Below are 57209 nucleotides of genomic sequence, written 5' to 3'. Positions count from 1 at the left end.
GGATGTAGTCGTAGAAGTCCGCGATCTCGGCGACCGCGTTGCGGAGGATCTCCACCGGCGCGTTCGAGTACGGGTCGTTGAACTGCACGAAGCTCAGCGCCTCCTGCACCTCCATCAGGTCCAGCGAGGACGGCAGCAGGTCCACGCTGTGCACCGCCTTGACCGAGGAGACGCCGCGCTGCACGGTCTTGGCCAGGTCGAACTGAGGCAAGGCCGGATCGCGGTCGACGGCGTTGCGGAACAGCGTCGCCAGGGTGAGCCCCGCGGCGTTGAGTTCCTCCCAACGCCGCTCCCCGATCATCATCGTGGTGAGGTTCGTCTGTGGGTCCAGGTCGATCACCAGCACCCGCTGACCGAACTCCGCGGCCATGAACTCTGCCAACGCCACGGTGGTCGTCGACTTCCCGACGCCACCCTTCAGATTGATAGTCGCTATGGCGCGCGCCATCGTCGTCCCCTCGTCATCTTCGTGTCCCTCGGAATGTGGAAGCTACGCGTCGACGATCGCGCCGCCGGTCTTCTTGACCCGGAAGCCGACCCTGCCCTTCGGCTCCGCCGCCCGCGGCAGAGCATAGGAGAACAGCGTCGCGAGGTCCTGCGGATCGATCGGTCCCGTCGCCGCCCGCTTGAGGTGCCGATCGGCGGGATCGCTGGCGAACATCAGCAGCAGGCCGCCGCGGGCCGGCCGGTGCAACTGCCGCGCCAGCGGGCCCCCGTCCTTGTCCGTGTTGCCGGCGATTGATTCGATCGCGTCGCGCTCGCGGACCGCGGTGCCGGAGAACCCGCGACGGTAGTCACGCTCGCGGCGCTGCCGGTTCACGATCGGCAGCGGGCCCCACCCCTCGACGTGCACCGGCGTGCGGGTCTTCGGCTGCGGCAACAGCACCGCCCACTCGGTGAGGGTGCCGGCGTCCATCGCGCGCACCAACGACTCCCGGTGCGGGGTGAAGTCCCAGTTCGGGTCCCACACGAACTGGTCGACGGCGGTGAGCAGCTGCTCGGCCGTCACCACCCCGTACCGGGCCGCGAACTGCCGGGTCCTGCCGTCCTTGTCCGCGAAGTGGAAGATGCCGAGCTCGTCCAGCGCCTCCAGCAGCGGTCGCACGGCCTTGAAGTGCCGGGGATTGACGTCCGCCTTGCGGGGCGGCTGCATGGTGAAGCTGAAGCTCTCCCCGCCGACCCCCCGGTAGGCCAGCTCCGCGTTGTACATCTTGTTCGAGCTGGTCGGCCGCAGCCAGGGCAACTGCTGGAACACCATGGGCGGCACGTGTTCCGGCCGCACCATCGGATACCCGTCCTCGTTGAGCCCGGAGAACCGAGCGAGTTCCGCGCGGAACTCCTCCTCGTCCCGGACGATGGCCTCGAATGCCTCGTACAGGTCGAAGACCTTGCCCGCCGGCCCGTTGACGTTGCGGCCGATGAACAACCGCACCAGGTCCCGGTACCCCGGGCGGAAGCCGAACCAGCGACCCATCTGCATCAGGGTGTCCGCCTGCAGGGTCCGGCGGGTGTAGTAGGTGGTGGTCAGGCCCTCGACGGTGAACCCGCGGCTGAGTTTCGTGCCGCCGACCAGGATCTTCCACACCCCACGGGACTGGAAGTCGAGCGCGTCCTGCCCGTAGTCCTTCTCCGCCGCCCCGTTCACCACGATCACCGGGGTGGCGCCCTCGGAGATCTTGTCGACCGCCGCCCCGACGAAGGGCTCGAGTTCGTCGAACGCGGCCGGGATCGCGTCGCCCCGGCCGGCCCTCGCCGCGCACACCACCGCGAAGTCGTTGTGCCACAACGCCTCGAGCCGGGCCAGTCCCTGCGCACTGCTGTAGCCGCCGGTGCGCCACAACGCCCGGAACTCCTGCGCGAGCACCTCGTGTTCGGCCTGCTTGACCGACTCGTGCACGAGCATGGTGTGGTGCCGGAACGGCCCGGCACCGCGGGAGGACCGGAACAGCTTGACCGCACCGGCGAGCACGAACGAGTCCACCGCCCGGGTCATCTCCGGCTCGCGGTCCTCGTCCCAGCCGGCGACCAGGTCCCGGACGTAGGCCAGTTCGTTCGAGTTCGCCGGCGTGCGTTCTCCGGGCGCGGGCCCGTCTGCGTCGTCGAGGCCGGTGTCGAAGTCATGGAAGTCCGCGCCGCCCATGTACGGCCCCGGGCGCTCCAGGCTGACGATGAAGTCCTTGGGGAAGATGTCCTGCGAATCCTCCGGGTCCACGAAGACATTCGCGAACGGAGTGGCCGTGTACCCGATGTACTGGGCCCGCGGCAGCATCCCCAGCAGCTCGGCGATCATCCGGTTGATCGCGGTGCGGTCCTTGTCCTCGGAGGTCTTCGCCTTGCCGGGGTTGACAGTGTTCACCGACGCCTGGTCGGCCTCGTCGTCGATGATGAGCGTCGGTACCTGCGCGAGATCGGTGGGGATCCGCTTCAGGTCGGCCACCAGCTTCTCGAGGGTCGACTTGTTCTTCTTGACCACCGCGAGCCGAATGTTGCTGCCGTGCAGGTTGGTCGGGTGATGCAGCGGCAGGGTGTGATCCGCGAACTCGAAGTGCAGCGCACTCAGGCCGGCCAGCAGGCTCTTGTAGTCGAAGTCCGACGTCGTGAGCCTGCGGATGGCGGGTACGTCGTTGGTCTTGTTGGGGTCCACGTCGTGGACCAGGAACCTGTCGGCGAGCCAGTCCTCGTCGTCGGCGTAGTCGTCGGCGACGCCGGCCTCGATGTTCTGCCGTCCCACCAGTTCCATGTCGAGACGCCGCTGCGTCTGGCTGCGCAGCATCTCGATGGTGCCGGTCAACACGATCACCAGCCGGTAGCCGGCGTCGACGGCCTTGGCGACCACCCCGCTGAAGTTGGCGGTCTTGCCGCTCTGGACGTAGCCGACGACCAGGCCCTTGGACTGGTACGGCTCGTCCCGCGTCGGGTCCGCCAACCGCTTGACCACCTCGGTGGTCGCGTCGTCGAGTCGGTCGACGACGTCGGGATCCCAGTTCTTCGCGGCGAGCACCCCGGTGTAGGCCCGCCAGTAGAAGTCGCGTTCCCTACGCAGGCCCGGCGTGTACCAGGGGTCCCACGGCTGCGGTGCGGCGATCACCACCGATCCGGCACTGCCGGGGTAGGCGGCGTCGAGGTCTGCGTGCCACTCGGCGGGAACCCCGAGCAGCGTGTAGGCGCGGGCCCGGCGCTCCGGTGTCCGCGGCGCGGTGCCGGCGGCCCAGTCCTCGGCCTCCTCGGCGTCCCACCGACGCAACTGCGAGCGCAACGCACGCTGGACCAGTGGAGCGTCCTCCGAGGTGAGCACCGCGACGAGGTCGGCGGCCGTCAGCCCGTCGGGAAAGCTGGACCGGACCGCGAAACCGATCGGTTCCAGGAGGTTTTCGGGTGCGAACCCGTCGAGCGCCTGCACCTGCTTTGCCGCCGCCGTGAACACGACCTGGCTCACCGCTCCCCCGTTCGTCGATCCGCCCGCGCCGTCTCTTCCGCAGTCACCGCGGCGAGCAGGACACCCTGCCACGCCCCCATCCGCTCGTGGTCTCGGGCGCTGAGCCGGACCCCCTCGAAGAGGTCGCTGACCAGCAGATGGAAGAGGGTCTTGAGCATCGGTGCATCGATCGGGTCGAGACTGCGGTGCCCGACCAGCACGGTGCGGTGGCGCGCATTGAGCCAGAGCGTGCGACTGTCGAGGTCGACCTCGAAGACCCGGTCTCGGGCCAGCGAGCGCCAGCGGATCCCGACCGGGTCGGCCCCGGCGCTGAACTCGACCGCGTCGGCATACGCGTCGAGGACGTCTTCCGGCAACCCGTCGGACGGCTCCACCACGGTCACCGGCCGATGCTGGCCGACCCGGGACGCGCGCACCAGCGCGACCGCGTCGTCGAGGTATCCGCGCAGTCCCGTCCCGGCCGCATCCGCCTCGGACCCGTCCCGACCGCCGTCGACGAGTATCGCCTGTTCCAGCGCCGCCGCGGCCGTGGCGTCGAGTGTCAGCCCCGACTTCTCGGGGTTGATCCGCACATGCCGGGCGAACTCGCCCTCGAGGTCGATCGCGATCCTGGCGAGCCCGAAGTCCGGCCGCGCGTGCACGAGCCCGTTCCAGCCGCCGATCTGCAGGAGCCGGTCTCGGCGGTAGAAGTACAGACCCTGCAGATCGCGGCCCGGTGCGCCGCCGAGTCGGAACTCGGGCGCGGCGGAACGGGCGGGCCACAGGTGCGCGACCGCCCGCGGCGAGCCGAGCGGGATGTCGAGTGCGCGCGGGTAGCGCTGGTCGCCGGAGCGCCCGTAGCCGAACGGATCCACGGCCACGACGGTGCGCAGGGCGCCGGGACGGCCGGCGCGGACGTCGAACACGTCCAGGGTGATCCGGATGCGGCCGTCCGCGATGAGTCGGTGCGCGACGATGCCGAGGTGACTGCGTACCTCGTCGAGGGTCCGCTCGAGCCAGCTGGTCTGCTCGTCGGCGTCCGAAGACATCAGGAAGGTGTGGATCCCACGCCACTCGACCACCGTCCCGGTCGCCAGCGGGAATCGCGGCGCCACCGCGGCGAACCGTCGCTGCGCCTGGTCGGTGTCGAGCACCGCCACCCGGTAGTCGTCGGTGATGTTGTCCCCGTCCAGCATTCGTCCGACGGCCGGCGATCCGGCGGCCTTGGACCACACCGTGAGCACTCGGGCCTGACTCAGCGAGGCGGCCTTGAGCCCGAGGCCGAAGTGCCCCAGGTCGGTGTCCGAGTAGTCCCGGGTGTGGGCGTAGGTCATCGCCAGGTCGATCGTCGCGTCGTCCATGCCCTTGCCGTCGTCGACCACCTCCAGCCCGACGATCCGGGTGCCGTCCTGGACGAACCGGATCAGCACGTTTCCCGCACCCGCATCGACGCTGTTGTCGACCAGGTCCGCCAGCGCGGTGGGCAGGCTGTGGTGCAGGCCCAGCGCGGAGATCAGCGAGGAGTCCGGTGGCAGCGACCTGGTCTCGACGACCCGGGCCTCGTCGCCGGCGTCGGCCGGCGCCAGGACGGGCTCGGCGACGTCAGGCATCGGCCGGAGCCTGCCGCACCCAGGCCTGCTCGAGCAGGTCGGACACCTCGTCCTCGCCACGGGCCCGGTAGGCGCTGAGGATCCGACGCGGACGGGTCTCGTCGGCCAGGCCGATCCCCTCGGCCAGCACCGCGGCGCTCTCGTTGTCGGACAACGATTCCGGGTCGTCGTGCCCGATCAGTGCCAGTGCCCGCGCCAGCGGCGGGGCGGCGGCGTCGACCCGTCGGACCAGCGCGACGTCGAAGCCGTTGCCGGTCCGGAACTCGAGGAAGATCTCCGCGCCCTCGCCGACGGACCCGTCCTCCAGGAACCGGCGGATCGTGCCGCTGGTCGGCTGCAGGCCGGTCCACCGGATCGTCTGGGTACCGAGTCTGCTGACCAGCTCGACGCTCTGGCCGTGCTCGCACCCGGCCAGGGCCGCGACGCCGGCCGGCACCGGGAAGCCCGAGCCGCGCAGATGATCGCGCGTCACGCCGAGCCGGTAGCGCCACACCCCGTCGCCTCGGTAGCAACGGCGGGTCTGCTCGGGCGGACGCGACTCGACGCTGCGTCGGCGACGCCGTCGCACCTGCCCGCCGGAAACCTCGAAATCGCCACTCGCGGCGTAGGTCTGGACGCTGGCCGTCGAGACGGGGAACCGGGCGACGATGTCCGCCACCACCTCGGCGAGGTCGACGCGGCCGCCGTGGTCGTCGATGAGCCGGGCGATCTGTCGGCGGATGGTGGCGTACTCCTCGGTGCCCCACTCCGCGAGGCTCCAGCCACCGTCCTCGGCCCGGACCAGGCGATCGTCGCCGGCCAGTGCGCTGGACACCGTGCGCGGACTGCGGTCTCGATCCATCCGGTCGACGATCTCGTCGACCGTCAGCGCGGCGCCGGCCGCCTCGAGGATGCCCGCCGCGTGGTCGCCGGCATTGCGGGTGCGGGTCAGGGCGCGGTCGCCGAGGACGTGCACGCCGCACCAGCCCAGCCACTGGACCACCTCGTCGTACGGCAGCCCGGCGGCGTCGGCGATCACGGCCAGCTCCACCACCCCGTTGGCCGACTCGAACTCCTCGAGCAGCGACAGCGTGCGGGCCTTCGCCTCCCGGACCCCCGGCGCGGCCGCCCAGCCGTCGGTGACCTCGAAGTAGTCGTCCAACCGGTCCAGCACGAGCCAGAGCGGCACCCCCACGCTGGGGACCACCCGCTCGATTCCCGGGTGGCGGGCGAGCAGCCGGGTCATGGCCGCAACCGGCTGGATCTCCACCCGCAGGCTGGCCAGCAGGTTGCCCACCGCGGTGCCGAAGCCGAACGCCCGCGCCAGCTTCGCCTTGAGCGCCGCCTCGATCTGGCCGACGCGTCCCGCACTCAGTCCCAGCTGGGCACCCAGCGCGGACTGCGTCGCGGGCTCGATCGCCAGGAACCTGCGCCCCAGCACGGCCCGTTCGCGCTCGTCCAGCTGCGCGAAGACCTCCTCGAGCTCGTCCACCGGGTCGGCGACGATGTCGGTGACCGGCAGGTCCGCCGGGGTGAGCGCGGCGATTCGGGTCGCGATCTCCTGGACCTGCTCGGGGGCATCCGCCTCGATCGCCAGCCGCACGAGCGGCTCGTCCGCCTCGCCTCGGACCCGGCGCCACTGCGCCAGCTGGGCCAGGTCCTCCACCAGCTGGCGCAGGACCGGCTCCCGCTCGGTCGGTTCCGAGTCCGGCGCGCCGAGCACCGCCGGATCCCGGACCAACGCCAGCGTCAGGAGCGCGCCGACGATCTCGTGCACGGTGTCCGGCCCGGTCCCGCGGACCGCGAACAGGTCGGCGGCGCGCTTCCCCAACAGGTCGCCCACCGAACCGTCACCGGACATCCGATGCAGCGTCGCCGACGCCCTGGTGCCCAGCCCGAGGGCCGCCACCGGGATCGAGTCCGACAACGGACGAAGGGCCGTGGCGAACTCGAGATCCGGATGCTGGGCGGTGAACACCCTCGACAGCTCGCTCAAGATCCCGTCGAGGTCGGCCTCCGCGGCGGTGAACACCGGGGTCTCGCTGAACCACCAGTCCGGTGACGGCGCCAGCGGCTCGAGCAGGGCGGCACGCGATGACACGTACTCGTCGAGCCAGGGCAGCAGATCCACCCACGGCGCGTCTGCTAGGTCGGTCGCGGGAAGCGTGTTCAGCGCGATCGGCACGGCGCTACTCCTGAGGGGTACGAATTTCGACGGGGGTCGCAGACATGACTACAGCATCCCCACGACATCCCCTTCCGTCGCGTACCCGCCGGGAACGCTCAGGCGGACCGGTCCAGCCTGCCCTGCGCCTGGGCGCGCATCTTCAGCAGGTACAGCCCCGACACCGACGCCACGATCAGCGAGAGCACCGTCGTCACGGCGTCGAGGTTGTAGATCGCCACGCCGGCGCCCACCAGCCCGACGAGAAACACGCCCAGGCAGAGGAACCTGAGTCCCGCACGGATGTTCATGGATGTTCCCTTCGCGAGAATCCGCAATTCGCGTTGCCCACCCGCGTGCACCTGACGTGAATTCTCGATGTACCAGTCGTCGCTAAAGTTTCCGTAAAGAGGATAGGGCCGTTCGGGCGGAGATCGGCGGAGGCGCGACGGGGCGAGGCGGACCAAAACGTGAGGCCCCGCCGACCGTGCTGGTCGGCGGGGCCTGGCTCGGTACTCCGGTACCGACGAGTCGAGCAGTTACGAGATGTCGACCTTGTCGTAGCTCGCGACCTGTCCGGCGAGCACCCTCAGGTGGTCGTCGGCGCTGCCCAGCGTGTGGTCGATGGCGATCAGACGCGAGACGTAGTGTCCGACCGGGTATTCAGCCGTCATTCCGATACCGCCGTGCATCTGGATCGCCTCGGCGCCGATCTCCCGCGCCACGCGGCCGATCTGGAGCTTGGCCCGCGAGGCGACGATCGGGTCGACGACCCCGTCGGCCAGCGACATCGTCGCGTACAGGCTCATGCTGCTGGCCAGCTCGAGCCGAACGTACATGTCGGCGGCGCGCTGGGTCAGCGTCTGGAACTTGGCCAGCGGGACCCCGAACTGCTTGCGCTGCTTGAGGTATTCGGTGGTCAGACGCAGGGCCTCGGACATGGCTCCGACGGCCTCCGCGCACAGTGCGGCCTGGGCGCGGACCTGCGCCGCGGTGATGGCCGCCGACGCGTCGCTCCCGTCGCCGAGCGCCTTGGCCGGCGCCTCCACGAGGTCGACCTGCGCGCCGCGCAGTCCGTCGTGGGTGGCGTAGTTGGTCCGGGTGACGCCGTCCGCGTCGACGTTGACCAGGAACAGGCCGACGCCGCCGTCCGGCAGGGCCGCGCTCACCACGAGGATGTCGGCGCAGTCGCCGTGCAGCACCGGGTTCTTGCGGCCGTTGAGGATCCAGCCGTCGCCCTTCGGGGTCGCCGTGGTGCTGACGGCCGCCGCCGGCCAGCGGGTACCCGGCTCGTCGTGCGCGAACGCGAGCAGGATGCCGCCCTCGCTCAGCGTCGGCAGGACTGCGGCCCGCTGCTCGGCGGAACCGACCTCGGCGATCAACCCGCCGGGGACGAGCACCGCGTCGAGGTACGGTTCCGGCGCCAGCGAGCGGCCGATCTCGTTCATCACGGCCATCGTCTCGACCGGTCCGGCACCCATTCCGCCGTCCGCCTCGGCGAACGGCAGCCCGAGCAGGCCGATCTCGGCGAAGTTCTTCCACACGTCCTGGCTCCAGCCGAGGTCGGTGGCGACGACGGCGTTGCGCTTCTCGGCGTCGTAACTGCGGCTCAGCAGCTCACGGGTCGTGTCGCGCAGCATGCCCTGTTCGTCATTGAGTTCGAAATCCATGGCTGCGCCTCACAATCCGAGGATCGAGGAGGCGATGATGGTGCGCTGCACCTCGCTCGATCCGCTGTAGATGGATACCTTGCGGTAGTTCAGGAAGGTCGGGGTGGCGTGCTGCGCCCAGGCCGGCGAGGCGATGTCGGCCGCCTCGAAGGGCAGCGAGTCCGGGCCGGCCACGTCCATCAGGATCTCGGTGGCGGCCTGCTGCAGCTCGGAGCCACGAAGCTTGAGCAACGACGACGCCGGGTTCGGCTTGCCGTCGGCGGAACCGGCAACGACGCGCAGCTGGGTGAGCTCGAGCGCGACCAGCTCGTTCTCCAACTCGGCGAGGCGGGCGGCGAACAGCGGGTCCTCGAGGAGGGTGCCCTCCCCGATCTTGGTCTGCGCGGCCAGTTCCTTGGCCTGCGCGAGGCGCACCTTCGACGCCCCCACCCGGGTGACGCCGGTGCGCTCGTTGCCGAGCAGGAACTTCGCGTAGCCCCAGCCGGCGTTCTCCTCGCCGACGAGGTTCTCGGCGGGGACGCGGACGTCCTCGAACCACACCTCGTTGACCTCGTAGCCGCCGTCGATCAGCTTGATCGGGCGGACCGTGACACCCGGCGTCTTCATGTCGATCAGCAGGAAGGAGATGCCGGCCTGCCGCTTGGGCGCGTTGGGGTCGGTGCGCACCAGGCAGAAGATCCAGTCGGCATGCTGGGCCAACGTGGTCCAGGTCTTCTGGCCGTTGACGATGTAGTCGTCGCCGTCGCGGACCGCACTGGTCTTGAGCGAGGCCAGGTCCGAGCCGGCCTCGGGCTCGGAGAAGCCCTGGCACCACCAGATGTCGAGGTTGGCGGTCGGGGGGAGGAACTTCTCCTTCTGCTCCTGCGAACCGAAGGCCGCGATCACCGGGCCGACCATGTTGGCGTTGAAGGCCAGCGGGTCCGGCACCGAGGCGAGCTGCATCTCGTCGAGCCAGATGTGGTGCTGCACGGGAGTCCAGTCCCGGCCGCCCCACTCGGTCGGCCAGTTCGGCACCGCGAGTCCGGCGGCATTGAGCGCCTGCTGGGCGGTGACGAAGTCCTCGCTGGTCAGCGTGCCCGCGAGGGTCCGCTCGCGAACCTCCGCGGGGACCTGGGTGGTGAAGAACGTCCGCATCTCGTCGCGGAACGCCAGTTCCTCGTCGGTGAGTTTCAGGTTCATGGTGTGCCTTCTGTGTCAGATCGAGGGCCGGGCTTACCTGGGCCCGAGGAACCGGTTACGGGTCCAGCCCGTCAGAAAATAAGCGTTCGCTCATAATCTAAGCGCATGCTTATACTGACCGGACCGATGGGCGTTGTCAAGGAGCCGCACACCGGACACGAGCGAGAACGGGAGGCATCGATGACGACGCTGGACGACGGCGTGCTGAGCACCTCCAAGGCCGCCGCGCGCATTCGGGCCGCCGCGATCGAGGCGTTCGCCGAGAAGGGCTACGGCGGCACCACCACCCGCGACATCGCCGCCCGCCTGGGCCTCAGCCCCGCCGCCATGTACCCGCACTACAAGTCCAAGGAAGAACTGCTCTACGCGATCACCTACGAGGGCCACGTCCGGTGCGTGGAAGTGCTGACCGCCGCCGACCACGCGGACGATTCGGCCGCGGTCCGGCTGCGGTCGGTGGTGGGCGCGTTCAGCGGCTGGCACGCCACCCACCATGCCCGCGGACGGGTGGTCCAGTACGAACTGACCGCACTCTCGCCGGAGCACTACCGCACGGTCATCGGCCTGCGCCGCGACATCAGCCGAATCGTCAAGCGCATCGTGCGGGCCGGCGCGGAGGACGGCAGCTTCGTGGTGCCCGACGTCGAGGGCGTCACCCTGGCGATCAACTCGCTGTGCGTGGACGTGTGCCGCTGGTTCCCCAGCGGCGGCATCACCGAACCCGAGGCCGTCGCCGACCTGTACTCGGAACTTGCCCTGCGTCTGGTCGGCGCGCAGGACTGACGGCTACGCCGAACCTCCGCCGGGCCGCGACCGGGTGGTCAACGCCAGGATGTCGCCGTAGAGCACGTCCTGGTAGCCGAGCATCAACGCCTCGACCTCGCCGAACTGGTCCCCGACGTGGTGGGTGTTCTGCGCGGACAGCTCCCGGTTCCCGGACCGGGCGATGAGGTCGTCGATCCGGGAGTCCAGGCTCAGGGTCCGCTCCACCGCCGCCATCGACCGCAACTGGTCCTCGGCCTGGCCCAGCAGGTCGCCGATCCGGGCCAACGCCGCCACCCGCTCCACCAGCTGGTCCCAGACGGGTTCGAGCGCCCGCTGCCTGGCCTGGATCTGATCCCGGGCGGCCTCGACGCGGGCCGAGCGCAGGGCCACCGCCAGCTCGGCACCGATCCCCCGCAGCGCGACGGCGTCCACCGCGATCTGCGTCAGTTCCTCGGCCAGGTCCAGTTGCACCCGCTGGACGGCGAAGTGCTCGGAATGCCAGGCCGCGGACCCCTCGATCCGGTCGAAGAGCGTGCCGGCCAGGAACAGCAGTGCATCGACGGGGTCCACGAACCGCTCGCCGTCCGGGTCCGATGCGGCCCCCAGCACCTGCGCGGCCCGCTTGCTCGCCGCGGCCAGTGCCGTCCCCTCCGACCGCGCCGCGATCCGGTCGGCCGCCGCGCCGAACGCGGCGCCCAGCACCTGCTCGACCGGGCGACGCTCGCCGGGCAGCGGCGCGGGGGTGCGTTGCAACGCCACGAACAGGGCCTCCCGCTGCGCCGGCTCGAGGTGCATGCCGTCGCGCCGGTCCCGGCGGATGGCCCGCACACCGCTCGCGTAGTGCGACCCGGACATCACCACGGCAGACCGCGCGGCCTGCAGGCGGCGGGCCAGTTCCGTCGCGCGGTACCCGGCCACCAGCGAGGCGGCACCCGGACGCGACTGCGCCGCGCGCTGCTCGAGACGCGTCTGCTCGTCGGTCAGCAGGCGCAACTGCGTGAACCCGAGGATCGTGGGGACACCGCGACCGGCGCGGCGTCGGTTGGTCAGCACCTGCCGGGTGGGCTCGTCGAGGTACCCGGCCGCGATCAGCACCGCGGCGTCGTCGGAGAGCTCGCGGGGGCCGCCCTCGATTCGCGCCTGCTCGCACCACCGCCGAACCTGCCGCGAGATGCGCTCACGCCGCTGCGCGGCCGTCTCGCCGCCACGGCCCTGCACGCCATCCGACATCGCGCCCTCCCGTTGTTCCGGGTCGCCGCCACCGCGCCCCAGACCACCACTGTCCCAGAAATTCGCCGGGCGTGACGGCCCGCTCCCTCTCCTAGAGGCCCAGCCGGCGGGCCAGCTCCTCGCCACCGACCTCGCGGATCAGCGCCGGTTCGCCGCACACCACCAGCTGGTCGCGCGCACGGGACAGCCCGACGTACAGCCGTTCCCTCGAACGCTCCTGTGCCACTTCCTCGTTCACCGCCAACACCACCGCCGCACGTTCGAGCCCCTTGAACCCGAGGACGTGGCCGTAGAACACCTGCTCGGTGTCCCAGAAGCTCTTCCAGTAGGCCTCGTTGCCCTCCCGCTGCCGGCCCACCTGCTCGGGGTGCCTGCTGCCGGTGGCGAGCAGCGCCAGATCCTCGGGACGCCAGCCGTCGTCCAGGAGGAGGTCCACCTGGTCGTCCGCGACCGCCAGCGCGTCCGCCGCCGAGCACGGCACGAACCGCACCTCCGGGCCCTCCCCGCCGAGCAACCGCATCCGCTGCCCGACGAGCGGGACGAACGCGCCCGCGATCTGTCTGGTGTTGCGCAGGTTGTGGTCGAGCACCAGCGGCACCAGCTGGACCGGGGGAACGCCCTGCCGGTCGAACACCCGCTGCCCCTCGTCGCTGAAGACGTAGATCCCGCCGGACTCGTCGTCCTCGAGCGCCGCGAGGATGGGCTGCCACCAGGCGTCCGCGAAGTCCTGCGCCTCGTCGATCACCACCGAGTCGAACCGCTGTCCGGGAGGCAGGGCCGCCGCGAGTTCGGCCATGGTGCGCGGCAGTTCCTGCTCCCAGAACCGGACGGTGTCCGCGGTGCGGAGGGATTCGTCCGGCCCCTCGGGCGCGCCCCACAGCTGGCCCAGCGCGTGGAACTCGCCGACGTACGCCGGACGCTCGCGCCGCGGCCAGGTCTCCGCGAGGCGCCCGAGGTACGAGGCGAGGCCGTGCGAGTAGCAGATGAGCGCCACCCGCTGCCCCGACTTCGCCAGCCGCCGGGCCTGCTCGACGGCGAGGAACGTCTTGCCGCTACCCGCGCCGCCCCGCACCTCGACGCGATTGAGCAGCGCCGTCGCGCGAAGAATCGTGGCCTGCTCCGCGGACAGCGCGTTCGCCGCCTCCTCGTGGGCGATCGCCCGGGAAACCACATCGCGCTGGGGAAGTCCGCGGCCCGCAAGCGCGTCGGCGAGCTGCTCCACCCCGAGCGGTGTCAGCCCCGGCCGGTCCATCTCGTTGCCCACCAACACCTTCCACATCCTGGACACGAGCTGGTCCAGTTGAGACCGGTCGACCACCTTCCAGCGCGGGCAGTCCGGCAACGCGAAGTCGTCACCGATCTCGGAGTTCGGGAAGACCACCATGTGGTCCCAGTGCAGCCGGCCCTGGCTCCAGCGCGGGTCGTCCTCGACGAATCTGCGGAGCGCGTAGCACGATTCGCGGACCTGCCGTACCGGGTGGATCGGGGTGGGCCGACCGCGCCGGTCCTGGAGCCAGTTCGTCCCGTCGTGCCAGATCTCGCCACCCTTGACCTCGAGGCAGACGATGCCCTGCCCCTCGATGGCGACGACGAAGTCGATCTCGTGGTCCTTCTGCCGGTCGGTGACGCGCTGGTTCGCCACCACCAGGTCGCCGTCGCCGAGTTGGCCCAGCAATGCCTCCCATACCGCCTGCTCGGCCGTGTTCACCAGGCGCGGGGTCTCGGGAATGCGGGTCACCATGGCTGACAGCTTGGCACGAAATCGGACATTTTCGCCGCGGTATCCACCGCCGCAGACGAATTGGAGACCGATCGGTATGCCGGATACCCTTCCTGGTCCACCCAACGACGAAATTGGAGACCGGCCCCGGCGCCGCCCGCGCAGGCGAAGCCGAACCGGACGTACAAGAACTGCACCGAGGCACGCAACGCCGGCGTCACTCCGATCTACCGCGGCGAGGCCGGCTACGCCGCGCACCTGGATCGCGACAACGACGGAATCGCCTGCGAGAACTGATACGTCCGTGTTCGGTGACTGCCCCTCGTCTACGGACGGGGGGCAGTCGCGTGTCACTCGCCTGTGTGGCGCGCGGGCGGCGCCCACGACCCGAGGCCGGCCCTCACACCCGGCCGGGGCTCGCGCACGGGCGAGCGCCGATGTCCGGTGCTAACCTGCGGCGACTATGACGTACTTGGCTCTGGTGCGACACGGCGAGACCGACTGGAACCGCCGCGGCAGACTGCAGGGGTCCTCCGACATCCCGCTCAACGACACCGGTCGCCGTCAGGCCGGCCTGGCCGGGATCGACCTGGCCCGAAAGCGCTGGGACCTGTTGGTCAGCTCGCCGCTCTCCCGCGCCGGCGAGACCGCCGACATCATCGGCACCCATCTGGGCCTCGAACGCGCCGCCACCTACCCGGACCTGGCGGAACGGCACTTCGGGGAAGCCGAGGGCAGCACCGGCTTCGAGGCCTACGACCGCTGGCCGCACGGGCGGTACCCCGGGCTCGAGCCGCGGTCGGAGGTGCGGCGGCGCGCGCTGCGGACGATCGACAACCTCGCCCGCGAGCACCCCGGGTCCGCGATCGTCATCGTCACCCACGGCGGCGTGATCCGGACGGTCCTCGACTCGTTGCTCACCCACCGGTCGCCGCGGATCGCCAACGCCGGCGTCAGCACCCTGCGCCATGACGGACAACGGTGGGTCGTGGGCAGCATCAACGGCGTCGCGGTCGCGGACGGCTCGACACTCCGGCCACAGAGCCGGTGACCGCCGCATCTCGTGCGACACTCGACCGGTGAGCCGCTATCGTGCCAGCCGAGATCGTTCACGCCTCGTACCGATCGCTGCCGTGGTCGCGGTCGGACTGCTGTGGCCGGCGACCGCCGTCGCCGCGCCGCCGCCACCGAGCCGGCCGGCCGACTGCGTACCGTTCGGCACGGCGCAACTGCCCCCGGGCGCACCGTCCGGCGGCGGCCAGGCCGGGCTGACCAATCTCCCCCCGTTCACCGGCCAGAACGCTCCGACGAGCATCGAACTGCGCACTCCGACAACGCAGTTCAACAGATTCTGGGACTTCGCCCTGGTCGGGCACGATCTGTTGACCCGCCCCCGACCCGACGCCGGCGCCGCGGCCGAGCCGTGGCGGTACGTGCCGATGCCCGAATGCCTGCGCGGGCGACTGGTCGCGATCTCGCTCGACGACGACGAACTGATCGCCGTGGACGACAACGGCTGGATCTACACCATGGACAACGCGTCCCAGTTCCCGCTGCTGTGGAACTGGACGTCGGCATGGGGCGCGCCGCTGTGGATCAGCCCCGGCCGGCAGCTGCCCGGGGCCACACCCAACGGCTGGGCGCTGAGCGTCTCCTCCCCCTGGGACAACCAGACCTACACCGACATCGCCGGACGGATCCACTACGTCGGGTACGGGAAGATGACCATGGTGCCGACCCTGACCGGTGATGGCAGCCGCATCACCTACGCGGACCCGTGGCTACCCAACGACGACAGCTACGAGATCGGCGGCCCGCTCGGCGGCCGGTTCCGGTCCACTGCGCTGTCCGCGGCCGGTTCGACCACGTTCGTCACCAACCAGTACGGCGACATGTACACCCGCACATTCGATTTCGACTCGTCCGGTTCCGACTCGATCTTCTTCCGCTACAGCTGGGACGACCAGTCCGGCAAGCCGACCGCACCCAACCTGGTGGCCGAGACCCTCGACCGCAGCACCGCCGCGATCCAGTTGCCCGCGCCGGACTGGGTGCACCAGCCCAAGATCCCCGGGGAGATCACCTCCGCGATCAGCGTGCACTCCACCGGTCCCGGACCGGGCCGCCGTGAGCTGCGGGTGGAGGGCAGCCGCGACGGCGAAACGGGTTTCTGGCACAAGGATCTGAGCGCTGACTCCTGGGACTTCACCCCCACCGGCGCGGCCCGACTGGGCACCCCGTTGGACAACTCCGCGGCGGACCGCTCCGCCGACACCCTGGCGCCGCCCGCCCCCTGGAACCTGTCGACGACGCTGCCCGCCCGCGACGCCGCCATCGACGGCCAGGTCCTCATCGACATCGGTTTCCCGTACACGGTCGTCGACCCGCGCCTGCTCGACGCGGTCGGCCAGCACGCCGCACCGTCCGGCTACCGCCTGTCGGTGGACCACTTCGACCCGGCCGCGACCACTCGCCCGGCGACGGTGACGGCGCCCGACGGAACAATGTTGCCGGTGGTCCTGCACACCGCCGACGGGCTGCGGATGACCCCGCGCGGCCCCGGCCTCGACGCCGACCCCCGGCACCTCGTCGGCGCCGTCGAGATTCCCGCCGACGCATACGCCGCCCGCGCGTCCGACCCGGCACTCGACGCGTTCGTCCGGGACTGGATGCGCGGCAGGCAGATCGCCGCGATCACCCTCAGCGCCACCGACCACGACCTGGTCGTCCGCTGACATTTCAGGCCCCTCCGGCGAACACCCCGCTGGCTACACTTGTCTCTGCCAGCGGGAACCCTTCGAGCGTTCGTCGAGTGCCCCGGCGCCGACGCGGATCCAGGGCAGCACACGCCTGCATCGTCGACTACTTCGTCGGGACGCCCGGTTCACTTTCGTATACCAGAAGCAGGACGGCGAGTGGCTGATCGTCAACCGCCACTCCTCGGAGATGCCGGAGGAGTGACCACTCCTGAAGAGGAGGCGCCCGGTCCGAATACCCTGGACGAATGAAACCGCAGAAGTCCCTGGCCCCTGCGGCGGCGGCCGTTCTGGCCGGCGTCCTCCTCCTCACCGGCTGCTCGAACGGGACCGAGACCGCGGCCCCGGACTCGGCGACCGTGCCGGTGCCCGTCGTCTCGGGGTCGACCGCGACCTCGACCTCGACCTCGACGCCGATCGTCCCGGCGCCCACCGGCGGCACCGAACCCGAGCGCGCCGATGCCTCCCCGGACGCGTTGCTGACGGTGACCGGGCTGCGGATCGGCGCACACCCCGGCTTCGACCGCGTCGTCTACGAGCTCGACGGCACCGGCGCCCCCGGCTGGGCCGTGCAGTACGTCGACCACGCCGTCCAGGACGGCAGCGGCGACGTGCTCGACGTCCCGGGGAGCTCGCTCCTCGAGGTGAGGATCACCGGCACGGGCTACCCCTTCGACACCGGCGTCGCGCCGTACGGCGGCCCGAACCCGCTGCCCGGCGGCGAGGCCACCGGGCTCACGCAGGCGCGGATCAGCACCGTGTTCGAGGGCACCACGCAGTCGTTCGTCGGCCTCGACGGCGAGCGTCGCCCGTTCACGGTGTCCCGGCTGGACAACCCGACCCGCCTGGTCGTCGACATCGCGCGCTGATCCACAACGACGAACGGGCGGTTCCCGGGTACGTCACTCGACGTCTCCCCCCGGCAACCGCCCGTTCGGTGGTGTGGATCAGAGCCCGGCGATCGCCTCCAGCGGGCGGGTGCGGGCGGCCCGGGCGGCCGGCCACAGCGCGGCCAGCACCCCCACCACGCCCGAACCCAGCAGCATCGCCGCCACCTGGCCCCACGGCACCGCGATGACGTTGAGACCCTGGTCGGCGAGGGTGCTCACGAAGCCCCACCCGAAGGCGAGTCCGAGCAGCACCCCGACCGCCGCGCCGAACACCGCGATCAGCACCGACTCCAGGTAGATCGTCCGGCGCACCTGCGCCCGCTGCATGCCGACCGCCCTGAGCATGCCGATCTCGCGGCGACGCTCGACCACAGACAGCGCCAACGTGTTCACGATCCCGAGGATCGCGATCACCACCGCCAACGCCAGCAACCCGTACAGCACCGCGAGGAGCGTGTCGATCTGCTGGCCCTGGGTGCCCTTGAACTGCTCGCGGTCCTGGACCTGCACCACCAGGTACCGGTCGGTGGCCTTCTCGAGGTCGGCCCGCAGCGCGGCGACGTCGGTGCCCGGGGCCGCCTTGACCAGCACCGCCCAGTCCGCCCGCATCTGCGGGGGCGTCAGCTTCTCGTAGACACTCTGGGTCACCAGCCAGTTGCCGAGCATCTGGCTGTCGGCGTAGATGCCGGTCACCGGCACAGTCACCTCGACGCCGTCCCGGTTGGTCATGGTGACCGGCGACCCGACGGTCCAGCCGTGCTTGCCCGCGTACGTCGCGGACGCCAGCATGCCCTCGCCCGACAGCTCCGCGCTGCCCTGCTCGAGGGTGTAGTCGAGGACGCCGCCGAGTTGGCCGCCGACACCGGTGCCGACCTCGTCCCGGTCGTCGATCTTGACCGAGGTGAAGTGCAGCGCGACGGCGTCGGACACCCCGGGCAGGGCCGCCACGGCGGGCGCCGCACCGATCGGGACGCCGATAGCCTGCGGTCCGGTCAGGATGTAGTCCGCGCGCACCCCGGCGTCCACGAGCGTGTCGACGCTGGCCTTCGCCGACGACCCGAACACGCCGATCACCGAGACCAGCATCAGGCCGAGCGTCAGCGCGAACGCCGTCGCCGCCGTCCGTCGCGGGTTGCGCACCGAGTTGGTGCGGGCCAGCTTGCCGACGGCGCCGAACGGGCGGCCCAGCACCGCGCCGAGACCGCCGACCACGGGCAGGGACAGGGCGGGCGCCGCCAGCAGCACCGCGAACACCAGGGCCGCGGCCCCGACGCCGACGGTCGCAGCGGCGCCGCCGCCGGTGCCACGCGAACCGGCGACGAGGGCCACGACTCCCACGACCGCGAGTGCGGCACCGACCAGCGTGCGGACCCGCAGCGAGTCACCCGTGGAGGCGAACTCCTCGCGCATCGCCGCGACCGGCGGGATCTTCGCCGCTCGCCGGGCGGGGGCGTAGGCGCTGACCACGGTGACCAGCACACCGACCAGCAGCGCCACGATCACGGTGCGCGGCGCGAGCGCCAGCGAGCCCGACGGCAGCCCCACGTCGAAGGAGTTGAGCAGGCCGCGCAGCCCGTATGCCAGCCCGACGCCGGCCGCGATTCCCAGGGCGCTGCCGAGGACGCCGACCACCAGCGCCTCGAGTACCACCGACTGGCCGACCTGCTTGCGGCTGGCGCCGACCGCCCGCAGCAGCGCCAACTCGCGCAGGCGCTGGGCGACGATCATCGAGAAGGTGTTGTAGATGATGAACGTGCCGACGAGCAGGGCGATCGCCCCGAAGGCCAGCAGGAAGTAGTTGACGAAACTCAGCGCCGAGGTGACCTGGGACTTGACCTCGTCGCGAACCTCGTCGCCGGTCTGCACCTTCAGGTCCGGCAGCGCCGCGGCCACTCGATCCCGCAGGTCGGCCTGGGATCCGGTACCCGCGACGTCGAGGTAGTCGGCGTGGGCTCCGTCGGTGAACAGCTCCCGTGCCTGCGCGTCGTCGAAGAGCACCCCGATGAATCCGCCGGAGTCCGTGGGGGTCTGGTAGATGCCGGAGACGGTGACGTCGAGGACGCCGTGCGAGGGGACCAGCACCTGAGTGGTGTCGCCGGCCGCGAGCCCGGCCTTACGGGCGCCGCCCTCGTTGAGCGCGATCTCGCCCGGCCGCGACGGGGGCGTACCGGCGACGAAGGTGTCGGGCTTGGCGATCGCCCGCTCCGGCGGGATGTACGACATGCCGAGGCTGGGTGCGCCGCCGGTCTGCACCGGCTTCTTGTCGGAGCCGAGCAGCACGAGCTGACCGTCCACCGAAGGCACCACCGTCCGGACCCCGTCGATCGCCTCCACCGTGGCGACGTCGGCGAGCGGGACGCCGCTCGAGCCGGTCTCGTTGCTGCTGACCCGGACGTCGACGCCCTGCGCGGCGTCCTCGAACAGCCCGTTGAAGGTGCGCTGCAGGGTGTCGGTGAAGATGAAGGAACCGGAGACGAAGGCGGTACCGAGCACGACCGCCAGCACGGTCAGGGCAAGGCGGACCTTGTGCGCGGCCAGGTTCCGGAGAGAAACCTTGCGCATGGGTGAGGCCACGGATCAGACCTTCTCGGTGACGGGGACGGCGGACGTGTCCAGGCGCTTCATCCGGTCGAGCACCGACTCGGCGGTGGGGTCGCGCAGCTCGTCGACCACCTTGCCGTCGGCCAGGAACACCACCCGGTCGGCGTAGCTCGCGGCCCGCGGGTCGTGGGTCACGATGACCACCGTCTGCCCGAACTCGTCGACGGCGGCGCGCAGGATGCTGAGCACCTCACCCGACGAGTGCGAGTCCAGGTTGCCGGTCGGCTCGTCGCCGAAGATGATCTCCGGGCGGCCGGCCAGTGCGCGGGCGCACGCCACACGCTGCTGCTGGCCGCCGGACAGCTCGGAGGGCCGGTGGTCGAGGCGGTCCCGGAGCCCGAGCCGGGTGACCACGCTGTCGAGCCACTCCTGGTCGGCCTTGCGGCCGGCGATGTCCAGCGGCAGGGTGATGTTCTCGAGCGCGGTGAGCGTGGGGACCAGGTTGAACGCCTGGAAGACGAAGCCGATCCGGTCACGGCGCAGCGCCGTCATCTGCTTGTCGGACAGCCCGGTCAGATCGGTGTCGCCGATGAGGACCGAGCCGGAGGTCGCCGCGTCGAGGCCCGCGAGGCAGTGCATGAGCGTCGACTTGCCGGACCCCGACGGGCCCATGATGGCGGTGAACTCGCCGCGGGCGAAGTCGGCGGTCACCGCGTCGAGGGCGGTGACCTGGGTGTCCCCCGTGCCGTAGGTCTTGGTCAGATTCACCGCCCGCGCGACCGTGGCGGTGTTGGTGGGCGCGGTGGTCGCGCCGAGGGCATGCGAGCTCATGACTGCCTTTCGTCCTGATCTGGGCCGGGCTCGTGGATGCGAACGCATCCCATCGTTGCGGTCCTCGCACCACGATGCCATCCGGGAAGCCCCTGATCTTTCGCATCGGGGGAATCCCCGCACCGAAGGTACTTGTCGATGCCTCGCCCTAGGCTGTACCCATGCGCATCGGAGCACACGTACGCGAGGACGACGACCCCATCGGCGCCGGCGAGGCGCTCGGCGCGGACGTGGTCCAGCTGTTCCTGACGGATCCGCAGAAGTGGAACAAGGTGACCGAGCATCCCAGGGCGGAGCAGATCCGGGCCAGCCCGATCGACGTCGTGGTGCACTCGTCCTACGTCATCAACGTGGCGAGCCTGAACAACCGCATCCGCATCCCGTCCCGCAACGCCGTCGCCCAGCAGGCCAAGGCGGCCGCGGACCTCGGCGCGATCGGGCTGGTGGTGCACGGCGGCCACGTCCGTGACGGCGAGGACCCGGCGGAGGGGTTCGCGAACTGGCGCAAGCTGTTCGAGCGGCAGGCCGACAAGGGCGGCTTCGAGGTGCCGATCCTGATCGAGAACACCGCGGGCGGGGACGCGGCGATGGCCCGCCACTTCGACGACATCGCCCGTCTGTGGGACGCGGTCGGCGACTTCGGCGCCGGCTTCTGCCTCGACACCTGCCACGCCTGGGCGGGCGGCGAGGAACTGGTCGGCGTGGTGGAGCGGATCAAGGCGATCACCGGGCGTATCGACCTGGTGCACCTGAACAACTCCCGCGACGAGTTCAACTCCGCGCGCGACCGGCACGCGAACCTCGCCGACGGCACCATCGACGCGGAGGTGCTCGCCGCGGTGGTGGTGGCCGCGCAGGCGCCGGTGATCCTCGAGACCCCGGCGGACGGCGTCGCCGAGGACCTCGCCTACCTGCGCGAGGCCGTCGGCGACGCCTGAACCGTTGCCGGCTACAGCGACTCGGCAATCCGCTTGATCTCGGCGAGCCGGGCGTCCCACTGTGCACCGATCGCCTCGAGTCGCCGTCCCACCGCGCTGAGGGTGGCGCCGATCGCGCGGTACCGCACCTCCCGGCCCGCCGGGACGCGTTCGACGAGCCCGGCGGCCTCCAGCGCCGCGAGATGCTTCGCGATCGCCTGCCTGCTCACCGGGAGCCGCTCGGCCAGCGCGGACGCCGAGAGGTCCTGCGCGCCGAGCAGTTCGAGGATCCCCCACCGGGTGTCGTCGGCGAGGGCGGCGAACACGACCACCGGCGACGCCCGCTGGGCCTCCGGACGCACGGTCATGCCGGCGCCGATTCGAGGTACTCGACCAGTTCGTCGAGTTCGGCGTCCCAGCCCTGCCGGTTCCCGTCCAGCCCGCTGCGGCGGACCTCCTCGTCGTCGCTGATCCGGTCGAAGCCGGTTTCGACGACCGTGAGCACGGTCGTGGCACCCTCCTCGACGAGGGTGAACCGGGCCTCGGTGGCGCGGTCGACGTCGAACTCGCCGGACTGCGTGTACCACCGGTAGGCAAAGTGGTCCGGCTCGGCGACCTCGGTGACCACCATCGGGAAGACGCCGTGGTCGGGCCAGCCGAAGCTGCCCCGGGCACCCACCTCGAGCGCGTCGAGGGTGGCGGTCTGCCCGAACCACTTCGCGATGTGCTCGGGGTCGGTGAGCGCCCGCCACACTGCCGCGCGGGGCGCGTTCACGACGACCGTGCGACTGACCGTGTACTGGTCTGCGTCGATGACTGCTGCCTGAGTGTTCGTCATGTCGAATCTCCTGTTCGGGGGGGACCACCTTCTGACTGCAACTCAATGGTTGCACTAATTCCGCTGACATGCAACCCCTGGGTTGCATGCAGGGCGGCGCCGCAAACATGTCGCTACCGGAATCCCTGCCGATCAATTGTTAGGGTTGGCAAGTGAATTCGCTGGTTGATGCCCTCAGTTCCGGAACCGCGCCGTGGTGGGCGGTCCCGGCGTCGATGGTCGTCGGGGTGCTGCTCGGGGTGTTCGCGGTCCGCCGCGGCCGGCCCGCGACGGTCGCGGCCCCCACCGCACCCGACCCGCAGGTGCGCTCGATCTACGTCCGTTTCCTCGCCGCCACGGACCGCGCCCACAACGCCGTCGTCGACGTGGACAGCGGTGTACTCGCGGAGGCCGACCTGGTCCACGCGCTCGAGTCCGACGACCCGAGCCTGCGCGCCCTCGCCCAGGCCATCGTCGAACTGGACGAACTGGTCAACGAGTTGCGGATCCTCGCGCCCGCCCCCGTCGTCGACTCCGCGGTCACGTTCTTCGGCTTCGTCACCGACTCCACCATCGACGGCGTCCACGACTGCGACGAGTTCCGGGACCGGTACACCGCACGCAAGTCCGCCCTCGTCGACGCCATCCGGGACTCGCACGGCGAGCGCCGGCTGACCGCCAAGGCCCGGTAGCCGGGTTCCCACCGACCCGCGCACACCACCCGCACCGAGAGGTCACCGATGCCGACCCGCCCAGCACCCCGAATCCACCTCGGCCCCGAGGGGGATCCCTTTCTCGCCGAGGGCATCCGCCGAGGCGGCGGGGTCCTGGTCCCGCTCGACGAGGCCGAGGCCGTCGTCTGGGCACAGGGCCCCGACACGTTTCCCGGTGCCCTGCCGGACACGGTCCGCTGGGTGCAGCTCCCGTTCGCGGGCATCGAGCCGTGGCTCGCGGCCGGCGTCGTGGATTCCGCCCGTTCCTGGACGTCCGCGGCCGGCGCCTACTCGGGTAACGTCGCCGAGCACACCATGATGACCCTGCTGGCCGGGGTGCGGTCGCTGCGCGAGCAGCTGAGCGCGACGTCCTGGCGCAAGGACGAGTTCGACCCGCGGGTGGGCACCGTGCAGGGCACCACCGTGGCGATCGTCGGCTGCGGCGGCATCGGCCGCGCCCTGATCCCGTACCTGGCCGCATCCCGGTGCCGGATTCTCGCGGTCACCCGCTCGGGCGTCCCGGTGCCGGGCGCAGACGAGACCCTGCCCGCGGACCGGGTCGGCGAGGTGTGGTCCCGCGCAGACCATTTCGTCGTCGCGGCACCCGCGACCGCGGCCACCCGGCACCTGGTCGGCAGGTCGGAGCTGGCGCAGATGTCTCCGTCGTCGTGGATCGTGAACGTCGCACGCGGGACGCTGATCGACACCGACGCACTGGTCGACGCGCTGCGCGCGGGAACGATCGGCGGCGCCGCCCTCGACGTCACCGACCCGGAGCCGCTGCCCGACGGCCATCCGCTGTGGACACTGCCCAACGCGCTGATCACCCCGCACGTGGCGAACCCGGCGACCGGGCTGCCGCGGGCCCTCGCCGACCACGTCGCGGGCAATGTCGCCCGCTTCGCGGCCGGCGAGCCGCTCGCCGGTGTCATCGACCCGGTGGCCGGTTACTGAACCGGCGGCGGCTTCCGGTCGTCACCGCGTTACACCGCGCACACGGGCTGACGCCCGATACAGACGAAAGCGCCCGGCCACCAAGGTGACCGGGCACTTTGCGTTGCCGTCAGTAGCGCTCGCGCCGCGGCTTGCGGTCGAACTTGCCGCCGTCACGCGGCGGCCGCTGCCCGGGCGGGCCGTCGTCCAGGGTCAGCTGGATGAGCACGCCGGAGATGCGGGTGCGGCGCAACGCCTCGAGGGTCTCGTCGGCGAGGTCCGCGGGCAGCTCGACCAGGCTGTGGTCCGGCCGAATACTGATGTGGCCGAAGTCGCTCCGGCGCAGTCCGCCCTCGTTCGCGATGGCACCGACGATGGCACCGGGCGCCACCCGGTGCCGCTTGCCGACCGCGATCCGGTAGGTGGCCAGTTCCTGGCCCTCCTTGCCGACCTTCGGCGCGTCGTCGAACTTCCGAGCGGGACGCTCGGCGCGGGGCTCGCGCTCCCGACGCGGCGCCGGCGGCGGCTCGGGCGGCATCAGGAAGGACTCGCCGTCGCGGGAGAGCACGGCCAGGGCGGCCGCGATGTCCGCGAGCGGCACGTCGTGCTCGCGCTCGTAGTCCTCGATCAGTCCGCGGAAGAGCGCCAGGTTCTCCGAGCTGAGGCTCTCGGTGATCGAGTCACCGAACTTGGCCACCCGCTGGGCGTTCACGTCCTCGACCGAGGGCAGCTGCATCTCGGTCAGCGGCTGCCGGGTCGCCTTCTCGATCGCCTTGAGCAGGTGACGCTCCCGCGGGGCGACGAACAGCAGCGCGTCGCCGGTGCGGCCCGCGCGACCGGTGCGGCCGATCCGGTGCACGTAGGACTCGGTGTCGTGCGGGATGTCGTAGTTGACCACGTGCGAGATGCGGTCCACGTCCAGGCCGCGGGCGGCCACGTCCGTCGCGACCAGGATGTCGAGCGTGCMCTTCTTGAGCTGCCCGATGGTCCGCTCACGCTGCGCCTGCACGATGTCGCCGTTGATGGCGGCTGCCGAGAACCCGCGCGCCCGAAGCCTTTCGGCGAGGTCCTCGGTGGCCTGCTTGGTGCGGACGAAGATGATCATCGCCTCGAAGGTCTCGACCTCGAGGACTCGGGTCAGCGCGTCGAGCTTGCGCTGGTGCGCGACCTGCACGTACCGCTGCGTGATGTTCGGCGCGGTCGACGTCTTGGTCTTGACCGTGATCTCGACCGGGTCGTGCAGGTACTGCTTGGAGATCTTGCGGATCGCCGCCGGCATGGTCGCCGAGAACAGCGCCACCTGCTTGTACTCCGGGGTGTCGGCGAGGATCCGCTCGACGTCGTCCTGGAAGCCCATCTTGAGCATCTCGTCGGCCTCGTCGAGCACCAGGTAGTCCAGGTGCGAGAGGTCGAGGGTGCCCTTCTCCAGGTGGTCGATCACCCGGCCCGGCGTGCCGACGATGATCTGCGCGCCGCGGCGCAGCCCGGACAGCTGCACGCCGTAGGCCTGGCCGCCGTAGATGGGCAGCACCTGGAGGCCCGGGATGTGTGCCGAGTACTTGCCGAACGCCTCGGCAACCTGCAGGGCGAGCTCGCGGGTCGGCGCCAGCACCAGCGCCTGCGGCCGCTTCTGCGTGGTGTCGATGCGGGAGAGGATCGGCACGGCGAAGGCGGCGGTCTTGCCGGTGCCGGTCTGCGCCAGGCCGACCACGTCGTTGCCCGCCATCAACGGCGGGATCGTCGCGGCCTGAATCGGGGACGGCGACTCGTAGCCGACATCCGACAGCGCCCGAAGCACTCGTTCCTCGATGCCGAGGTCGGCAAAGGTGGTGATGTCAGCTTCGGGCTCGGGGTACTGCTCCGTGTCACTCATTTCACCAGCAGTTTAACGCGTGGTATCTACGGTGCCCGGTAGCGCCCTGGCCGACCCGCCATACTCGGTGTCATGGTCGAGATCGCAGTGGCCCAGTTCGCCCCGGGCCTGGACAAGAACGAGAACCACCTGACCCTGCGCAACCTGGTCGGCGAGGCGACGGCCCGGGGGGCCCGGCTGGTGCTCGCCCCCGAGTACGCGATGTTCACCCCACCCCGCATCGACGAACGACTCGTCGAGTCCGCCGAGCCGCTGGACGGCCCGTTCGTCAGCGGCCTGCTCGAGATCGCCGCCGAGTTCGGCGTGCACGTGGTCGCTGGCGTCAACGAGGCGCTGGCCGACGACGAACGCATCTCGAACACCCTGGTCGCGGCCGGTCCGGCGGGCCGGATCGAGGCCGTGTACCGCAAGCTGCACCTCTACGACGCGTTCGGCTACCAGGAGTCCGCGGTGATCCGGGCGGGCACGGTCGAGTCCCCCGAGACGTTCGTCGTCGACGGCCTCACCTTCGGCATGCAGACCTGCTACGACCTGCGGTTCCCGGAGGTGACGCGGCGCATCGTGGACGCCGGCGCGGACGTGCTGCTGATGCCGGCGCAGTGGGTCCCGGGCCCGCTGAAGGAGGACCACTGGACCACCCTGATCCGGGCGCGGGCGATCGAGAACACCGTCTACGTGGCCGCGGCCGACCAGAGTGCCCGCACCGGGGCCGGCAACTCGATGATCGTGGACCCGATGGGCGTGGTCCTGGCATCGCTCGGCGAGACGGTCGGGACCGCCCGTGCCGACGTCACCGCCGCGCGGATCGCCGAGGTGAGGGAGAAGAACCCCGCGCTCGCGCTGCGCCGGTTCACCGTCACTCAGCGGTAGTCGCGCCCACCGAACCCGCGGGGAAGACCGGCACCGCAACCACCGCTGCACGGCGTAGCGTCGGAACCAGGATGCTCTACGACAGCCGGGCCACCGCCGGTCGCGACCTGTCCACCTCGCTCGGACACCTCCGCGACTCGAACCCGCTCGTGCTCGGACTGCCACGTGGCGGGGTCCCGGTGGCCGCCGAGGTCGCCCGCGCGCTGCATGCCGACCTGGACGTGATCATCGTCCGCAAACTCGGCGTGCCGTGGCAGCCGGAACTGGCGATGGGCGCGCTCGGCGAGGACGACGTGCGGGTCCTCAACGACGACGTGGTCAAGCAGACCGGCGTCACCGCGCTGGCGTTCGCCACGGTCGAGGCCGCCGAGCGCCGCGAACTCCGCCGGCGGGTGCGCATGTTGCGAGGCGACCGACCCCGGATCCCGCCCAGCGGCCGGGTGGTGGTGATCGTCGACGACGGGATGGCCACCGGCGCAACCGCGGCCGCCGCCTGCCGGGTGGCGCGAGCCCAGCACGCGGCCCGGGTGGTTGTGGCGGTCCCGGTGTCGTCGACAGAGGCGGTCGCCCGGCTCGAGGCCGAGGCCGACGAGGTGGTGTGCCCCCTCGTCCCGAGCTGGCTGGGCGGCGTCGGCGGGGCCTATCGCGACTTCCACCAGCTCACCGACCGGGAGGTGACGCTCGCACTCGGGCTGCCGACGTGATCTTCGCCTCATTGCCGACCGCGGAATCCGCAGTTCACAAAACTCGGAGTTACAGACAACCGACCCGAGGTGTCGCGAGTCGGGCATTCCGGGCATACCAAGCGGGTGCGGACCTAGACTGAATGTGATCCAATGCACACTCGGTAAAACAAGCAGTTCACGAAGGGGTCCCAGTGCGAGAGTTCGACGTTCCGGCAACGTTTTCCATCCCCGAGGACATCTCGATGGCGGACACGGTGTTCCGCTTCGAGCAGGAGTGCCCGCAGCACGTGCCGTTCAAGCGGCTGGTGAACGGTGCCTGGGTCAACGTCACCGCCGCCGAGTTCGCCACGCAGGTCAAGGCCGTCGCCAAGGGCCTGATGGCCTCCGGCGTCGAGCTCGGGGACCGGGTGGCCATCCTCTGTGCCACCCGCTACGAGTGGGTGGTGCTCGACTACGCCATCTGGACCGCCGGTGGCTGCACCGTCGCGATCTACGAGACCTCCTCGCCCGACCAGGCCAAGTGGATCCTCGAGGACTCCGCCACCGCGCTGCTCGTCGTCGAGACCGCCAAGCATGCCTCCTCGATGAAGGACGTCGCCGAGGCCGCCCCCGACCTTCGCGAGATGTTGCAGATCGAGGCCGGGGCGCTCGACGAGCTGACCACCCGCGGCGCGGGCATCAGCGACGAGGACCTGCACACGCGCCGCGGCCAGGTGAACGCGGCCTCCCCCGCCACCCTCATCTACACCTCCGGCACCACCGGCCGCCCCAAGGGCGTGCAGCTCACCCACTCCAACTTCAGCGCCGAGTCGCAGGCCGTCAAGATCGCCCTGGCCGACGCGCTGGCAGAGGGGAAGAGCACCCTGATGTTCCTGCCGCTGGCGCACGTGTTCGCCCGCGCGATCTCGTTCGGCGCCTTCGACAACAAGGTCACCGTCGGCCACACCTCGGACCTCACGACCCTGCTCGACCAGTTCGCGGCGTTCAAGCCGAACTTCATCCTGTCCGTGCCGCGTGTGTTCGAGAAGGTCTACAACTCGGCCAAGCAGAAGGCCGAGGACGGCGGCAAGGGCAAGATCTTCGGCAAGGCGGCGGAGACCGCCATCGCCTACAGCGAGGCCCTCGAGGCCGGCGGTCCGGGTCTCGGCCTCAAGCTCAAGCACGCCGTCTTCGACAAGCTCGTGTACTCGAAGCTGCGCGCGGCACTCGGCGGCGAGTGCGACCGCGCGGTGTCCGGCGGTGCCGCGCTCGGCGCCCGCCTCGGCCACTTCTTCCGCGGCGTCGGCATCCCGGTCTACGAGGGCTACGGCCTGACCGAGACCAGCGCCGCGATCACCGTCAACACCGTGCGGGCGCAGAAGGTCGGCACCGTCGGCCAGCCGATCAACGGCCACGCCGCGAAGATCGCCGACGACGGCGAACTGCTGGTGAAGGGCCCCGTCGTGTTCAGCGGCTACTGGCACAACGACGCGGCCACCGCGGACTCCATCCGGGACGGCTGGTTCCACACCGGCGACCTGGGATCCATCGACTCCGAGGGCTTCGTCTCCATCACCGGCCGGAAGAAGGAGATCATCGTCACCGCGGGCGGCAAGAACGTCGCGCCGGCGGTGCTCGAGGACGCGCTCCGGGCACACCCGCTGATCAGCCAGTGCCTGGTGGTCGGCGACGCGAAGCCGTTCATCGGCGCCCTGATCACCATCGACCCGGAGGCCCTGCCCGGTTGGCTCGAGCGCAACGGTCTCGCCGCCAACCTGCCGATCGCCGAGGTGATCAAGCACGCCGACCTGGTCGCCGAGGTCGACGCCGCGGTCGCCGAGGGCAACAAGAAGGTCTCCAACCCGGAACAGATCAAGAAGTACCGGATCCTGGACGTCGACTTCACCGTCGAGACCGGCGAGCTGACCCCGACGCTCAAGCTCAAGCGCAACATCATCCATCAGGAGTTCGCCGTCGCGATCGAGGGGATCTACTCCTGAGCGGACCAATCCCCGACCGAGGGATGCGCTCGTGTGACTAAATGGGTCGTTCCCGCCGAATTCTCCGGCGGGAACGACCCATTCGTCGTTTGTGTACCGACTTCACGAAGGAGATCTTCCGATGCTGCCCCTGCAGGACATTCTCGTATTCGACCCGGTGACCTCGTTCGTCAACTCGATCGCCCTGGCGCTCGGCTCGACCGACGCCGTGATCATGACGTAGCGGCCACCACCAACACCGGCAGTGCCTGCGCCGCGGTGGCCCGCCACGAGTGGGTCACCGCGGCCGTCAGGTCCGTTGGCTCCGGGTTGATCTCGACGACGGTGGCGCCGGCGCCCAGGGCGCGCATCGGCAGCTGCGCCGCCGGATGCACCACCGCGGAGGTCCCGACGACGAGCAGCAGGTCGCAGTCCTCGACCGCGTCGACCGACACCTGCCAGGCCGCGGCCGGTAGTTCCTCGCCGAACCACACCGCTCCCGGCCGCACCGGGGCGGCACAGGTTTCGCACGCCGGCGGCGTGATCCGCTCCACCGGCTCCCTGTCCAGCTTCTCGAATCGGGCGTCGTCGAGATCCGCGGGTCGGCCGCAGGAGCTGCACCGGGGCGCGTACAGGCTGCCGTGCAGGTGCGCGGCCACGGTCGAGCCCGCGCGCTCGTGCAGGTCGTCGACGTTCTGGGTGAGCACAGTCAGCTCGGCTCGTCGTGCCCAGTCCGCGACCGCGTGGTGCCCGGCGTTCGGCGACACCCTCCGCACCAGCGCGGCGCGCCACTCGTACCACGCCCACACCAGGGCCGGATCCCGCGCCCACGCCTGCGGGGTGGCCAGCTCGGCCGGGTCGAACCGCTCCCACAGCCCCGTCAGTGCGTCGCGGAACGTCGGCACGCCGGACTCCGCGGACATCCCGGCACCGGTGAACACCACCACGCGCCGGGCGTCCCGCACGGACTCGAGCAGGGCTGCGTCGGGCAGGGCGGTGTCGGGTTCAATGGGGGTCATGTCGACGATTGTGCCCAGATCCGATGACCCCGGATACGGTGACGCGCTGCCCACGCTCTTGCTGGTCGCCCCGGCGAACGCCGCGGAGCCGCGACTGCTGCACTCGCTGCACCTCGCGGGCGTCGCCGCACGACCCGGCGGCCGCGACGCCACGGGCCAGAAACTGTTCGGCGCCCGCATCGTCACCAACCCCGCGTCCGAATGGGAGTCGTTGCGGCCGTTGGTGCGTGCGGTCGTCGCCTTCGGCGCGGACGCGTGGGACGCGTCGTTGCGGGTCCTGGCTCTCGAGGAGGCCGAGTTCACGCACGGCGAATCGGTTGCGGGTACCGGCGACCGACCCGTCACGGTCGTCGCGTGCCTGGGACTCGACGACGCCGCGCTGACCGACGCGATGCTCGCCGAGGTCCTGGCCACCGGGCAGCGGGCCGCCGGACTGTCCTGGGGGTGCGGCGGAAGCGCCCGATGACCCGTCCGTAGTCGGCTCAGATCCCGTGGCGCGGCGAGTGGCTCAGATCCGCGCCGCGTCCAGCATCGCCTGCGCGACCCCGGCGTCACCGAACATCTCCAGCGCGGCCAGCGGCCGCCGTCGCCACACGGTCAGCAGCAGCTCCTGCGCCGTGCCCCGCACCGCCACGTCGCCCTTCGCGTGCCCGGCCGTGACCCGCACGCCGTCGGGAGTCAGCGTCAACAGCCACTCGGCGTGGGGTGCGTCGGTGCCGTGCAGGTGGACAGTCTTCTCGCGCAACGGCACCGGGACCTCCGCCAGCACGCGCGGCAGCATCAGCCGGGCCCACTCGTCGACGCCGTCGACGGCCCCCGTCACCGACATCGCCTCGGGTGCGGGTCCGCCGGCCGCGTGGACGGCGTCGGCGGCGTCGACCCGATGGACCGTGACCTCGTGTGCCTGCCGTCGTGCCCAGAACCCGACGGTGCCGGGTCCGGCGAAAGTCGGCGCCGCCCGGTCGAAGTCGTGGGCGGTGAGTTCGGCGAGCAACTGCTCCAGCGCCTCGCGGTAGGCGGGCAGGCAGTCCGGTCCCTTCGGCAGCGACAGGAGTTCGGCGGAACCGCCGAGGTCCGCACCGGGTCCGGCCGCGAGGGTGGCCGCCACCCAGCGGTGCACCTTGCCGGTGTGCCGGAGCACCCGCTCGAGCGTCCACCCCGGCACGGTGGGCACCCGGGCGTCCAGCGCGTCGACCGGCATCGCGGCCAGCCGGTGTCCCTCGATCCGAAGCAGGTCCAGGTGTTCGTCCGGGGTCATTCGTGCACGGTAGCCCGCCAGAGGAACTCGGTCACGTCGGCGGTCACCGCCGGCGCCACCGGCTCGTGCAGCAGGTCGTGACCCGCGTCGGGGTACTCCCGGAGCACCACGGCCGGCAGCCGCTCGGCCCACTCCCGCACCGGGTCGACCGGCGCGAGCCGGTCGTCGACGCCGTGCACCGCCAGGATCGGAGCGTGCACGGCCGCGAGCCGCTCCGGCTCGGCGGCCACGGACCGCGGCAGGCCGCACAGCACCACCGCCTCGAAGGCGTCCGGCGCCGAGGTCAGCGCGGCGACCGCGGCGGCCGCGCCGAGCGAGTGGCCCATCACCGACAGCGGCAGGCCCGGCCGGTCCGCGGCGGCGAGCTCGGCGAGCAGCAGTGCGTTGTCGCCGAGTTCTCGCAGCGGACCGGCATCGCCGAGGTCCCCCTCGCTGAGACCGTGGCCGACGTGGTCGAGGGCCCACACCTCGACATGTTCGGCCCCGAGCGCCCGCGCGAAGCGGTGGTAGTGGCCGCTGTGCTGGCCGCGGCCGTGCAGGAACACCAGGCCGGCGACGGGATCGGCGCAGGGCCAGTGGCGGTAGTGGACCTGCCCGGAGGCCCCGGCGAAGAACGGCACCGGCCAATTATGGTCTCGTCGCCGAACGGGACGTGTCGGCACCGTCTGCGATAGTCGTCCTCGTGTTCCTCCTCGACGACGTGTTGATCTACAGCGCCAGCGACCTGTCCCAGGCCGCGGAGTGCGAATACGCGCTGCTACGCCGGCTCGACGCGAAGCTGGGGCGGATCGAACCGGCCGGCACCGACCGGCGGGACGCCATGCTGGACCGGACATCCGAGCTCGGCGCCGCCCACGAACAGCGTCAGCTCGACGGGTACGTCGAGCGATTCGGCGAGGGCGTGGTGCGGATCGACCGACCGCGCCTGGACTTCGAGGAGCTCAGCCGGGCGAACAAGGCGACCGTGGCCGCCGCCCGGGCGGGTGCCGACGTGATCTACCAGGGCACCTTCTTCGACGGACGGTTCCTCGGCTTCTGCGACTTCCTGGTGCGTGAGGGCGACCGGTACGTGGTGGTCGACACCAAGCTCTCCCGCCACGCCAAGGTGACGGCCCTGCTGCAGCTGGCCGCCTACGCGGACGCCTTGACCTCGGACGGGATCCCCACCGCGTCGCACGCCACCCTGGTCCTCGGCGATCACGCCACCGCGGACCACCCGCTGGGCGACGTCGCACCGGTCTTCCGGCAGCGCCGCGACGAGCTGGTCCGGATGCTCGAGGAGCACCACCGCGAGCAGGCTCCGGTGTCCTGGTCGGATCCGCGTTACCGCGGCTGCGGCCGGTGCGACGAGTGCGCGCCGGAGATCGTGCGAACCCGAGACCTGCTGCTGGTCGCCGGGATGCGGTCCTCACAGCGCGAGACGCTGATCCGCGGCGGCGTCACCGACATCGACGCCCTCGCCGACCGCACCGAGCCGGTCCACGGCATGAGTGCACGCACCCTCGGCGGCCTGCGGGCCCAAGCCGCGGCACAGGTCCGGCAGGAGCACTCGCACGCCCCGGTGTACGAGGTGATCGACGGTGCGACGGCCCTCGCCGCCGTCCCGGAACCCGACCCGGGCGACATCTTCTTCGACTTCGAGGGCGACCCGCTGTGGGCCGAGGACGGATCGACCGACTGGGGCCTCGAGTACCTGTTCGGGGTGACCGAGACCGACGGAACCTTCCGCCCGTTCTGGGCGCACGACCGCGCGCAGGAGCGCCGCGCCCTGCTCGACTTCCTCGACTACGTCGCCGAGCGCCGGAAACGCTTCCCCGGCATGCACGTCTACCACTACGCGGCCTACGAGAAGACCGCGCTGCTGCGGCTGGCCGGTCGCTACGGCGTCGGCGAGGAATCCGTCGACGCCCTGCTGCGCGAGAACGTACTGGTGGACCTGTACCCGGTGGTCCGCGGAGCGGTCCGCGTCGGCGCCTCGTCGTACTCGATCAAGAAGCTCGAACCCCTGTACATGGGCGACCAGCTTCGCGGCGACGACGTCGCCACCGCCGTCGATTCGATCGTCGCGTACGCGGACTACTGCGCGCTGCGGGACGCAGGCAAGGACCGCGCAGCCCATCTCCTCCTGCAGAAGATCGCCGACTACAACGAATACGACTGCATCTCGACGCTGCGGCTGCGGGACTGGCTGCGGGCCGTCGCGGCCGAGCACGGAGTGCGGCCGCACCCGGCTCAGCAGGTGCTCGCGGCGCCCGTCGAGGAACCGAGCGCGGCCGAGACCGCACTGCGCGACCACGTCGGCGACACCCTGCCCGGCGAGCGAACCGACGACCAGCGGGCCGCCGCGCTGATGGCCGCCGCGGTCGGCTACCACCGGCGGGAACGTAAGCCCTTCTGGTGGGCGCACTTCGACCGCCTCGTCCAGCCCGAGGACGAGTGGGCCGAGTCCGCCGACGTCCTGGTGGCCGACCGGGTCGAGGTGCCGGTGGAGTGGCACAAGAGCACGCCGCGGCAACGCAAGCAGCGCAGGCACGTTCGCCTCGCCGGGCACTGGGGCGCCGGCACCACGGTGCGCGTCGGGGACCAGGTGTACGCGCTCTACGAGCAGGGCACCGGGATCGGCTCCGACGACCCGCGCGCCCGCGGCGCCGTCCCCGTCACGATCCTCGCGCTCGAGGAGGAGGTCGGGCCCGACGGCAAGCCGCGCGAGGTGGCCGTCGTGGAGGAACTCGAGCCGACCGGCACCGGCCCGCATGCCGTCGCACCGATGGCGCTCGCCCCCGGACAGCCGGTCCGCACGGTCGCCATCGAGGCCGCGATCGCCGAGCAGGCCGCCGCGATGGCCGCGGCCCTGCCGTCGATGCCCGCCTCGGCCGCCGTCGACGTGCTTCGCCGGGTGCCGCCCCGCACCCGCTCCGGCGGCCCGCTCCCCGTCGCCGATCCGGACCACAGGGCCGCCGCGATCGTTGCGGCGCTGCGCGACCTCGACAACTCCTATCTCGCCGTGCAGGGGCCACCCGGCACCGGCAAGACCCACACCGGCGCGGCGGTGGTCGCGGAACTGGTGAACCGGTACGGCTGGCGGATCGGTGTTGTCGCCCAGTCGCATTCGGTGGTCGAGAACATGCTCGACGGGATCGTGCGCGCCGGGGTGCCAGGCGAGCAGGTCGCGAAGAAGCCCGGTTCCGGGCTGTCCGAACACCCCGCCTGGACGAAGATCGAGTCCGTCGCGCTGGCCGGCTTCCTCGCCGAGCACGAGCAGACCGGCTGCGTGATCGGCGGCACCGCCTGGGATCTCGCGCACACCGCCCGGGTGCCCGCCGGCAGCCTGGACCTGTTGGTGGTCGACGAGGCCGGCCAGTTCTCCCTGGCAAACACGGTCGCGGTGGGCATCTCGGCACGCAACCTGCTGCTGCTCGGCGATCCGCAGCAGCTGCCGCAGGTCAGCCAGGGCACCCACCCCGAACCGGTCGACGCCTCCGCACTGGGCTGGCTCGCCCAGGGACACGGCGCGCTGCCACCGGAACTCGGGTACTTCCTGGACCGGACCTGGCGGATGCATCCCGCGGTCTGCTCGGCGGTCTCGGACCTGTCCTACGACGGTCGACTGCGCTCTCAGGAGCCCGTCACCACCGGCCGGGCGCTGGCCGGCGTGGAGCCCGGCGTCACGACGCTGTACGTGGAGCACCGGGGTAACTCGACGGAGTCCGTCGAGGAGGCCGAGGCGATCACCGCCGAGGCGCGGACGCTGATCGGCACGCCGTGGACCCCCGGCGCCGGCGAACCGGCCCGCCCACTCGCCGAGGGCGACATCCTCGTCGTCGCGCCCTACAACGCGCAGGTGTCGCTGATCCGGGCGCGCCTCGCCGACGCCGGCCTCGGCGACGTCCTGGTCGGCACCGTCGACAAGTTCCAGGGCCGGGAGGCCGCGGTGGTGTTCGTGTCGATGACCGCCTCGTCGATCGACGAGGTGCCCCGCGGCATGGGTTTCCTGCTGTCCCGCAACAGGCTGAACGTCGCGGTCTCCCGGGGGAAGTGGCGGGCGGTGATCGTCCGGTCCCCCGCCCTGATCCAGTACCTGCCCGGGACACCGGCGGGCCTGTCCGAACTGGGCGCGTTCATGCGCCTGAGTGGCGGGTAGCGCGCGCTACCCGCCGCCGGACGTCAGCCGAAGCACTGCCCGTCGCCGCGGTAGGTCGGGACCACGGTGCGGGTGCCGTCGGTGTCCACCAGGTGCAGGGCGGTGAACCGTTCGCACAGCTCGCCTGCCTTGGCGTGCCGGAACCAGACCCGGTCGCCGATCCGCAGCCCGCCCGCGGCGAGCCCGGTGACCGGCGTCTGCACCTCGCCGACCCCCTCGTTGCGCAGCAACTTGAGACCGGCCGGCCAGACCGGCGTCGGCACCCGGGACGCGCCGGCCGGGCCGGACGCGACGTAACCACCCGCGAACAGCGTCGCGATCTTGGGCGTCGGGCGGCGCACCGCGGACAACGCGAAGAACAGCGCCGGCCGCGGCGTGAACGCGCGGTAGCGGTCGAACAGGGTCGGGACGTACAGCCCGGAACCCGCGGTGACCTCGGTGACCGACGGGTCGGCGGAACTCACCTCGAGCGACCCGGTGCCGCCGCTGTTGACGATCTCCAGCTTCCCCGCGGCCGCGGAGACCGCGTCGACCACCGCGCCGCGGCGCTTGGACAGCTCGGCGGCGGAGGCACGCTTGACCAGTCGGATCGCGGGGCTGCTGTCGGGCAACCCGGCGATCTGCGCCTCGTAGAACATCACGCCGACCACCCGGAAGCCCCGTCGCACGGCCGCCCGGGCCAGCGATTCGGTCTCCTCCGGGGTACGCAGCGGTGAGCGGCGGACGCCGAGGTGCACCGGCCCGACCCGCAGCGACGCGTCCACGTCCAGGCACACCCGGGCGGGGACCGAGGAACTGCCGGCGGCGGCGTGCACCACGTCGAGGTGGTCGGCGCTGTCGATCATCAGGGTGATCGAGTCGAGCAGCAGCGGGTCCGAGGCCAGCTCGGCGATCGCACCGCGGTCGGTGGTGGGGTAGCCCATCAGGACGTCCCGGGCCCCGAGGCGCACCAGCCAGATCGCCTCACGCAGCGAGTAGGACATGATCCCGCGGAAGCCGCCGCGGGCGGTGAGCCCGGTCCCGAGGGTCTCCTCGAGCACCGCGCGGCACCGGACCGACTTGCTGGCCACCCGCACGGGCGTCCCACCTGCCCGGCGGAGGAGGTCCGCGGCGTTGGCGCGCAGCGCCCCCAGGTCCATGGCGGCGAGCGGCGGATCCAGCTCGCGGGTGGCGGCGTCCAGTCGTGCGCGGGTCGCGCCGTCGCGGGCCATGGTCTCCGGACGGTCGGAAATGGCGGTCATGCCAACGAGTCAACCACCCGAACTGGACGACTGTCCACGTCTTGGCGCGACCACTTTTCCGCAGCGGCGAAGTGCGAGCCGATCCTGGGTCAGAGTTCGACGGCCTTGCCGGTGATCATCTGCACGAGGTCGTCGAGTTCGGCGATGACGCCCTCGCTGTCCCGGTCCACCAACCACCGGAGCACGATCCCGTCGATCACGGCCAGCGCGAATCGCGCGATGTGCGCGACCGGCTCGGTCCACTTGGTGCCGGTGTGCGCGGCCGACTGCTCGAGGAAGTCGACGGCCTGGGCGTCCATGGTCCGGTACTGCATGTCCGCGATCACGCCGGCCAGCTCCGCGCCGGCTGCCTGCTGACGCAGCCCGTACGCGGTGATCTCGTAGGTGAGCAGCTGACGGTTCGGCGTCGCCTCGATGATCGGCCACATTGCGGTGATCCCGCTGTGCAGCACCTCGCGGAGCCCACGCAGGCCGCCGTGCTGCTCTTCGCTCTGCGCCTGACCGAAGGCGTAGCCCAGCGCCTGGCTCAGCTGCACGACGAGCGACTCGCCCATCGCGGCGACCAACGCCTCCTTGCTGTCGAAGCAGTAGTGCACCACCCCGAGCGAGACCCCCGCATTCTCGGCGACCGCCCGGATGGTGACAGAACTGATGCCACCCCGCTCCGCAATTCCCATGGCAGATTCGACAAGTTGCGCGCGACGCTCGTCCGCCGGAAGCCTGTTCAGCATTGGATGATCCTAGAACGCAGAAATAAAGATCGCGTCAACTGTTGACCTGGACGACTGTCCATGTGAATAGTGGCGTCATGGATCAGCAGACCTGGCACAACTGGGCTGAGTGCGCAAGCGCGAGCCCGCGACGTTACGCAACGCCCGCGAGCGTGGCCGAGCTCAGTTTCGAAATCGCCCGCGCGACGACGGAAGGCCTGCACGTCAAGTGCGTTGGCGCTGGTCACTCGTTTACGCCAGTGGCCGTGACGGACGGCGTGTTGATCAGCCTGGACAACCTCGCCGGCATCAAATCCGTGGTCCACACGGAACCGGCCGGCGCGCTGGTCACCGTTCTCGCGGGAACGCGACTGCGCGACCTGAATCCCATGTTGTGGGATCTCGGACTCGCCATGACAAATCTCGGCGACATCGACGCCCAGTCGATTGCCGGCGCGATCGCCACCGGAACCCACGGCACCGGTGCCCGATTCGGCGGACTGGCCACCCAGGTGCGCGCGCTGACCCTGGTACTCGCGGACGGCACGGTCGTCGACTGCTCCCCCGAAGAGAATTCGGAGCTGTTCGAGGCCGCCCGCATCGGCCTCGGCGCGGTGGGCGTGATCGCCACCCTCACCCTGCAGTGCGAGCCCGCGTACGCCATGCGCGCGGTCGAGTCGCCGGATCGCCTCAGCGCGGTCATGGAGCGCATCGACGAGAACTCCCGCGGCGTCGACCACTTCGAGTTCTACTGGTTCCCCCACACCGACCGCGTGTTGACCAAGCGGAACACGCGACTGCCGGCGACCACCCCGCTCGAGCCGGTGGGCCGGGTCCGCGGCTTCGTCGACGACGAGCTGCTCTCCAACACCTTCTTCGAGGGCGTCAACCGGGTCGCGGCCCAGTTCCCCGCCGCCATCCCGAAGATCAACGAGGTCGCCTCCCGGGCGCTCTCCGCGCGCGAGTTCACCGACCGCAGCTACCGGGTCTTCGCGTCCTCGCGGCGGGTGAAGTTCCGCGAGATGGAGTACGCGGTCCCGGTCGAGGCGCTGCCGGACACCCTCCGCGAGATCGACCAGTGGCTCGGCAGGTCCGACTTCCGTGTCGCCTTCCCCGTGGAGGTGCGCTTCGCCGCCGCCGACGACGTGTGGATGTCCACCGCGCACGGCCGTGACACCGCGTACGTCGCCGTGCACCAGTACTACCGCCGGGACCACCGCCCCTACTTCGACGCGGTCGAGTCCATCGCGCGCGCCGCCGACGGCCGGCCGCACTGGGGCAAGCTGCACAGCCGCACCGCGGCGGACCTGCGTCCCACCTACCAGCGGTTCGACGAGTTCTGCTCCGTGCGCGACAAGTACGACCCCACCCGGGTCTTCGACAACGACTACCTCCGGCAGGTCCTGGGCTGAGCGCGACGCCCTAGCCTGACCGGATGACCGATCTGACACGGCGGGGCTTTCTCGCATTCGGTGCCGCGGCCGGGACCACGCTGCTGCTCGGCGGCTGCGGTGACGGGGCCGCCGATCCGGGGGTCCCGCCGCTGCCCGGTGGCGGCGCCGCGGCCGCGTCCACCCCGGCGTCGCGGGCCACCTGGCGGGTGCAGGGCTCACCCCTGGCCGCCGCGTCCGGCTCCGGCGCCCTGGACGGGGCGACCGTGGCGGTGACCGACCTGTTCGCGGTCGCCGGCCAGCAGGTCGGCGCCGGCACCCCGCGATGGCTGGCGCAGGCGCCCGTCGAGTCCACCACCGCGACGGCCGTCTCGCGCCTGCTCGGCGCCGGCGCCGCGGTGGTGGGGCTGGCGCAGACCGACGACCTCGGTTACGGACACTCGGGCGTCAACGACCTGTTCGGCACCCCACCGAACATCGCTGCGCCGGAGCGACTCCCGGGCGGATCGAGCTCCGGCGCCGGCAGCGCCGTCGCCGCGGGCACGGCGACGGTCGGGCTCGGCCCCGACACCGACGGCTCGATCCGGATACCCGCCGCCTACCAGGGCCTGTTCGGGTTCACCGCGACCCGTGGCGCAGTCCCCACCGACGGCCTGGTGCCGCTGAGTCCCACCGTCGACACGATCGGCTGGCTGGCCGCCGACATCTCGACGCTGGCGAAGGCGGTCGCCGCGTCGGTTCCGAACGCCCCTGCCCGCCCGCTGTCGCGGGCCGTCACCGCGCCCGGCGTCAACGCGGTGGCCGACGCCGTCGTGACGGCTGCGACCTCCCGGGCACTGACGGCCTGGCGCAGGTCGAGCMTGCCGGACCTCGCCGAACAGGACCTCGACATCGGCGCGCTGCCGGACTGGCACGAGGCCGTCACCACCGTCGTCGCCTACGAGGCGTGGCAGCGTCACGGCGCGTTCGCCGCCGCGGCGACGACCTCGCTGAGCGGTGAGCCCCGGGAGAACTTCACCGGCGCCGCCCGCACCTCCCCGGAGGCCTACCGGCGCGCGTCCGACACCCTCGCCGACGCCGCCGCGACGGTCCGCGCCTTCCTCGGCGACCGGGTGCTGGTGCTGCCCACCACCGCCAGACCGGCCCCGCCGATGTCGGACGGCGACCTCAGCGGAGACACCTACCGCAACACCATGCGCAGCACCGGGATGCTCACCTGCATCGCCACCGTCGCGGGGCTGCCCACCGCCACGGTGCCGCTGGGCACCGCCGGCGCGGCACCGGTCGGACTGTGCCTGGTCGGCCCCGCCGGTCGCGACCTCGACGTGCTCGCGCTCGCCCGTGCGGTCGTCGACTTCGGTCTGACCCGCTGACCGGACCCGCCCGCCGGCGTCAGGACTCCCCCAGCAACTCCCGCTTGCGCTCGGGCGAGGCGAAGGACGCCAGGATCGAGTTGCGGGCCAAGGTTTCCCGCTCCTCCTCGGTCAGTCCCAGGCCGTCCCGCAGGCCCGCGAAGTTGTCGTCGACGTAGCCACCGAAGTACGCCGGGTCGTCGGAGTTGACGGTGACCAGCAGGCCGGCGGCGAGCATGGCCCGCAGCGGGTGCTCGGCCATGGTGTCGACGACCCGCAGCCGGACGTTGGAGAGTGGGCACACCGTCAACGGGACCTGGTCCTCGACCAGTCGGGTCACCAGCGCGGGATCCTCGAGGCAGCGCACCCCGTGGTCGATCCGCTCGACCCCGAGCAGGTCGAGCGCCTGCCAGACGTACTCCGGCGGGCCCTCTTCCCCCGCGTGCGCGACGGTCCGCAGGCCGCTCGCCCGGGCCCGGGCGAAGACGTCCACGAACCGCGACGGCGGGTTGCCGACCTCCGCGGAGTCCAGCCCGAGGCCGAGCACCGGCACGTCCAGCCCCAGCAGTTCGTCGAGCATCGCGGCGGCCTCGGCTTCCGGGCGGTCGCGCAGCACCGCGGCGATCAGCGCGCTCGACACCCCGAACTCCGACTCGCTGCCACGGACGGCGTCGCCGAGGCCGTCGAGCACCTCCCGCAGCGGCACCCCGCGTGCCGTGTGCGCCTGCGGATTGAAGAAGATCTCCGCGTGCCGCACCCCGCCCGCGGCCGCCCGGGCGAAGTACGCACGGGCCAGGTCGGCGAAGTCCTGCGCGGTCCGCAGCACCGCCATGTTTGCGAAGTACAGGTCCAGGAACGACTGCAGGTCGGTGAACTCGTAGCGCGAACGCAGGTCGTCGAGGTCCCGGTACGGCAGCGTCACCCTGTTGCGCTCGGCGAGCGCGAAGATCAGCTCCGGTTCGAGCGAGCCCTCGATGTGCATGTGCAGTTCGGCGAGTGGGGTCGGCATCTTCTCATCCCTCGGGTTCGGGTTCTGGCGGCGTCCAGGACGGGTCGGTGGGCAGGTAGGACCGCAGCATCACGACGAACTCGCCCTCCGGGGCGGGCAGCCAGTTCGACGTACCGGTCGCTGGCTCGGCCGCGGCCAGCCAGACGTCGAGGGAGCCGTCCGGATTGCGGGTCAGGCCCGGGGTCCGGTCGCCGATCGCATACCGGCCCAACACATTCGGGACGAGGAACATGTCCGGCCCGTACATGGTGACGGACCAGAATCCACGCCGGTCCACCGGCGGCAGGCCGTCGGCGGGGAAGTGCAGTCGGTAGCCCCGCTCGCCGCGCAGCGGCCCGCCGTCCGACGCCTCCCGCGCCACCGCGTACGCCGACTCCTCCGGCACGTTGGCGCCGAGACCGATCCTGGCCACGACGGCGCGCTGGAGGTAGTCGGTGCCGTATCGGCCGGCGTCCGGCAGCGACCGCCAGACCCGATCGCCGGTGTCGGTCGCCGCCGTGATCTGCCGGTCGCCGCGCGTCATGCCGGCGGCCAGCACGTCCACCGTTTCCGGGCTGCCACCGCTCGGCGTCGCACCTGGCGTGACGCCCAGTGCGGCGATCCGGTCGAGCAGCGGCCGGTCTGCCGGTGGCGGCGGATTGGCGGCCAGGATCGCCGACAGCTCGTCGAAGTACTCAGGCCCCGACGCCACGAGCGCCTGCGGCGCCGGGTTGTCACCGCAGTCATTCGGCGGCAGCGGCGGCGGCGCGCCGGCCACCACCGGGCCGAGGACCCGCATCGAGTACTGCTGCTGGGCGGCCCGCGCCGCGGGCAGGTCCGCCTCCGATTCGACCAGTGTCCGGCCGATCATCCACGCGTCCCAGGTCGGGGACTCGACCACCGCCGCACCGGGCGGCGCCTGCCCGGACCAGCCGGGCGGCGCGATCAGCCGCGCGGCGGCGGCGGGGCCGGTCTCCCGGGTGCCGACGTTCGCAAACACGTTGGTGTACATGTCCAGGAACTGGAACCCGAAGTACCGCTCCCCCATGTCCGGGTGGGTGAGCAGCACCGGGCCGGCCCGAAGGTCCAGCCAGGCAATCGAATACAGGGTGTCGACGTTCGGCGCGACCACGGTCCGGGAGTCGGGCCCCGACAGCTGCGCCTGGTTGAACAGCTCGTTGACCGGCAGCAGGCACGTCATGTTCGCCCGGGTCCGCGCCAGCGTCACCGGCGCGGCGCCGTAGACGTAGGCGTCGGCGGCAACGTCCACCGGATCCGGAGCAGAGGGCGCGGACGTGGAACAGCCGCCGGACAACCCGGCCGCCAGCAACACCGACGCCGCGACCAGGACCCCTCCTACGCGCCCCCCGCGGCTGACACCGGACCCAGACATGGCTTCGACCCTAGGCGTTGCGGGCGCCCGGTGTCAGACGCCCGCGCGCCCTCATTTCCCGGTGTACTGCGCCTTACCCGGTCCGACGTCGAGGAAGCTGCGCACGGCGCCCTGCAGGTCGTCAGTCTCGAACAACGCCCCGGACACCTCCGGGGTGATCGAATCCGCGTGTGCGACACCACCCGAACGCCAGGCCTCGACGATCCGCTTGGTGGCGTGGTGGGCCCGGGTCGGGCCGTCGGCCAGCCGCGCCGTCAACGACCGTGCCGCGGCGTCCACGTCCTCGTGCACGGCGTTGACCACTCCCCAGGCATGCATCGTGGCGGCGTCGTAGAGGTCGCCGGTCATCACCAGTTCCCGGGCCCGGCCGGAGCCTGCGCGCTCCGCGAGCCGCTGCGGTCCGCCCATCGACGGCGTCAGCCCCACCACCGTCTCCACCAGACCGAACCTGGCCTGCGGCGCGGCCAGCACCAGGTCGCACGCCAGGGCGATCTCGAACGCCGCGGTCAGGGTCAGCCCGTGCGCGGCGAACACCACCGGGCAGGGCAGCGCCTCGATCGGGTGGACGATCTCCGCGAACAGGGTGCGCCAGAGGTCGGCGCCCTGCGCGGCGCCGAGCCCGTCGAACTCGTGCACGTCCACCCCGCCCGAGACCACCTTGCCCGCCGCGCGCAGCAGCAGCGCACGCGGCGGGGCCGCGGTCAGCGCGGCCACGTCCTCGGTGATCGCGTCGAACATCGCGCGGTCGAACAGATTCAGCGGCCCGTGCTCGAGGGTTAGGACGGCGAACTCGGCGCCGGCGTCGGTGGTGCTGCGTTCGAGGCGGGTGGGCTTCACGGTCTCCGTCATGACGCCAGTATCGCGCCGGGCACCCGACGCGTGCGTCAGTCCCACCCTCACTGCGTGTCAGGCCTCGACCGACTCCTCGCGGGCGTCCACCGGCGGCAGGTCCGACTCGCGGACGGGCCGCTCGAAGAACAACGACGCCACGAATCCGATCAGCAGCACGGCGGCCGGCAGCAGCACCGACTGCGCCATCGCGGTGCTGAAGCCGTCGCGGACGAAGTCGGGCAGCACACCGCCGGCGCCCTCCTCGCCGCCGGTCGGAATCCCGTTGGCCGAGAGCCGGGCGGTGATCAGCGCGCCGACGCCCGCGCTGCCGAGCACCGCGCCGACCTGGCGGGTGGTGTTGTAGACGCCGGACCCCGCGCCCGCCGCCTGCATCGGCAGGTTACGGGTGGCGGTGGCGGCCAGCGGCGACCAGATGAAGGCGTTCGCGATGCCCATCAGCCCGATCGGCAGCAGCAGTTCCCAGATCGCGACGTGCGGCGTCATCACCAGTGCCAGCCAGCCCAGCGAGATCGCGAGCATCAGGAAGCCCGGCGCGGCGATGTAGCGCGGGTGCACCCGGTCCACCAGCTTGCCGACGTTCGGCGCCAGCGCGCCGGTGAGCACCGCCATCGGAACCATCAGCAGCGCGGACCCGGTGGGGGTCAGTCCCCGCACCGCCTGCGCGTAGAACATCAGCGGCAGCACCATGGCGGTGATCGCGAAACCCATGGAGGTGATGCCGATGTTCGCGAGCGAGAAGTTGCGGTCCCGGAACAGGCTCAGCGGCAGCAGCGGCTCGTTCTTGTTCCACGACTGGTACCAGATGAACACCCCGAGCAGCACGACGCCGATCCCGATCAGCACCCAGATCCGCGTCGACCAGTCGTAGGAGTTGCCCTCCTGCAGCCCGAACACCAGGGCAAACATGCCGAGCGCGCTGAGCACCACGCCGGGGATGTCGAACCGGTGGCTGTGCGTCGGGAGCACCGGCACGAACTTGACGGCGGCAAGGAAGGCGATGATGCCGACCGGCACGTTGACGAAGAAGATCCACTCCCAGCCGAGGCCGTCGACCAGGACGCCGCCGGCCAGCGGCCCGACCAGGGTGGCGACGCCCGCGACCGCACCCCACAGGCCCATCGCGGTGCCGCGCTTGTCTGGCGGGAAGATCCGGGTGATCACCGCCATCGTCTGCGGTGTCATCATCGCCGCGCCGAAGCCCTGGAACACCCGCGCCACGATCAGCGGCTCGATGCTGCCCGACAGCCCGCACCAGAGCGAGGCGAGGGTGAACACTGTCAGGCCGACCAGGTAGAGGTTCTTCGGGCCGAACCGGTCACCGAGGCGTCCGGTGACCAGCAGCGGCACCGCGTAGGCCAGCAGGTACGCGCTGGTGACCCAGACGACGCTGTTGATGTCGGTGTGCAGGCCCGTCATGATCGCGGGGTTCGCCACGGCGACGATCGTGGAGTCCACGAGGATCATGAAGAACCCCAGGCACAGCGCCCACAGCGCCGGCCATTGTTTGATCTCCGTGTTCTGGTTGAACTCGGTCACGGTCATCCCCTTGCCGGTTGGCTGAGTCGGTCTCTGATGAGTTCTGGTGTGAGCCAAGGCAGTTCGCCCGACTCGATCTCCGCCACCAACGCGGCCATCCAGTGCAGCTCGGTGGCGGCGAGCGCCCGCAGGTAGTCGAGCCCGAACCAGAAGACGCGCGGACGGTCCGCCGCGACGTGCACGGCCCGCACGGCGTCGAGTTCGTCCAGGTCCGCCTCGACCGCCGCGATCCGGGCCCGGAGCAGTCGGCACACATCGGCCGCCGCGAGGTTGTGCGCCTCCGCCAGCGCCAGCGGGAACTGCGGGTACTCGCGGACGGGGGCGCCGAGCAGTTCCGCGATCCGGGCCTCGAGTGCGGCGCGACCGCTGTCGGTGACGGTGTAGGTGGTGCGTTCGGGGCGGTTGCCAGCACGCTCGGTGCCGAGCACCGCGATCAGTTCGGCCCGCTCGAGCCGCGCCACCGCGTGGTACAGCGAGCCGGGCCGGACCTTCACCACGCGGTCGACGCGGCGCTGGAGCAGCAGCTGGTGCATCTCGTAGGGGTGCATCGGGCGCTCGTTGAGCAGCGCGAGCACGGTGATCGCGAGCGGTGTCAGCGCTGTGGCCACTGCGCTCCCCCGATCCGTGTCCGCCCCCCACCAATTAGTCCAAGTGGAATATACGGCGCGGAGTAGGCGGCGGCAACATCTCGCCGGGACCGATAGCGTGACGGGGTGGACGCTCATCATCTCGACATCGTCGCGCTGGCCTGGTCGCGCGCGCTCGGACTGCCCGACACCGCGCTCGCCCGCCCCGGCGCCCGCCAGGTGCTGGTCGACGACGACGCGGACCGGGTGCAGTTCCTCCGGCTGGCCGGCGCCAGCGCGCTGGTCGGCCCGCGGTGGGCGCTCGAGCGGGCCGAGGACCTCGACGACGACGCGCTGAGCGAGCGCAGCACCATGCTCGACCTCACCAAGGACCACGGCGGCAGTTGCCCGGGCCCCCTCCTGCTCTCCTACACCGCGGAGGCCGGCGCGGACACCGGCGAGTCCGACGACCCGCTGATCTCGCACGACCTCGCGGAGGTGCGGGCGCTCGAGGCTCTCTGCCCGCCGGACGAGGTCACCGAGGCGGCACTCTCGGACCGGGAGCGCTGGTTCACCCTGCTCGACGACGCCGGCTCCCCGGTGGCGGCGGCCGGCTACCGCGAGTGGCAGGGCATCGTCGCGGACGTCGGTGCCCTCACCGCACCGGACCTCCGCCGGCGCGGACATGCGGCGGTCGTCGCGCGACTCACCACGAACGACGCCGTCGACGAGGGCATGATCGCGCAGTGGCGCAGCCATCCCGAGAACATCGCGTCCCGGCAGTTGGCCGCGACGCTGGGCTTCCAGGTGCTCGGATCCCACACCCTCGCCACGGTGCACCGCAGTAGCGTGTGAGCTGTGTCGTTGTACAGGCCCCACGGTCCGCGGCCGCGCCCGCGAATCGTCAGTCCAACAGGGAGTTGATTCGCAGTGACCGAGGAGAGCAGCTCCACCGGGGCATACGTCGGCAAGGGCAAGGAATTCACTCGTGACACCCGCTACATCGACACCCGGATCACCGCGGACGGACGCGACGGCTACCCGGTGGAGCCGGGCCGCTACCGACTGATCGTCGCCCGGGCCTGCCCGTGGGCGAACCGGGCCATCATCGTCCGCCGCCTGCTCGGGCTCGAGGACGTGTTGTCCATGGGCATCTGCGGACCCACCCACGACCAGCGCAGCTGGACCTTCGACCTCGACCCCGGCGGCGTGGACCCGGTGCTGAAGATCCCGCGACTGCAGGAGGCCTTCCTGGCCCGCTTCCCCGACTACCCGCGGGGCATCACGGTGCCCGCGATCGTCGACATCCCGACCGGGCAGGTGGTGACCAACGACTACCCGCAGATCACCCTCGACCTGTCGACCGAGTGGAAGCAGTACCACCGCGAGGGCGCCCCCGACCTGTACCCGACCGAGCTGCGGGCGGAGATCGACGAGGTGGCCGAACTGGTGTTCCGGGACGTGAACAACGGCGTGTACCGGTGCGGGTTCGCCGGCAAGCAGGAGGCATACGAGGCGGCCTACGACCGGCTCTTCGCCCGGCTCGACTGGCTGACCGAGCGGCTCGCCACCCAGCGATTCCTGGTGGGCGACACCATCACCGAGGCCGACGTGCGTCTGTTCACCACCCTCGTTCGGTTCGACCCGGTGTACCACGGCCACTTCAAGTGCAACCGCACCAAGCTCACCGAGATGCATGTGCTCTGGGACTACGCGCGAGACCTGTTCCAGACGCCGGGTTTCGGCGACACGATCGACTTCGCCCAGATCAAAGAGCACTACTACGTGGTGCACACCGACGTGAACCCGACGCAGATCGTGCCGAAGGGTCCGTGCCTGGCGAACTGGCTCGAGCCCCACGGCCGGGAGCTGCTGGGCGGCAGGCCGTTCGGCGACGGCACGCCGCCGCATCCCCCGAAGCCCCACGAAGTGGTCCCGGTCGAGCACTGGGCGCTGGGCTGACGACGCGGACCGCGACGCACGGCGCCGACGGAGACCCGAGGCGGCCGGAGGAACAAACCGCGGGGGCCGGCCGTTGGAAGGGAGTTCGGCCGCCAGTCGCGGTGGGCCGTGGCGAAGGGGAGAACCGATGGCGCACATGATGGGGCGGGTCGAGCAGGTCGTCGTGTCGCTGCTCGACAACGGCAGCAAGCTGCAGGGTCCCGCCGTCGCGAAGTACGTGGAGCGGGTCCGCCGCGCACACCCCGGCGAGAGCCCACAGCAGATCGTCGAACGGATGGAACGGATGTTCCTCACCGCGGTGACGGGCAGCGGCGGCGCAGTGGGTGCGGCCGCGGCGGTCCCCGGCATCGGGACGGTGGGCTCGATCGCCGCGGTCGGCGCCGAGTCGGTGTTCTTCCTGGAGGCCTGCGCCCTGCTGACGCTGGCGGTGGCCTCGGTACACGGCATCTCGGTCCAGCAGCACGAGCAGCGCCGGGCCCTGGTGCTCGCGGTCGCGCTCGGCACCTCCGGGATGGAGATCGTGGAGAAGGCGGTGGGCGTGACGACCAAGAACTGGGGTTCACTGATCACCAACCGGATCCCCGCGCCCACGATGGCGGGGATGAACCAGAGCCTGCTGCGCAAGTTCGTCACCAAGTACGCGGCCCGGCGCAGCGCCCTGATCCTGGGCAAGCTGGTGCCCGCCGGCATCGGCGCGGCGATCGGCGGCGCGGGCAATCGGTCGATCGGCAAGGGCGTGATCAACAACGCCCGTGACGCCTTCGGACCGGCGCCGGTCAGCTGGCAGCTCGAACTCGCTACCTGACCCCCCTAGGGTATGATGGCGATCATGAGTTGGGCTCGGCGACAGGTCGCGCGACCGGCGGCGCCGGTCGCGCTCCTGCTCGGCGTGCTGGTGTTCGGCCTGTTGGCCATGCACCACCTGCTCGCGGCCACTCCTGCGGCGCAGTCGGTCTCGCACGCCGCGACGACCCATGACACCTCCGCTCAGGAACATGTCGCATCCGCCCAGGATCCTGTCGCGGTCGCCGGGACCGCCCCAGGTTTCGATGCCTCCCAGAACTCCGACACTCCCCCGGGCCACGGCGACAACCATCACGTGCTCAACCCGTGCCTGGCCGTCCTCGCGTCCGCGCTGCTGCTGGCCATGACCCTGCTGCTGTTCGGGATTCCCGCGAACCCGATCCGGGCCCAGCGGCGCCGGACCCACCCGACTCTGAGTTCCGGCCGCGGGCCCCCGTTCCTGCCGACGTCGGCGCGGCTGGCATCGCTGTGCGTGCTGCGGGTGTGACAGGGCCACTGCGTGCATGCGCAGTCGCGACCGTCACACCAACAGCTACAGCCAAGGAACCAACGATGAACACTCGCACCAAGACCGCAACCCTGATCGCCTCCGCCGCAGCGGCGGTCGCACTGCTCGCCGGCTGCGCGAACGACGGCACCGGCCCCGAGCACACCACCGAGCACCGGGAGGCGGGGACCTCGACCTCCATGTCCGCCACCACCCCGGCGGATGCCGCGTCGGCGCACAACGCCGCCGACGTGATGTGGGTGCAGATGATGATCCCGCACCACCAGCAGGCCGTGGAGATGGCCGAGATGGTCCCGGACCGCAGCACCAACCCCGAACTGATCGCGCTGGCGTCGCAGATCGAAGCCGCCCAGGGCCCCGAGATCGCGCAGATGACGGGCTGGCTCGAGGACTGGAACGCGCCGGCGACGGACGCCACCATGGACCACTCCATGCCCGGCATGGACCACTCCATGCCCGGTACGGACGCCTCCATGCCCGGGATGGACCACGGCGGCATGATGACCGCGGAGCAGATGACACAGCTCGACGAGTCCACCGGCGCGGCCTTCGACCAGGCCTGGCTCGAGATGATGATCGAGCACCACGTCGGCGCCGTCGACTCCTCGGAAAAGATCCTGACCTCCGGTCAGAGCGCGCAGGTCAAGGAGTTGGCGCAGTCGATCATCGACGGCCAGCAGGCCGAGATCGACCAGATGAAGGCGATGCTCGGCCAGTAGGCACCGCGTCGCGGGATTCGCCGCGACAGTGAACCCACGCACCCCCGCGCGGCCGGTCATCCGGTCGCGCCGGGGTGCGCCCGAGTCCGGCGCTACGCCCGGAAGCAGCGGCAGCGTGTCGCTTCGGAGGCCCGGAAGTCCTGCACCTGGCCACCATCGAACGGCCGTTCGCGGCACCGGCGGAGTAGTCGTCCAGGTGGCCTGTGCGGGCGTGCCCGAGACTGCCGGGTCGCGGAGGCTCACCGTGGAGGGAAGGCTACAAAGAAACCGACCCGGTCGATCAGCAGCCGGAATGATTCGCCGGGCGGGTGTGGTTTCCTCAGGCAGTCCACCGAAACGGAGCAGCAGATGAGCATCGACCCGCAGACCCCCAACCTCGGCCGGATCGGTGTGTGGCGTCACGCGTACGGCCTGACGCCCGAGTTCGTGCAGTCCGTCGAGAAACTCGGCTACGGCACCCTGTGGCTGGGCGGTTCGCCCCCGGCCGACCTCTCGATCGCGGAAGAGGTACTCGACGCGACGACAACCCTCACCGTCGCCACCGGGATCACCAACATCTGGGTCTCGCCGGCCGCCGAGGTCGCCGAGTCCTTCCACCGTCTCGAGGCCCGCCATCCCGGCCGCTTCCTCCTGGGCGTCGGCGTCGGCCACCCAGAGGCCTCGGCGGACGTCTACGCGAAGCCGTACCAGGCCGTGGTCTCCTACCTCGACGAACTGGACGCGGCGGGGGTGCCCGCCGGACGTCGGGTCCTGGCTGCACTCGGCCCGAAGATGCTGCGACTGGCCGCCGACCGCGCCGCCGGCGCGCACCCCTACCTGACCACGCCGGAGCACACCCGCGAGGCCCGCGAACTGCTCGGGGCCACACCGCTTCTCGCACCCGAGCACAAGGTCGTGCTCGACACCGACCCCGTCGCGGCCCGGGCGGTGGGGCGACCGCCTGTCGACAATCCCTACCTGCACCTGCGGAACTACGTCGCGAACCTGAGCCGGCTCGGCTTCACCGAGGACGAACTCGCCGACGGCGGCAGCGACCGGGTGATCGACGCCCTGGTGGCGCACGGCGACGCGACAGCGATCGCCGCGCGGCTGACCGAACACCTCGACGCGGGCGCGAATCACGTGGCCGTACAGGTGCTTCCGTCCGACCGCGACGAGTTGCCCACTCTCGCCGCACTCGCCGAGTCGCTGGCGCTGCGCGGGTAGCGGCCTCTGCCGGGCTCCCACCGCGCCGACAGGGTCATCCCAGCGCCCCCACGCGACCGGTCGCGCGGGGGTGCGCCCGCGCCCGGCGCTCCATCCGCAGCAGCGGCAGCGTGAAGAGCACCCCGGCCGCCAGCACCACCGCACCCACCGCCAGGGCCGGGGTGTATCCGCGGTCGAGCAGCGGCGCGACCATCAGCGGACCGATCACCTGCCCCACCCCGTACACCGCAGTGGCGATCGCCGGCGCCCGCGCACCCACCAGCACGGTGCCCTCGGCCAGCGCCAGCGTGACGATGGCGATCATGGTGCCGCCGAAGCACAACGCACCGAGCACCTGCACCACCGCGGAGCCGGAGACCGCCGACGCCGCCACGGCCGCCGCCTGCACCGTCATCGCAACCGTCAGCATCGCGACCTGGGAGTGCCTGCGCGAGAGCCGCATCCAGAACACGCACGACGGCACCACGGCCAGACCCACCGCGATCCAGACCACGCTGCCCAGCCACGTCGCACTGCCCAGCGAGGCGACCGCGGCGACCAGGAAGGTGGCCGAGATGATGTAGCCGAGGCCCTCGCAGAAGTACGCGGCCAGCAGCCAGCCGAACGCCACCCGGTTCCGGCGCGTCACCCGGCCCGCTCCGCCGACCGCGTGCGGCTGCGGCCGTCCCCCGGGCAGCGTCCACGACAACGCCGACAACGCCGCGGCCAGCGCCGCCACCACCAGCCAGCTGGTCCGCCAGTCCGCGTCCGCGCCGAGGGCCAGGATTGCCAACCCGGACAACGCGATTCCCCCGCCGACGCCGCCGAACACCCAGCCGGCGCCGTCGCGACGGCCGGACAGTTCCTGGTGCGCGACCCGGGCGGTGAACACGAAGACCACCGCGCTCGCCAGGCCGGCCAGCCCCCGCAGCGTCAGCCACACCGGCAGGGACTGTGTCAGCGGCATGGCCGCCAGCGTCGCGATCAGCGCCACCAGCGACACCCGCAGCGCCGCCCGGCTCCTGGTCAGCACCGGCAGGAATGTCGCGAGGACCGCACCCAGCAGGTAGCCCAGGTAGTTGACGGTCGCCATCGTCGCGGCCGACTCTCCGCTCAGGCCCGCCTGCTGCTCCATCAGCGGCAGGATCGGCGTGTACGCGAATCGGCCCAGCCCCATCGCCACCACGAGCGCGACACTCGCCCGCAGCACCAGGAGCCGGCCGTGTGTGCCGGAGAGCGCCGGATCGCGGAGGCCCACCATGGGTGGAACGCTACAAAAGAGCCGATCGGGCCGAATCAGCTACCGGTATGAGATGCCGCGCCCGCATGGTTGATTGGCCCCGAGCAGTCCACGAACGGAGCAGCAGATGAGCATCGACCCTCAGACCCCCGACATCGGCCGGATCGGCGTGTGGCGCCGCGTCGCCGGATTGACCCCCGAATTCGCCCGGGCCGTCGAGCGACTCGGCTACGGCACTCTCTGGATCGGCATCTCGCCGCCCGCGGACCTCGCCGTCGCCGAACAGATGCTCGACGCCACGACCACCCTCACCGTCGCCACCGGGATCACCAACATCTGGGGCTCGCCGGCCGCCGAGGTCGCCGAGTCGTTCCACCGCGTCGAGGCCCGCCATCCCGGGCGCTTCCTGCTCGGCGTCGGCGCCGGCCACCGGGAGTCCTCGGCGGAGGTCTACGCCAAGCCGTACCAGGCCGTGGTCGCCTACCTCGACGAACTGGACGCGGCCGGGGTGCCCGCCGGCCGCCGGGTGCTGGCGGCGCTCGGACCCAAGATGCTGCGACTGGCCGCCGACCGGGCCGCAGGCGCGCACCCCTACCTGACCACGCCGGAGCACACCCTGGAGGCTCGCGAACTGCTCGGCCCCGCACCTCTTCTGGCGGCCGAGCACAAGGTGGTGCTCGACCCCGACCCCGTCGCGGCCCGGGTGGCCGGACGCCCGTTGGTCACCCCCTACCTGAACCGGCGGAACTACCTCGCGAACCTGGCCCGGCTCGGGTTCACCGCCGACGAGCTCGCCGACGGCGGCAGCGACCGGGTGATCGACGCACTGGTGGCGCACGGCGACGCACCGTCGATCGCCGCGCGGCTGACCGAGCATCTCGACGCGGGCGCGAATCACGTGGCCGTCCAGGTGCTTCCCTACGACCGCGACGAGGAGCCCGCCCTCGCCGCGCTGGCCGAGTCGCTGGCGCTGCGCGGGTAGCGAACCGCCGCCGGGCAGCGCCGCGCCGATAGGGTGAGGCGCACCGTGGAGTCCGGCAGGGGAGGTAACGGCATGAGCGCAGGCGAGACGACGGGTCCGGCCCACGCGCGTCCGGCGCTCGAGGCGGTCGGCCTGAGCAAGCAGTTCGGCGCCGTGCGCGCGGTCTCGGAGCTGAGCTTCACCGTGCCGACGGGGTCGATCACCGGGTTCGTGGGGCCGCACGGGTCCGGCAAGACCACCACCCTGCGAATGCTGCTGGGGCTGATCACGCCGACGACGGGCAGCGCCGTCGTCACCGGGCTGCCGTTCGCCGCGCTGGCGCAGCCCGCGCGCACAGTGGGTGTGGTCCTCGACTCGCTCGGCGTGCACCCGAACCGGACCGCGCTGGGCCACCTGCTGGTGTACGCCGCGGCGGTCGGCGTCCCCGACGACCGGGCCCACCAGGTGCTCGGCATGGTCGGTCTCGAGCAGGTGGGACGCCAGAAGGCCGGCACCTTCTCCCTCGGCATGCGCCAGCGTCTCGCGCTCGCCACCGCCATGCTCGGCAACCCGCAGATCCTCGTCCTCGACGAGCCCGCGAACGGCCTTGACCCCGAGGGTATCGCCTGGCTCCGGGACTTCCTGCGTGCGTTCGCCCGTTCGGGGCGGACCGTGCTGGTGTCGAGTCACCTCCTGCGCGAGGTGGAGCAGACGGTGGACCGGTTGGTGATCGTCGACCGCGGCAGCCTCGTCTTCGAGGGCGGTCTCGACGACCTCCGGCGCTCCCACACCGGCCGGGTCCTGGTCGCCTCCTCCGACGCCGCGCGGCTCGCCCTCGCCCTGGGCGCCGAGGGCATCACCGACGCCCAGGTGCTCCCCGACGGCCGGCTCGCCGTCGGCGGCACCGTTGAGGCCGAGGTCGCGCAGATCGCCGGCGCGGCGGGCGTGCGCATCTTCGGGTCCGTCACCGAGCACGTCGATCTCGAGCAGGTGTTCGCGTCCATGACCTCCGGGCAGTACGCCGCCCAGCACTACGGCCCGCCGGCCCCGCAGCTCCAGCACGCGACCGATCCCCACGGAGGCCCCCGATGACCGCGCTGCTGACCAGCGAACTGCGCAAGGTCACCACCCTGCGCTTCTGGTGGGCGCTGGTCCTCGCCCCGCTGTTCGTCGCGCTGTTCGCCGGGACCTTCTATGCCGCGATGGCGGGTGACGTCGAGTTCAGCGGTTCCAAACTGACCACCGGCGCCGCGTCGGTCGGACTGTTCGTCGCGATCGCCGGCGTGGCCCTGTTCGCCGGGCTGTTCGGAGCGATCAACTCCGGCACCGAGTTCCGGCACCAGACGCTCACCCCGACCTTCCTCACCACCGCCGGYCGCGACCGGGTGGTCGCCGCAAAACTGGCGGTCACGGCGGCGTTCGGCGCGGCCTACGCGGTCGCCGTCGAGGCGGTCGCGTTGATCTGCATTCTGACCTTTGCCGGCGGCCTCTTCGAGATGTCGTGGTCGGTCGCCGCGATGCTCGCCGCCGGCGTCCTGACCACCGTGGCGTGGTCGCTGATCGGGGCGGGGCTCGGGCTGGCGCTCGGGTCGTCCACCACCGCCGCGGTCGCCCTGGTGGCCTGGTACCCCGCCGGCGAGATGGTCGTGACGGCGGTCCTGCACGGCGTCGGGGCGGGCGCGCTCACTCAGCTCCTGCCGACGGCGGCCACCTGGTCCACGATCGCGGCGACCTCCGCCTCGAACATCGACGAGTACGCCCCGTGGCCGGTCGCCGCGATCGCTCTGCTCTTCTGGACCTGCCTCGCCTGCGGCCTCGGCTGGTGGGCCGCCACGCGCCGCGACATCACCTGACCGGCACCGAGCGGACCCGTCGGAGGTCGGGTCTAACGTGGCTGTCGATGGCACCCGAGACGAAGCCCCGCGGTTGGATCAGACGACTGGCCGCCGCCTGCTGGGCACACCGGTCCGTCACGGTCGGCGCCCTGACGGTGACGTTGATCGCCGCGGTCATCGACATCTCCTTCCCGCTGCTCGCCCGGATCGCGGTGGACGACGCCAGTTCCGGCGCCACCGAGGTGATCGCGGTGGTCGCCGCCGCCATCGCGGGCCTGGCGGTGGTCCGGTTCGGCTGCCAGTTCGGCCGCCGGATGCTCGCGGGCAAACTCTCCCTCGACGTCCAGCACGACCTGCGGCTCGGCCTCCTCGGCTCGCTGCAACGCCTCGACGGACTCGGGCAGGACCAGATCCGCACCGGGCAGGTGGTGTCCCGGTCGATCACCGACCTGCAGCTGGTGCAGGGCCTGCTCGCCATGGTCCCGCTGTCGGCGGGCGCGCTGATCCAGTTCGTGCTGGCCGTGGTGGTGATGGCCTACCTGTCCCCGCTGCTGACCGTGGTCGCGCTGCTGGTGGTGCCCGCGGTGGCGTTGGTGGTGTGGCGGATCCGGCCGAAGCTGTTCGCCGCCACCTGGTCCGCCCAGCAGCGTGCCGCGGACCTGGCCCAGCACGTCGAGGAGACCGTGACCGGTGTTCGGGTGGTCAAGGGATTCGGGCAGGAGGCCCGCGCAGTCGACCAGCTCGAGGACCTGGGCCGCACCCTGTACGCGGAGCGGTTGCGCGCGGCCCGGATCAACTCCCGGTTCGCGCCGACCATGGCCGCGCTGCCGCAACTCGGCCTGGTCGGGGTGATCGCCTTCGGCGGCTACCTCGCGCTCGGCGGCGCAATCACCATCGGCACCTTCCTGGCCTTCGCGACCTACGTCGCCACCATGTCGAACGTCACCCGCGTCCTGTCGTCGGTGGTGATCATGGCGCAGCTCTCGCGCGCCGCCGTCGAACGGGTCTACGAGGTGATCGACACCGAGCCCGCCGTCGCCGACCCCCCGCATCCGGTCGCCCTGCCGCACGGCCCGGTCGGGGTCCGGCTGCGCGCCGTCACGTTCGGGTTCGAGCCGGGCCGGGAGGTGCTGCGCGGACTCGACCTCGACCTGGCGCCCGGCGAATCCCTCGCCGTGGTCGGCCGCGCCGGGTCCGGCAAGACGGCGCTCTCGCTGCTGCTCCCCCGGTTCTACGCGCCGAGCGTGGGCACCGTCGCGCTGACCACCGGCGGGCAGGCCTTCGACGTGACCACCCTGCGCGGGGAGCAGCTGCGCGGCGCGGTGGGGCTGGTGTTCGACGAGCCGTTCCTCTTCTCGGACACCGTCGCCTCGAACATCGCGCTGGGCCGACCGGACGCCAGCGCCGAGGACATCCGGATCGCCGCGAAGATGGCGCAGGCCGACGAGTTCATCGAGGCGCTCGCCGACGGCTACGACACCGTCGTCGGCGAACGTGGGCTGACGCTCTCCGGCGGCCAGCGCCAGCGGGTGGCGCTGGCGCGCGCCCTGCTGGTCGACCCGCGGCTGCTGATCCTCGACGACGCGACGTCCGCGGTGGACGCCGCCACCGAGGCCGCCATCTTCGACACGCTGCGCTGCCGAAGCGACCGGACCACCCTGATCCTGGCGCACCGCCGCTCGACCCTGACGCTCGCCGACCGGGTCGCCGTCCTCGACGGCGGCCGGATCATCGACACCGGCACCGTCGACGAACTCGACGCGCGGTGCCCGCTGTTTCGGGAACTGCTCGCGGACCCGGACCCCGACTCCGAGCCGGTCGGCACGCCGCCGGACCGCGCCGCCGCCGAACCGTCCGAGGCGGCGCTGTGGCCGGACGTCGCGGCCGGCGTCCGAGGCGACGCCCCGGAGCGAACCGCCGCAGCAGGGACCCGCGTGGCSGCGGCGGGCGGCGCACCTGCGGGCGGCGGCGGTCACGGCGCGGGCGGCGCGGCGTCCGGGGCACTCGGCAACGTGGCCGCCACGCCGGAAC

At 71.4% G+C, this 57209-nt stretch carries 50 protein-coding genes and 1 pseudogene; 26 read left to right on the top strand and 25 right to left on the bottom strand.

The window, feature by feature from the left end:
- From AC1DU4_RS13785 to AC1DU4_RS13755, 7 genes are all read right to left on the bottom strand, one after another.
- Window positions 1-448, bottom strand: a 448-nt coding sequence (locus AC1DU4_RS13785; protein WP_477840671.1) for a ParA family protein, incomplete at its 3' end; no start/stop codon positions are given.
- Between the two features lie 42 nt (window positions 449-490).
- Window positions 491-3436, bottom strand: coding sequence for a Z1 domain-containing protein (locus tag AC1DU4_RS13780; RefSeq protein WP_477840669.1), 2946 nt, complete (start codon window positions 3434-3436; stop codon window positions 491-493).
- Window positions 3433-5025, bottom strand: coding sequence for an ATP-binding protein (locus AC1DU4_RS13775; RefSeq protein ID WP_477840667.1), 1593 nt, complete (start codon window positions 5023-5025; stop codon window positions 3433-3435). The genes AC1DU4_RS13780 and AC1DU4_RS13775 overlap by 4 nt, the downstream gene beginning before the upstream one ends.
- Window positions 5018-7189 (bottom strand): sigma factor-like helix-turn-helix DNA-binding protein, encoded by a 2172-nt coding sequence (locus AC1DU4_RS13770; protein WP_477840665.1) that lies wholly within the window; start codon window positions 7187-7189, stop codon window positions 5018-5020. Before AC1DU4_RS13770 ends, AC1DU4_RS13775 begins: the two co-directional genes overlap by 8 nt.
- Before the next feature lie 98 nt (window positions 7190-7287).
- Window positions 7288-7479 (bottom strand): hypothetical protein, encoded by a 192-nt coding sequence (locus AC1DU4_RS13765; protein WP_477840664.1) that lies wholly within the window; start codon window positions 7477-7479, stop codon window positions 7288-7290.
- Between the two features lie 228 nt (window positions 7480-7707).
- A complete protein-coding gene (locus AC1DU4_RS13760; RefSeq protein ID WP_477840662.1) occupies window positions 7708-8838 on the bottom strand; it encodes an acyl-CoA dehydrogenase family protein in 1131 nt (376 codons plus the stop codon).
- A gap of 9 nt (window positions 8839-8847) precedes the next feature.
- The gene (locus tag AC1DU4_RS13755; RefSeq protein ID WP_477840660.1) at window positions 8848-10017 is read right to left on the bottom strand and encodes an acyl-CoA dehydrogenase family protein; all 1170 of its coding nucleotides are present in this window, start codon (window positions 10015-10017) and stop codon (window positions 8848-8850) included.
- Between the two features lie 180 nt (window positions 10018-10197).
- On the opposite strand from AC1DU4_RS13755, the gene AC1DU4_RS13750 reads away from it, so the two are divergent.
- Window positions 10198-10800, top strand: a complete 603-nt coding sequence (locus tag AC1DU4_RS13750) for a TetR/AcrR family transcriptional regulator (protein ID WP_477840679.1) — start codon at window positions 10198-10200, stop codon at window positions 10798-10800.
- A 3-nt stretch (window positions 10801-10803) separates the two neighbouring features.
- Here AC1DU4_RS13750 and AC1DU4_RS13745 read toward each other — a convergent pair whose 3' ends face one another.
- Both AC1DU4_RS13745 and AC1DU4_RS13740 read right to left on the bottom strand, forming a co-directional pair.
- Window positions 10804-12012, bottom strand: a complete 1209-nt coding sequence (locus tag AC1DU4_RS13745) for a hypothetical protein (protein ID WP_477840657.1) — start codon at window positions 12010-12012, stop codon at window positions 10804-10806.
- A 91-nt stretch (window positions 12013-12103) separates the two neighbouring features.
- The gene (locus tag AC1DU4_RS13740) at window positions 12104-13753 is read right to left on the bottom strand and encodes an NERD domain-containing protein (protein WP_477840655.1); all 1650 of its coding nucleotides are present in this window, start codon (window positions 13751-13753) and stop codon (window positions 12104-12106) included.
- Between the two features lie 123 nt (window positions 13754-13876).
- Between AC1DU4_RS13740 and AC1DU4_RS13735 the strand changes: the two are divergent.
- The 5 genes and pseudogenes from AC1DU4_RS13735 to AC1DU4_RS13715 form a co-directional block, all read left to right on the top strand.
- Window positions 13877-14029 (top strand): annotated as a pseudogene (locus tag AC1DU4_RS13735) (excalibur calcium-binding domain-containing protein); the annotation flags it as partial.
- A 166-nt stretch (window positions 14030-14195) separates the two neighbouring features.
- The gene (locus AC1DU4_RS13730) at window positions 14196-14783 is read left to right on the top strand and encodes a histidine phosphatase family protein (protein ID WP_477840654.1); all 588 of its coding nucleotides are present in this window, start codon (window positions 14196-14198) and stop codon (window positions 14781-14783) included.
- 28 nt (window positions 14784-14811) lie between these two features.
- On the top strand, window positions 14812-16467 hold the full coding sequence (locus AC1DU4_RS13725; RefSeq protein ID WP_477840650.1) for a hypothetical protein: 1656 nt from the start codon (window positions 14812-14814) through the stop codon (window positions 16465-16467).
- Window position 16468: 1 nt separating this feature from the next.
- Window positions 16469-16693, top strand: a complete 225-nt coding sequence (locus AC1DU4_RS13720; protein ID WP_477840677.1) for a hypothetical protein — start codon at window positions 16469-16471, stop codon at window positions 16691-16693.
- A 43-nt stretch (window positions 16694-16736) separates the two neighbouring features.
- Entirely contained in the window at window positions 16737-17357 is a 621-nt protein-coding gene (locus tag AC1DU4_RS13715) for an AMIN-like domain-containing (lipo)protein (RefSeq protein ID WP_477840648.1), read from the top strand.
- A 78-nt stretch (window positions 17358-17435) separates the two neighbouring features.
- Here AC1DU4_RS13715 and AC1DU4_RS13710 read toward each other — a convergent pair whose 3' ends face one another.
- Window positions 17436-19940: an ABC transporter permease gene (locus tag AC1DU4_RS13710; protein ID WP_477840675.1), complete on the bottom strand. Its 2505-nt coding sequence runs from the start codon at window positions 19938-19940 to the stop codon at window positions 17436-17438.
- Between the two features lie 15 nt (window positions 19941-19955).
- Entirely contained in the window at window positions 19956-20750 is a 795-nt protein-coding gene (locus AC1DU4_RS13705; RefSeq protein WP_477840646.1) for an ABC transporter ATP-binding protein, read from the bottom strand.
- A gap of 161 nt (window positions 20751-20911) precedes the next feature.
- Here AC1DU4_RS13705 and AC1DU4_RS13700 point away from each other — a divergent pair, with 161 nt between their 5' ends.
- Window positions 20912-21688: a deoxyribonuclease IV gene (locus AC1DU4_RS13700; protein WP_072846040.1), complete on the top strand. Its 777-nt coding sequence runs from the start codon at window positions 20912-20914 to the stop codon at window positions 21686-21688.
- 11 nt (window positions 21689-21699) lie between these two features.
- Here the strand turns inward: AC1DU4_RS13700 and AC1DU4_RS13695 are convergent, their stop codons facing one another.
- Window positions 21700-22035, bottom strand: a complete 336-nt coding sequence (locus tag AC1DU4_RS13695; RefSeq protein ID WP_477840644.1) for an ArsR/SmtB family transcription factor — start codon at window positions 22033-22035, stop codon at window positions 21700-21702.
- Window positions 22032-22505, bottom strand: a complete 474-nt coding sequence (locus tag AC1DU4_RS13690) for an SRPBCC family protein (protein ID WP_477840642.1) — start codon at window positions 22503-22505, stop codon at window positions 22032-22034. Before AC1DU4_RS13690 ends, AC1DU4_RS13695 begins: the two co-directional genes overlap by 4 nt.
- A gap of 152 nt (window positions 22506-22657) precedes the next feature.
- Here AC1DU4_RS13690 and AC1DU4_RS13685 point away from each other — a divergent pair, with 152 nt between their 5' ends.
- Window positions 22658-23176, top strand: coding sequence for a hypothetical protein (locus AC1DU4_RS13685; RefSeq protein WP_477840640.1), 519 nt, complete (start codon window positions 22658-22660; stop codon window positions 23174-23176).
- 48 nt (window positions 23177-23224) lie between these two features.
- Window positions 23225-24151: a D-isomer specific 2-hydroxyacid dehydrogenase family protein gene (locus AC1DU4_RS13680; RefSeq protein WP_477840638.1), complete on the top strand. Its 927-nt coding sequence runs from the start codon at window positions 23225-23227 to the stop codon at window positions 24149-24151.
- Window positions 24152-24260: 109 nt separating this feature from the next.
- Here the strand turns inward: AC1DU4_RS13680 and AC1DU4_RS13675 are convergent, their stop codons facing one another.
- Window positions 24261-26003, bottom strand: a complete 1743-nt coding sequence (locus AC1DU4_RS13675; protein ID WP_477840636.1) for a DEAD/DEAH box helicase — start codon at window positions 26001-26003, stop codon at window positions 24261-24263.
- A gap of 72 nt (window positions 26004-26075) precedes the next feature.
- Here AC1DU4_RS13675 and AC1DU4_RS13670 point away from each other — a divergent pair, with 72 nt between their 5' ends.
- From AC1DU4_RS13670 to AC1DU4_RS13660, 3 genes are all read left to right on the top strand, one after another.
- Window positions 26076-26873 (top strand): carbon-nitrogen hydrolase family protein, encoded by a 798-nt coding sequence (locus AC1DU4_RS13670; protein ID WP_477840634.1) that lies wholly within the window; start codon window positions 26076-26078, stop codon window positions 26871-26873.
- Window positions 26874-26944: 71 nt separating this feature from the next.
- Window positions 26945-27577: a phosphoribosyltransferase gene (locus tag AC1DU4_RS13665; RefSeq protein ID WP_477840632.1), complete on the top strand. Its 633-nt coding sequence runs from the start codon at window positions 26945-26947 to the stop codon at window positions 27575-27577.
- A 173-nt stretch (window positions 27578-27750) separates the two neighbouring features.
- The gene (locus AC1DU4_RS13660; protein WP_477840631.1) at window positions 27751-29538 is read left to right on the top strand and encodes an AMP-dependent synthetase/ligase; all 1788 of its coding nucleotides are present in this window, start codon (window positions 27751-27753) and stop codon (window positions 29536-29538) included.
- A 212-nt stretch (window positions 29539-29750) separates the two neighbouring features.
- Here the strand turns inward: AC1DU4_RS13660 and AC1DU4_RS13655 are convergent, their stop codons facing one another.
- Complete coding sequence (locus AC1DU4_RS13655) at window positions 29751-30536, bottom strand: SIR2 family NAD-dependent protein deacylase (protein ID WP_477840629.1); 786 nt, start codon at window positions 30534-30536, stop codon at window positions 29751-29753.
- Here AC1DU4_RS13655 and AC1DU4_RS13650 point away from each other — a divergent pair.
- Window positions 30535-31002, top strand: coding sequence for a uracil-DNA glycosylase family protein (locus AC1DU4_RS13650; RefSeq protein ID WP_477840627.1), 468 nt, complete (start codon window positions 30535-30537; stop codon window positions 31000-31002). The two genes, AC1DU4_RS13655 and AC1DU4_RS13650, sit on opposite strands and share 2 nt — an antisense overlap.
- A gap of 42 nt (window positions 31003-31044) precedes the next feature.
- Here AC1DU4_RS13650 and AC1DU4_RS13645 read toward each other — a convergent pair whose 3' ends face one another.
- Together AC1DU4_RS13645 and AC1DU4_RS13640 are read right to left on the bottom strand one after the other, a co-directional pair.
- Window positions 31045-31794: a maleylpyruvate isomerase N-terminal domain-containing protein gene (locus tag AC1DU4_RS13645; RefSeq protein WP_477840625.1), complete on the bottom strand. Its 750-nt coding sequence runs from the start codon at window positions 31792-31794 to the stop codon at window positions 31045-31047.
- Complete coding sequence (locus AC1DU4_RS13640; RefSeq protein WP_477840623.1) at window positions 31791-32414, bottom strand: alpha/beta hydrolase; 624 nt, start codon at window positions 32412-32414, stop codon at window positions 31791-31793. The genes AC1DU4_RS13645 and AC1DU4_RS13640 overlap by 4 nt, the downstream gene beginning before the upstream one ends.
- Before the next feature lie 62 nt (window positions 32415-32476).
- Here AC1DU4_RS13640 and AC1DU4_RS13635 point away from each other — a divergent pair, with 62 nt between their 5' ends.
- On the top strand, window positions 32477-35935 hold the full coding sequence (locus AC1DU4_RS13635; RefSeq protein WP_477840621.1) for a TM0106 family RecB-like putative nuclease: 3459 nt from the start codon (window positions 32477-32479) through the stop codon (window positions 35933-35935).
- A gap of 23 nt (window positions 35936-35958) precedes the next feature.
- Here AC1DU4_RS13635 and AC1DU4_RS13630 read toward each other — a convergent pair whose 3' ends face one another.
- Window positions 35959-37176: an amino acid deaminase/aldolase gene (locus tag AC1DU4_RS13630; RefSeq protein WP_371851180.1), complete on the bottom strand. Its 1218-nt coding sequence runs from the start codon at window positions 37174-37176 to the stop codon at window positions 35959-35961.
- 89 nt (window positions 37177-37265) lie between these two features.
- A complete protein-coding gene (locus tag AC1DU4_RS13625; RefSeq protein ID WP_477840619.1) occupies window positions 37266-37907 on the bottom strand; it encodes a TetR/AcrR family transcriptional regulator in 642 nt (213 codons plus the stop codon).
- Window positions 37908-37984: 77 nt separating this feature from the next.
- Here AC1DU4_RS13625 and AC1DU4_RS13620 point away from each other — a divergent pair, with 77 nt between their 5' ends.
- Entirely contained in the window at window positions 37985-39298 is a 1314-nt protein-coding gene (locus tag AC1DU4_RS13620; protein ID WP_477840617.1) for a D-arabinono-1,4-lactone oxidase, read from the top strand.
- 23 nt (window positions 39299-39321) lie between these two features.
- The gene (locus tag AC1DU4_RS13615) at window positions 39322-40650 is read left to right on the top strand and encodes an amidase family protein (RefSeq protein WP_477840615.1); all 1329 of its coding nucleotides are present in this window, start codon (window positions 39322-39324) and stop codon (window positions 40648-40650) included.
- Between the two features lie 19 nt (window positions 40651-40669).
- On the opposite strand, the gene AC1DU4_RS13610 is transcribed toward AC1DU4_RS13615, so the two are convergent.
- The 5 genes from AC1DU4_RS13610 to AC1DU4_RS13590 form a co-directional block, all read right to left on the bottom strand.
- Window positions 40670-41638, bottom strand: coding sequence for an adenosine deaminase (locus tag AC1DU4_RS13610; protein WP_477840613.1), 969 nt, complete (start codon window positions 41636-41638; stop codon window positions 40670-40672).
- Between the two features lie 4 nt (window positions 41639-41642).
- Window positions 41643-43010 carry a DUF1254 domain-containing protein gene (locus AC1DU4_RS13605; RefSeq protein WP_477840611.1) on the bottom strand — a complete coding sequence of 456 codons (1368 nt, stop codon included), beginning with the start codon at window positions 43008-43010 and terminating at the stop codon, window positions 41643-41645.
- Between the two features lie 51 nt (window positions 43011-43061).
- Window positions 43062-43859: an enoyl-CoA hydratase/isomerase family protein gene (locus AC1DU4_RS13600; RefSeq protein WP_477840609.1), complete on the bottom strand. Its 798-nt coding sequence runs from the start codon at window positions 43857-43859 to the stop codon at window positions 43062-43064.
- A 57-nt stretch (window positions 43860-43916) separates the two neighbouring features.
- On the bottom strand, window positions 43917-45326 hold the full coding sequence (locus AC1DU4_RS13595) for a DHA2 family efflux MFS transporter permease subunit (RefSeq protein WP_477840673.1): 1410 nt from the start codon (window positions 45324-45326) through the stop codon (window positions 43917-43919).
- 74 nt (window positions 45327-45400) lie between these two features.
- Window positions 45401-46006, bottom strand: coding sequence for a PadR family transcriptional regulator (locus AC1DU4_RS13590; RefSeq protein ID WP_477840607.1), 606 nt, complete (start codon window positions 46004-46006; stop codon window positions 45401-45403).
- 105 nt (window positions 46007-46111) lie between these two features.
- Between AC1DU4_RS13590 and AC1DU4_RS13585 the strand changes: the two genes are divergently transcribed.
- The 6 genes from AC1DU4_RS13585 (at window position 46112) to AC1DU4_RS13560 (ending at window position 51163) form a co-directional block, all read left to right on the top strand.
- Entirely contained in the window at window positions 46112-46819 is a 708-nt protein-coding gene (locus AC1DU4_RS13585) for a GNAT family N-acetyltransferase (RefSeq protein WP_477840605.1), read from the top strand.
- Between the two features lie 75 nt (window positions 46820-46894).
- A complete protein-coding gene (locus AC1DU4_RS13580) occupies window positions 46895-47926 on the top strand; it encodes a glutathione S-transferase family protein (protein WP_477840603.1) in 1032 nt (343 codons plus the stop codon).
- 127 nt (window positions 47927-48053) lie between these two features.
- Window positions 48054-48731, top strand: a complete 678-nt coding sequence (locus tag AC1DU4_RS13575; protein ID WP_477840601.1) for a hypothetical protein — start codon at window positions 48054-48056, stop codon at window positions 48729-48731.
- A gap of 24 nt (window positions 48732-48755) precedes the next feature.
- Entirely contained in the window at window positions 48756-49217 is a 462-nt protein-coding gene (locus tag AC1DU4_RS13570; protein WP_477840599.1) for a DUF6153 family protein, read from the top strand.
- Window positions 49218-49282: 65 nt separating this feature from the next.
- Window positions 49283-49957 (top strand): DUF305 domain-containing protein, encoded by a 675-nt coding sequence (locus AC1DU4_RS13565; protein ID WP_477840597.1) that lies wholly within the window; start codon window positions 49283-49285, stop codon window positions 49955-49957.
- Between the two features lie 348 nt (window positions 49958-50305).
- The gene (locus tag AC1DU4_RS13560; protein WP_477840595.1) at window positions 50306-51163 is read left to right on the top strand and encodes an LLM class F420-dependent oxidoreductase; all 858 of its coding nucleotides are present in this window, start codon (window positions 50306-50308) and stop codon (window positions 51161-51163) included.
- Between the two features lie 34 nt (window positions 51164-51197).
- On the opposite strand, the gene AC1DU4_RS13555 is transcribed toward AC1DU4_RS13560, so the two are convergent.
- Window positions 51198-52403 carry a YbfB/YjiJ family MFS transporter gene (locus AC1DU4_RS13555; RefSeq protein WP_477840593.1) on the bottom strand — a complete coding sequence of 402 codons (1206 nt, stop codon included), beginning with the start codon at window positions 52401-52403 and terminating at the stop codon, window positions 51198-51200.
- A gap of 106 nt (window positions 52404-52509) precedes the next feature.
- Between AC1DU4_RS13555 and AC1DU4_RS13550 the strand changes: the two genes are divergently transcribed.
- From AC1DU4_RS13550 to AC1DU4_RS13535, 4 genes are all read left to right on the top strand, one after another.
- Window positions 52510-53364, top strand: a complete 855-nt coding sequence (locus AC1DU4_RS13550; protein ID WP_477840591.1) for an LLM class F420-dependent oxidoreductase — start codon at window positions 52510-52512, stop codon at window positions 53362-53364.
- A 72-nt stretch (window positions 53365-53436) separates the two neighbouring features.
- On the top strand, window positions 53437-54435 hold the full coding sequence (locus AC1DU4_RS13545) for an ATP-binding cassette domain-containing protein (RefSeq protein WP_477840589.1): 999 nt from the start codon (window positions 53437-53439) through the stop codon (window positions 54433-54435).
- A complete protein-coding gene (locus AC1DU4_RS13540; protein WP_477840587.1) occupies window positions 54432-55196 on the top strand; it encodes an ABC transporter permease in 765 nt (254 codons plus the stop codon). Before AC1DU4_RS13545 ends, AC1DU4_RS13540 begins: the two co-directional genes overlap by 4 nt.
- Before the next feature lie 47 nt (window positions 55197-55243).
- Window positions 55244-57209, top strand: a 1966-nt coding sequence (locus AC1DU4_RS13535) for an ABC transporter ATP-binding protein (RefSeq protein WP_477840585.1), incomplete at its 3' end; no start/stop codon positions are given.

The organism is Rhodococcus sp. P4_F5 (assembly GCF_056401315.1).
This window is presented reverse-complemented; position numbering and strand designations above follow the sequence as displayed.

Bases quoted from the DNA above. Each gene is read 5' to 3' on its own strand.
- AC1DU4_RS13745 (WP_477840657.1), bottom strand. From the start codon at position 12,012: ATGTCGGATGGCGTGCAGGGCCGTGGCGGCGAGACGGCCGCGCAGCGG.
- AC1DU4_RS13655 (WP_477840629.1), bottom strand. From the start codon at position 30,536: ATGACCCCCATTGAACCCGACACCGCCCTGCCCGACGCAGCCCTGCTC.
- AC1DU4_RS13650 (WP_477840627.1), top strand. From the start codon at position 30,535: ATGTCGACGATTGTGCCCAGATCCGATGACCCCGGATACGGTGACGCG.
- AC1DU4_RS13695 (WP_477840644.1), bottom strand. From the start codon at position 22,035: ATGACCGTGCGTCCGGAGGCCCAGCGGGCGTCGCCGGTGGTCGTGTTC.
- AC1DU4_RS13705 (WP_477840646.1), bottom strand. From the start codon at position 20,750: ATGAGCTCGCATGCCCTCGGCGCGACCACCGCGCCCACCAACACCGCC.
- AC1DU4_RS13775 (WP_477840667.1), bottom strand. From the start codon at position 5,025: ATGCCTGACGTCGCCGAGCCCGTCCTGGCGCCGGCCGACGCCGGCGAC.
- AC1DU4_RS13645 (WP_477840625.1), bottom strand. From the start codon at position 31,794: ATGACCCCGGACGAACACCTGGACCTGCTTCGGATCGAGGGACACCGG.
- AC1DU4_RS13620 (WP_477840617.1), top strand. From the start codon at position 37,985: ATGGATCAGCAGACCTGGCACAACTGGGCTGAGTGCGCAAGCGCGAGC.
- AC1DU4_RS13595 (WP_477840673.1), bottom strand. From the start codon at position 45,326: ATGATCCTCGTGGACTCCACGATCGTCGCCGTGGCGAACCCCGCGATC.
- AC1DU4_RS13560 (WP_477840595.1), top strand. From the start codon at position 50,306: ATGAGCATCGACCCGCAGACCCCCAACCTCGGCCGGATCGGTGTGTGG.
- AC1DU4_RS13740 (WP_477840655.1), bottom strand. From the start codon at position 13,753: ATGGTGACCCGCATTCCCGAGACCCCGCGCCTGGTGAACACGGCCGAG.
- AC1DU4_RS13570 (WP_477840599.1), top strand. From the start codon at position 48,756: ATGAGTTGGGCTCGGCGACAGGTCGCGCGACCGGCGGCGCCGGTCGCG.
- AC1DU4_RS13760 (WP_477840662.1), bottom strand. From the start codon at position 8,838: ATGGATTTCGAACTCAATGACGAACAGGGCATGCTGCGCGACACGACC.
- AC1DU4_RS13670 (WP_477840634.1), top strand. From the start codon at position 26,076: ATGGTCGAGATCGCAGTGGCCCAGTTCGCCCCGGGCCTGGACAAGAAC.
- AC1DU4_RS13550 (WP_477840591.1), top strand. From the start codon at position 52,510: ATGAGCATCGACCCTCAGACCCCCGACATCGGCCGGATCGGCGTGTGG.
- AC1DU4_RS13545 (WP_477840589.1), top strand. From the start codon at position 53,437: ATGAGCGCAGGCGAGACGACGGGTCCGGCCCACGCGCGTCCGGCGCTC.
- AC1DU4_RS13755 (WP_477840660.1), bottom strand. From the start codon at position 10,017: ATGAACCTGAAACTCACCGACGAGGAACTGGCGTTCCGCGACGAGATG.
- AC1DU4_RS13555 (WP_477840593.1), bottom strand. From the start codon at position 52,403: ATGGTGGGCCTCCGCGATCCGGCGCTCTCCGGCACACACGGCCGGCTC.
- AC1DU4_RS13750 (WP_477840679.1), top strand. From the start codon at position 10,198: ATGACGACGCTGGACGACGGCGTGCTGAGCACCTCCAAGGCCGCCGCG.
- AC1DU4_RS13625 (WP_477840619.1), bottom strand. From the start codon at position 37,907: ATGCTGAACAGGCTTCCGGCGGACGAGCGTCGCGCGCAACTTGTCGAA.
- AC1DU4_RS13715 (WP_477840648.1), top strand. From the start codon at position 16,737: ATGAAACCGCAGAAGTCCCTGGCCCCTGCGGCGGCGGCCGTTCTGGCC.
- AC1DU4_RS13630 (WP_371851180.1), bottom strand. From the start codon at position 37,176: ATGACCGCCATTTCCGACCGTCCGGAGACCATGGCCCGCGACGGCGCG.
- AC1DU4_RS13605 (WP_477840611.1), bottom strand. From the start codon at position 43,010: ATGTCTGGGTCCGGTGTCAGCCGCGGGGGGCGCGTAGGAGGGGTCCTG.
- AC1DU4_RS13690 (WP_477840642.1), bottom strand. From the start codon at position 22,505: ATGACGAACACTCAGGCAGCAGTCATCGACGCAGACCAGTACACGGTC.
- AC1DU4_RS13700 (WP_072846040.1), top strand. From the start codon at position 20,912: ATGCGCATCGGAGCACACGTACGCGAGGACGACGACCCCATCGGCGCC.
- AC1DU4_RS13710 (WP_477840675.1), bottom strand. From the start codon at position 19,940: ATGCGCAAGGTTTCTCTCCGGAACCTGGCCGCGCACAAGGTCCGCCTT.
- AC1DU4_RS13665 (WP_477840632.1), top strand. From the start codon at position 26,945: ATGCTCTACGACAGCCGGGCCACCGCCGGTCGCGACCTGTCCACCTCG.
- AC1DU4_RS13610 (WP_477840613.1), bottom strand. From the start codon at position 41,638: ATGCCGACCCCACTCGCCGAACTGCACATGCACATCGAGGGCTCGCTC.
- AC1DU4_RS13730 (WP_477840654.1), top strand. From the start codon at position 14,196: ATGACGTACTTGGCTCTGGTGCGACACGGCGAGACCGACTGGAACCGC.
- AC1DU4_RS13575 (WP_477840601.1), top strand. From the start codon at position 48,054: ATGGCGCACATGATGGGGCGGGTCGAGCAGGTCGTCGTGTCGCTGCTC.
- AC1DU4_RS13565 (WP_477840597.1), top strand. From the start codon at position 49,283: ATGAACACTCGCACCAAGACCGCAACCCTGATCGCCTCCGCCGCAGCG.
- AC1DU4_RS13765 (WP_477840664.1), bottom strand. From the start codon at position 7,479: ATGAACATCCGTGCGGGACTCAGGTTCCTCTGCCTGGGCGTGTTTCTC.
- AC1DU4_RS13600 (WP_477840609.1), bottom strand. From the start codon at position 43,859: ATGACGGAGACCGTGAAGCCCACCCGCCTCGAACGCAGCACCACCGAC.
- AC1DU4_RS13680 (WP_477840638.1), top strand. From the start codon at position 23,225: ATGCCGACCCGCCCAGCACCCCGAATCCACCTCGGCCCCGAGGGGGAT.